This window comes from Actinoplanes flavus, from assembly GCF_017592555.1.
Lineage (GTDB): Bacteria > Actinomycetota > Actinomycetes > Mycobacteriales > Micromonosporaceae > Actinoplanes > Actinoplanes flavus.
Map to the genome: position 1 here is coordinate 75,274 of NZ_JAGFNS010000023.1, position 57,183 is coordinate 132,456.

Genomic DNA, 57,183 nt, shown 5'->3' on the forward strand with positions numbered 1-57,183 from the left:
CCTTGATCTCCGTTCCGAAAAGGGCATCCTGTCGGGTGCCGGTGCGGCTGGACGGTCGCCGGCGGATCGGGGAAGTCCCTGTCGCATCCGCCGGCGGCCTTGGAGAACACAGTGCCGTCTTCACAACGCCCGCATCCGCAGCCCGATTGTGGGCCCACAACCCGGCTGCGGGTCGCTGCTACGCCCGTGCCCGCAGTGGGATGCCGAACTGGGCCTCCATCTGCGCGATCGTGTCCGCCGGATCCGTTGCGAGGATCGTGACGATCCCGAGTCCTTCGGCGGGTACCAGGTTGCGGGCGGTGTCGTCGACGAACACGCACGCCTCCCCGGGCAGCCGCATGAGATCAAGGATGATGGTGTAGATCGCTGGATCGGGCTTGCGCATGTTGTAGTGCTCGGAGATCAGCACGGCATCGTAGAGCCGGTCCAGGTCGTAGCCGGCATAGACGTCGTACGGTGCGGTGCCGAGACTGTTGGAGAAGATCCCCACCCTGATCCCGGCAGCGCGGGCGGCCTGAGCGGCCGCGATGACCGTCGGCTCCGGGTGCAGGTCCTCCAGAACCCTACCGAGCAGGTTGGTGCCGTCGATACCGAGCAGGGCAGCCGTTCGTTCGTTCCACTCGACCTGGGTGATCGCCCCACGTTCCAGATCGGCGTACAGCGCGACACCCTCCGGGTCCTTGGCGATCACGGACAGGAACGTGCCGTCAGGCAGACCGGCCCGCCGGTCGAAACCGGCCGCGCACGCGGCCACACTCGTGGTCAGCACCCCACCGAAGTCGAGGATCAGGCCCGCACGGCGGCTCATACAACACTCCCCGTCGTCTTGAGCAGAGCTCGAGTATCGATCAGATGCTCGCCGAGGCTCCGCGTCCCCGCGGTCTGATGAATCCGCACGTCCCGGTGCAAGGCGGTAACGCGGCGAAGCGTCTCCCGGTGCTGAACCTGGGCGACCAGAGCCAAGGCGGCGTGACCGTCGTCGCACGCCGCCTCGATGTTGCCGGCCCCGGCATGCGCCTCCGCACGGGAGATGTGCGCGGTGCAACGGTGCCGCAGCATCTCCGGCGACAGGCTCTCGATCGCCTTGTCCAGAGCAGGCAGGGCTTCGGTATGTCGGCCGAGGCGGACCAGATTGCTGCCCTCGTAGGCATCAGCCTTGGACAGGTCGAACCAGGCGATGCCACCCCACCGCTCGTCGTCCATCGGCCCGGTCAACAGGATGCGGGCCTGCTCCAGGCAGGCGCGAACTCCCTGAACGTCCCCCATCCCGGAGTACATCTCGGAAGCGACCGCATTCGTCCACGCCCACATCCGCCGCGACGCCCCACGCTCGGCGGCATCCACGGCAGCGAGCGCATAGTCCAGCCCGCCATCAAGATCGCCGCTGAAGGATGCACGGAACGCCCGTCCCGCCATGATCAACGCGGCCAGCTCCGGGCTACCGATCTCCTTCGCGATCTGATAGCCGAGATCCATATAGGCGTCGGCCTGCCCCGGGTCACCCAGATCCAGCGACAGCAGCGCGCTGGCCAGCGCGGCCATCTCCGCCATGTGCGCCAGCAACGAATATCGCACCTCGGCCGGCTGATCCCTCGGCCGCAGCGAAAGCACCAACTGAACCTGGTCCCGCGCCACCGGGACGAGGCTGGACGCCGGGAACGACTTGTAGGAGCGGCGGTAGCTGGCACCGATGGCCCGCAACTCGCTCACCGTTACTCGGTCCACGATGCCACCGGAAGGCCGATTGACCTGCGCGCGGGCATCGGGCGACAGGCCCGCGATGGCGGCGGTCAACCCGGCCAGCGAGCCGAGAGTGAAGGAGCGACGAAGCACAGCATCCGAGCTTGCCTCATCACCGGGCCGATCGGGAGACAGCGGGTGTGCCGGCGACGAGCGCGGGCGAGCTGGCGGCACCGCTGGAGCCGCCGCGCGGTAACGCACGTCGAACGCCAGGATCTGACCGACAGGCAGTCCGAGCGTCGCGGCTATCCGCTCCGCCATCGACACGCTATCCAACGCGATGACGCCCCGCTCGACCTGGCTCACCCACGACTCGGACCGGCCGACTGCGGCACCGAGTTCATGCTGCAGCAGGCCCCTGCGCCTCCGGCCTTTCTCGATGCGCCTGCCAATGATCTTGTCGATCTCCCCCACCGGACACACCCCGAGGACTGACCGCACCAACATGGATACACATCACTACCGAACGCCACCGTACTCGCCGGAACCGTCCCCTCGACAGACCAACCCGACGAACCGTGAACCAAGGCATCATCCACAAAAGGGCCGCCAGGCGCCGACATCAGGGCGCCCGATCGTCGGCCACCGCACGGATACCGCCATCGGCACGTTGTCAAAGTTCATGGCGGGACACCCGGACTCTCGCTAGCCTCAGTTTCTGCCCGGTCGGGCACCTGTTTTGACTGGACGACACCGCTATGGCCCGCCGGCCGCTGTCACCTCTCCCTCCTGAGCCCCGTGGCGGTCGTAGATCCGGGTCGTGTCGCAGAGGCTCGGCGCTGGGGCGGACAGCTTTAGATTGGCCCGCTTCGCCGGATGAGCTTCGCATCGGCACCCACGACCGCTTCTCCGCCGGTCCAGTGCTGTGACCTGACGACCGGCACAGATACCGCCTCGCGAACGATGACCAAGGACTGCTGCCCCTCGGGTTGAGCCGGTACCTGGAACCAAATGGCAACAGATCCGCACCAGACCTCTGGCCGATCGGGTCTTCTTTGGAGAGGGTCGGCGAAGCCGACCTTATTGGTGTTGAGTGCGGCTCGCCGCACTCGTTATCAACCGTGCGCACCACCACTTGAATAGAACACACCCAGTTAGACGTTCTCATCCGAAGTGACCAACCGCAGATCAGCAGCACATTCTCCGGCCATGACCAGCGAGACCTGACACTGAGTGGGCGACTTCTCGAACGATCAGCGACCGGGAGCGGCGCTCCGCCCCTGCAAGCGGCTCAGGTTGGTAGGGACAGACGGATGCGTCGCCGAGGGACTTCCACTTCCGCGATCCGAACAGTCAGTTCCCGCCCCGGAAGAAGCCGCGCTTGCTCGCCGGCCACCGCCACCTCGTCGCGGGGCAGGAGCCCGGCGATCCCCTCGTCAAGCTCGACGAACACACCGAGCGCCACGACGTTTCTGTCGACGCGGCCGGTCACCAGGCTGCCGACTCGGGTTGCCCACACCGTCCAAGGGTTCGGCTGGAGAGCGCACAGCGACAGCACCGCCTGTCCCCTGAAGTCGGTGTCGACCGCCAGGATTCGGCCGGCGACCCGCTGGCCCTCGGCCACGACGTCACGGGCGGAGGAGATCCATTTCCAGGACACCTCGGGTGGTGGCACGTACCCGATCTCAGGTTCGGGACCATCGTCGAGGTTGACGAAGACGCCGAAGTTCTCGATTCGTGCCACCGTGCCGTGAACGACGTCGCCGGGGTCCAGCGTCGCCAGGAATCGCATCACGGCCGCAGAGACGTCGGGTCGGTCCACAGTCGGACCTTAGCCGGATCCGTCACCAGGGGATGGCGCCGGCGTCGTTGAAGAACGATCCGGTCGGGCCGCCGTCGGGCAGTGTGGCGAGGTGAATCGCGATGGCCGCGCCGTCTCGGGGTGGCCGCCCGTGCAGGCCGGTGAAGTCGGTGGCGACCAGGCCGGGGCAGGCGGCGTTGATGAGGATGTTCGTGCCGGTGAACTGTCGCGCGTACTGGACCGTGACGGCGTTGAGGTACGACTTCGTCGGCGCGTAGGCCGCCATGACCGGGCCGATCTCGATGGCCGGGTCCGCCTGCAAGGTCACCGATCCGACGCTGCTGGAGACGTTGACGATGCGTGGCGACGGTGCGCGGCGCAGCGATGGCAGCATCGCGTTGGTCACCCGGATCACGCCGTAGACGTTGGTCTCCACGATGGTGCGGACGTTGCCGAGGTCGAGTGTGGTGGGATCCTGCAGCCATCCGGGTCCCATCTCGCCGGGGACGCCGGCGTTGTTGACGAGCGCGTCCAGTCGTTCGACGTGGCGGCCGATCAGGTCCGCGGCTTCGGTGACGCTGCGGTCGCTGGTGACGTCCAGCGGGACGGCGAACGCGTCGATCCCGGCGGCGCGCAGGGTTGCGACGGCCGCCTCGCCCCGGGTGTTGTCGCGGGCGCCCACCGCCACGCGGTAGCCCTTCGCGCCGAGCCCGGCCGCGATCTCGTACCCGATTCCCTTGTTCGCGCCGGTCACCAGCACGGTCTTGGTGTCGCTCATGAGGTTGATCGTGGTCTGTCGGCGATCGGTGTCCCAACACTGATCGGGTGTGCTGTCATACCCGGCCGGTATCACCGCCCGTATCGTGGGCCGGTGCCCCTGTTGGAGACCCGCGAACTCAGGTATTTCGTCACCGTGGCCGAGGAGCTGCATTTCAGCCGGGCAGCCGAGCGTCTCGGTATCGCTCAGCCGCCCCTGTCCCGGGCGATCCAGCAGCTCGAGCGGCGACTCGGCGTCACCCTGTTCGATCGTGACCGTCGCGGCGTCACCCTCACCGGCGCGGGTCGGGTGCTGCTCGGCGAGGCTCGTAGCGTCCTCGACGGCGCGGCTGCCGCGGCCCGGCGCGCCCGGCGTGCCGCGTCCTCCCCGAGGAGCCTGACATTGGTGACCAAGGCGGGCACGAATCATGAACTGTTGCGCGAGCTTCTCGACGCCAACGCGGCCGGGCCGGATCCGGCCGAGATCGAGGTGCTGTTGTGCGGCATGGGCGAGCAGGCGCGGATGTTGCGCGACGGCCGTGCCGACGTGGCGCTCATGCATCGCCCGTTCGACGACCTCGCCGGGTTCGACACCGAGGATCTGCTGACCGAGCAGCTGATCGCCATCCTGCCCGCCGGGCATCCGCTCGCCGCACGCACGTCACTGACCACGGCCGAGATCAACGACATTCCGGATCTGCCGGTCGCGCGGTGGCCCCGCCACGACGCCACCTACGAACCGGGCCCGGGTCCGGAGATCCACGACCAGTTGCAGCTGGCCCAGTTGATCGCCCTGGGCCAGGCGGTCGGCGTGAACTGTGCCTCTGCCCGGTCGGCGTTGTGGAGTGCGCACGCCGCCATCCCGCTGACCGATTCGCCCACCGTCACCACCGTTCTGGCCTGGCCCCCGCACAGCCGATCCCTGGCGGTCGCCGCCCTCGTCCGTACCGCCGCCGAGCTGTAACGGCGACCGGCCGGGACAGGTCCGCGTGTCTCTCACTGCCTTTTTCCGGTACGCGTGAGCTCGCCCCGCCATGCTGCGGCCGTCCCGTCGGCGCCGCGCGTGCCGGCGGGGTGGTCCGGCCGGTGCCGCGCCCGCCGGGCTCAGATCGGTGCCCGGGCAGGCCGGCGACGGCGTCGCCTCACCCACCTGCCGCCGCTCAGCCCGTCGGGCCGTGCGATCGTGGACGTCCTGCCACCGAACCAGGCCGGGTTCGAGGTGCTGCCTCGTCTCTGGATCGTGGAACGGCCCCTCTTCTGCATGGCCTGACCGGATTTCCGTCGTAGGCGGCGCGGTCGCCGCCCGCTGCCGTTGATCAGATTCTGCTTCTGGCTTGCTCGAGGTGCCGCATGACGGCGTGAGCACCGTGGGCGCGGGCGATGGTGTGCGCCTCGTCGAGTATCGAGAGCGCGGCCGCTCGGCGGTCTTGCGCCGCCGCGATGTAGGCCAGCCCGACCATGTTGGAGGCCACACCCGCCAGTGACCCGGTTTCGCGGCGCAGCCGAGACGACTCTTCCAGCCGCTCGCGAGCCTCGTCCAGCCGCCCGGCGGCATGGGCCGCGATGCCCAGGTGCCGCAGAGCCTCGGATCGGGTGTGCTTGTCCCCGGTCTCCGCGGCGAGCCGGCAGGAGCGTTCCAAGTAGGGAATCGCGGTGTCGTTGTCACGCCGGATGAACTGGTGGACACAGCCGATCCAGAACAGCGCCTCGGCTTCGCCGCGTGCGTCGCTCAGAGCCTTGTACAACTCGAGCGCTCGCTCGAACAACGGCAGCTCGGCGGGATCCTCGGCCGGCGCATCGCCGTTGCCGGCGGTAGCGCTCTGAAATCGCGCATGCAGGATCTTCGCCCGCGCGAGAGCCGTATCCGCCTCGACCGCGTCCAACGCGCGTTCGCTCTCGGTCAGCGCGCCGGCGTCACCGCCGTACACGGCTTGCTCGTACGCTTTCCTGGCCTGTTCGAGCCGGTCTTCGGTCATCGTGGCCGCCCCCGCTGGCTTCGCCCTACGTGCTGGAGCCAAGAGTCTAGATCGGACGGCTGCAGGCGTTCGGGGAAGCGGCACCGTGGCTCGATCTGGATGGCCCACCGATCTACGCCCGGCGGGCGCGGCACAGGCGGGACCATCCCGTCGGCACGCGCGGCGCGGACGGGACGGCCGCAGCATGGCGGGGCGGGCTCACGCGTACCGGAAGAAGGGAGTGAGAGACACGCGGACGTGAGCGGGTTTCGGGACAGTTCGGTCGGTATCAAGCCCGCCGAAACGCCGCGGCCCGCACCTTCACCATGATCAACCTCGTCCGCCTGCTGCGCCTGACGCCGGTGCTCATGACCAGCACGAAACAGATGGGTGACGTCGCGCTGCACCTGGCCCGCCACGGCTACTCGCGCCACGTCCTGGAGAACCGCGACATCGTCACGGTGGCCACCACCGCATGAATCTTGCGTGCCACGCATCTTTGCGTGGCGCGCAAGTATTGATACGGTGGTGACATGACGGGACTACGCGAGCGCAAGAAAGCCGAGACGCGGGCCGCCCTCGGCTGGGCCGCGATCCACCTCACCGCCGAGCGCGGCTACGACAACGTCCGCGTGGAGGACATCGCCGAAGCGGCCGGGGTCTCCCCGCGCACCTTCAACAACTACTTCTCCAGCAAGGCCGAGGCGATCGCCTCCCGTCACCTCGACCGCAGCCTGCGCACCGCCGCCGCGCTGCGCGAGCGCCCCGCCGCCGAGCCGCTGTGGGAGGCGCTGACCGCCGCCGCGCTGGAGCAGTTCACCCGCGGCCCCGAGGTCGAGGCGATGCCGTCGCCCGCACACGCGCAATGGACGGCCGGCGTCCGCGCCATGCTCGCCGAGCCCGCGCTGCAGGGTGAGCGGCTGCGCGCCACCGCACGGGCCGAGGCCGAGCTGGCGGCCGCTGTCGCCGACCGTACCGGCACCGACCTCGCCACCGACATGTATCCGCGGCTCGTCGCGGCCGCCGCCAGCGCGGCCGTCGGCGTCGCCATGCAGCACTTCCTGGACAGCGCCGACCCGGCCCCGATCGACCGCCTCATCACCGACGCGTTCGCCCAGGTCGCCGCGGGTCTCCCGGCGCCGGCCCGCTAACCGCCACCGTCCCACTCCCGTGGCGGGCCGTGCCCGCCGCGGCGATGACGCACGCCCCGAAGGGATCACATCATGCTTGACGTCCTCATCGCCGGAGCCGGCCCCAACGGCCTCATGCTCGCCTGCGAACTGGCGCTCGCCGGCGTCCACCCGGTCGTCCTCGAACGCCACCCCGCGCCCACCGGCGAACCCCGCGCCAACGGCCTGGTCGGGCAGGTCGTGCGGCTGCTCGACCGCCGCGGCCTCTACACGCGGCTCAGCGGCGACACCGGTCCACCGCGGCCGCAGCCGGCGTTCACGTTCGGCGCGTTCCCGCTGGATCTCACGATGCTCGACGAGAATCCGCACTACGTGCTCGGTGTGCCGCAGGCCCAGCTGGAGGCCGGGCTCGCGGCCCGGGCCGCCGAACTCGGCGTCGACGTGCGCCGCGGCCACGAGGTCGCCGACCTTCGGCAGTGCCCGGACGCGGTCGAGGTCGTCCTCGCCGACGGTACGCGGCTCACCTCCCGTTTCGTCGTCGGCGCCGACGGTGGCCGCAGTGTGGTGCGCCGTCTCGCCGGCATCGACTTCCCGGGTGTCACCAACGACCGGTCGGTCTCCCGGACCGCCACCGTGACCGTGCCCGCGTCCGCCCTGGATCCGGCCACCGGCGGGTTGCTCGTTCCCGGGTACGGGGTGGTGCCGCCGTTCATGCACACCCGTACCCCGCGTGGCCTGATCGCCTGGGCGCCGTTCCCCGGCCGCCCGGCGATCCTGAGCACGACGGAGTGGCCGGACACGCTGCCGGGCGACGAGACGCCGATGAGCCTGGCGGAACTGCGCGACAGCGTCGCCCGGGTGCTCGGCGCGGGCATCGCGTTCGACGCGAGTGACGGCCCCGGACTGCTGCGGCGGCTGACCGGCGGGAACACGCGCATCGCCGCCCGCTACCGCGCCGGCCGGGTGCTGCTGGTCGGCGACGCCGCGCACGTGCACCCGGCGATCGGCGGCCCCGGCCTCAACCTGGGCTTGCAGGATGCCGCCAACCTGGGGTGGAAGCTCGCCGCCACGGTGCACGGCTGGGCGCCGCCGGGGCTGCTCGACACGTACGAGACGGAGCGCCGCCCGGTCGCCGAGCGGGTCGTCATGTCCACACAGGCCCAGTCGGCGCTGATCAGCCCCGGTGACGACATCACCGGGCTGCGGGGCCTGTTCGCCGAACTGCTGCGCAAGCCGGAGGTGACCGGGCACATCGCGGCGCTGATGTCCGGCGCGGACGTGGCGTATCCGGCCGATCCCGCCGATCCGCTGGCCGGCCGCTGCGCACCCGATGTGGTCGTGCACGGCGCGGACGGTCCGGTGCGCCTGGCCGAACTGACCCGTACCGCCCGTCCGCTGCTGCTCGACTCTACCGGCGCCTACGCCGAGGCCACCGCCGGATGGCGCGACCGCGTCGATGTGGTCACCGGCCCGCTGGAGGGCACGGCCGCGACCGCGTTGCTCGTACGGCCGGACTGCTTCGTCGCCTGGTCGGCCGGTGACGCGGACACGCTGCGCGCCGCGCTCACCGGCCACTTCGGCGATCCGCGGTGACCGGGGCCCTGGTCAGAGCCCTGGTCCGGAAGCTGGGCATACTGGTGCGCCGTGAACCTGGACGAGTATCAGCGCGGCGCACTGCGTACCGCCGCCCCGCGTGACAAGAAGAACGAGCTTCTGCATCTGGTGCTCGGGCTGGTCGGTGAGTCCGGCGAGGTCGCCGAGAAGTTCAAGAAATGGGTACGCGACCTCGACAGTGACGAGACACGTATCGACCGCGCCGATATCGCCAAGGAACTCGGTGACGTCCTCTGGTATGTGGCGGTGCTCGCCGACTACCTGGATCTCTCCCTGAACGACATCGGCGCCGCCAACCTGGCCAAACTCGCCAGCCGCCAGACCCGTGGCGTGCTCGGCGGCAGCGGCGACGACCGCTGACCGCCGAGCACGGGTTCAGGCCACGACGTCGAGCAGGTCCCCGCTGAGGGGAATCAGCTGTCGGTATGTGTCATGACGTCGGATCGCGTCTCCAAGCGCTCGTACCTTTGCTTGGCCGCCTGGGGTGTGTTGAGTCCCAAGCTGAAAGCTATGTCCTGCCAGGTCATCCCCTTGCTCCGGGCGATCTTGAGCAGATGCAGCTCGGTCGAATCGAGGTCGGCGCGAACGCTGGGTAGAAGGGTCAGCGCCGCGACAAGGTCGTTTTCGTCGATGTCTGGCTCGTTCGGCTCAAGGACGATCGAGCCGCCGGCCAGCCCGGCCACGAGCCGGACCACTTCATGCGGAGCCGCCATGGAGGGGTGAGTCTGTCGTGATCGGCGGGCGGAACTGTCGGCGTGCCGGTCGACGAGGTGCGTCAGAGCTTGATAGGCGCGCTCAGCGCGTTGCGTCGCGGAATCGGGCCGGGCGAAGAAGTGGGACATGCGGTGAAGCATGACAGCTCAACGAAAGCTTTTCAACAGTCTGTTGAAGATGTGGCGGGCGCCTACTTATTGATCTGTCGCTGACCGCGCGTCACGGAAGGTGACCCGCCGGCTCGGGGCGCTGACCATCCGGACGTGCCGGGAGCCGTGCATTACTGCCCAGGGACAACGGTGCCGGCGCTGTGGATGTCGTGTTCGGTGATGCGTACCGGAAACCAGGTGATCTCTTCGGGGGTGCCGCCGTCGTTGTTGGCCATGTCCGCGATGCGTTGTGCTTCGTCGGCAGTGGCCAGCAGGCCGGCGTTTCCCGGCCGGATGCCGAGTTCCCTGAGCGCCGGAGTGTCCAGCCGGTAGCAGAGCCAGCTGTGGAACTTGCCGGCCTCGAAGCCGAGGACCTCGAATCCCTGGATCGTGCCGGGTGCGGCGGCCGTGGGCTGTGCGAGGTTCACCAGGATGGGACGCGGAGGGTCACCGATCCAGTCCTGCACCATGGCCGTCAGTCTGGTGGCTGTCGCCGCTGTCAGGCTCACGCTCAGCACGTGAACGGTGGGCTGGCCCGCGGGTGCTCGCCGGGCGGCATCGGCCGCCTGTCGCAGGGACCGGTGCCACGGCTCGAACAGCTGCTGCTGCCACGGTTCTAAGTCTTGGCCGGACGGGAGGAAGTCGGTGAGGCATTCGCTGACGGTGGCGACGGTAGGCGGGAGGGCGGCGATCCCGTACGGTCCGGGCGGCGGCGCCCAGGGGAAGCCGGCCACGTATCCGGCCAGCAGGTAGCTCTCGGCGCGCGTCATCCGCTCATGATCGACGGCGACGGGTCCCGGCGCAGAGAATTTCTCACGGATGTCACAACGCAGCCGCGGTCCGGCGCAGAGAGTCGTTCACGAGTTCCCGTTCCCTTCCGGGTGGTGTCACAGCGAAGAGCTCACGGCGGGTTGCCGTCCTGGTAGCGGACGGCGAGCGCGGTGGCCCGTTCGTGCAGGGCGGCGCGCAGTGACGGCGGGGTGAGGGCTTCGGCGGCGGTGCCGAGTTGCCACAGTGCCCACACGGCGTGACGTAGGTCCTGGTAGGTGACTTCGAGGCGGAGCCGGCCGTCGGGGCCGGGGGTTTCGGCGCGGACGGCGACCGCGGTGGCCAGCAGGTCGTCGCGGCGATTCGGATCGACCAGGACCTGTACGGCGATGTGGTCGTCGGACAGGAACCGGGCGGACCGTTCCCGCCAGGCCCGGTCGAGGTCGACCCGGTCGTCGCGCTGTGCCGGTTCGGGTAGTTCCTCGGCGGCGAGAACACGTGACAGCCGGTAGGTGCGGTCGGCGCCGTTGCGGGTGGCCAGCAGGTAGCCACGGTCGCGGACGGTGACCAGGCCGATCGGGTCGACGGTGCGCCACGCCGGGGGCTGTCCGGTGGCGGCGTAGTGGATGCGCAGCCGGCGCCCGGCGAGCACGGCACGGCGTACCTCGGTCATGGTGGTGCCGGGGATCTGTTCGGTGACGGGCCGGCGCGACAGCAGGTCGGTTTCCGGTTCGACGAGCAACCGCTGCGTGGCGTCGGCGGCCAGCGCCTGGTGGTTGTCCGGGAGGGCGTCGACGACTTTGCGCATCGCGGAGGCGAGGGCCGGGCCGAGGCCGAGCCCGGTGCCGGCGGTGAGCAGGGCGAGGGCTTCGTCGTGGTTGAGGCCGGTGAGTGGGGTGCGGAAGCCGGGCAGCAGCGCGAATCCGCCGTGGCGGCCACGTTCGGTGTAGACCGGGACGCCGGCGGCGGACAGGGCTTCGATGTCGCGCAGCACGGTCCGGGTGGACACCTCCAGTTCGCGGGCCAGGGTGTCGGCGGTCAGGCGGCCGCGCTGGCGCAGCAGCAGGACGAGGGAGACCAGCCGGTCGGCGCGCATCCGCGAACCGTACCGGAATACCTGACAGGAGGTGTCGTGATTGGCGGGCAGGCTCGCCGTTGCCCGTACGAAATGGAATGGAGCTTGAGGTGGCAGTGCAGCGAGTGGCCGTCAATCCGTGGCCGTGGTCGGTGGCGTTGGGTTTCCATCAGGGTGAGCTGGTGTCCGGGCAGACCCGGACGTTGTATTGCTCGGGTCAGACGGCGATGGACGCCGACGGCAAGCCGCAGCATGACGGTGACATGGCCGCGCAGTTGGCGATGTGTCTGGACAACGTCGAGGCCGTGTTGACGGCGGCGTCCATGTCGTTGACGAATGTCGTACGGCTCAACGTGTACACCGTCAATGTTGACGAGTTGTTCCCGCATTACGGGGTGCTGGCGTCCCGGCTTGCGGCGGCCGGGGTGGCGCCGGCCACGACGATGGTGCAGGTGACGCGTCTGGCGCTGCCCGGCCAGCTGGTGGAGCTGGAGGCGACGGCGGTCGGGTAGCCGGGGTCGCCCGGAGCCGGCGCCGAGTCCGCCGGCCGCCCGGAGCCGGGCAGGTGCCGCCCGGAGCCGAACCGGCCCCGGGCGGCACGACCCGTCAGGGAGCGAAGGCTTTCACCTCCAGCAGGCCGACGGAGGCGGCGCCGCTGGTCAGGGCCACCCGCAGGCGGGTGGTGCTGACCGGACCGAAGGTGACGGTGTTGTACTGGTTCGCGGCGATCGGGTAGCCGCTGGCGGACGGCACGTCGACGTAGGCGCTGCCGTCGTAGTACTGCAGTTTCCACGAGGCGGGCAGGTCGATGCCCTGGTTGTCGTCGAAGAAGTACACCTGCGCCGATCGCAGGTTCTGTGCGGTCGGCCAGGTGAGTTCGGCCCACTGCTGGCCCTGGTTGGGCCAGGTTCCCCAGCGCGGGTTGACGGTGTCGTTCGACGACGGTGGTTCGGCGCCGTCGTTGATGGCGGCGACGCTCTCCCACGCCGAGGTGTAGGAGGCGCTGGGTGTGGCCGAGGCCGCCAGGTTGGGGTTCGGTGGCGGCACGGTGCCCTGCCCGTACACCTTCACTTCGGTGAGGCCGGTTTTCGGCGTACCGGTGGGTTGGGTGAATTGCAGGCGCAGCCTGGTGGTGTTGACCGGGGTGAAGGTGACCTTGTTCAGGTTGGCCTGCGGTGCGGCCGGGGTTTTGGCCTGGGAGCTGGTGTTCACCCAGGCGCTGCCGTTCCAGTACTGGACGTTGTAGGCGGTCGGTGGCCGGTAGCGGTTGCCGGCCCGGTCGTTGCGGAAGTGGATCCAGGCCTCGCTGACGGTGCGCTCACTGCTGAAGGTGAGGTCGTAGGTGTCGGTGGCGTTGGTGCTGCCGTAGCTGCCCCACAGCGGTGAGTTGGTGGGCAGGCCGTCGACGGCGGCGCCGGCCGACGTGCCGGAGGTGGTGTAGGAGGCGGCCACGGTCGCGCCGCTGGCCAGATTCGGGCGGGTGGAGGTCAGGTCGACACCGGCCTTGGCGAAGACGTCGACCATCCGGCTGCTGTTCTGCACCACGTTCTGCGGTGCTTGCAGGGCCGGGAACGCGGTGCTGAACGCGACCGTGCCGGTGGTGGTGACCGCGCCGGTGGCCGGGTTGTAGGTGAACGGCGCCAGCTGGTTCAGTGTGGCGACGCGGGTGCCGTCGAGGTAGATGGAGTAGCCCTGCGGAACCCCGTTGTAGCGGGTCACGCCGTCGGACGGGTCGTCCCAGACGATCGACAGGTTGGCGTTGCGGTAGCGCAGGTTGTTGACCGCGAAGTGGCTCCAGCCGATGTTGATCGGCGACAGTGCGATCTGGTTGTCGTTACGCGGCCGGAGCCCGGCGACGTCTTCGATGATCGTCCAGTTGCTGCTGCCGAGGATGTTGTGGTGGATCCACGACCGGTAGGTGATGGAGCTGCCGTTCCAGTCGGCCCAGAACTCGTTGGCGTCCGGCCAGTTGGTGTCGCCGCCGACGTACTGCGCCCAGGCGTTCCAGTAGAGCAGCTTCTTGTAGTCCTCGCTGGTCATCCACGTGTTCGGGTAGTTGCGCAGCACCTGCGAGTAGAGCCGGAACTGCACGGTGGAGTTGATGGTGGAGAAGTTGTTGCTGCCCGGGTTGCCGGCGGCCGCGGCGGCGGCCTTGTCGACCTGGTTGGCGGTGTAGAACGGGAAGATCGGGTACTGGGCGGCGTCGGCGAACAGGCGCAGCGCCTCCCGGTACTGGGCCGTGTTCGGCATCAACCCGACCGTGTACGGGTAGTAGTTGTTGATTTCCTTCCACGGCACATGTGTATTCGTCGACACGTGCTTGTGTTCCAGGAGTTGACGAGATGGATTCCACAACGTGTTGACGACACCGTTGCGGATCCGGTCGGCGAGCGTCTGCATCTCGGTGGCCTTGGCCGTGTTGCCGAGCAGGGTGTAGGCGTCGCGGGCGGCGTTGGCGGCGCTCCACACGTAGGCGGTCTCGGCCCGGTCCAGGTTGCCGGCGCGCCAGTGGAAACTGACGGCGTCGGCGTCGTTGCCGGTCATCGCGCCCCAGTCGTACTCGATGACGCCGTTGTTGTTGGTGTCGTAGGTGGCGAGCTGGCCTTTCGCGTCGCCTTCGGCGTAGCGGGCGAAGTTGGTCAGCATGGCCGGCTGGCCGCCGTGGATCTGGTAGGCGCGCCAGGCGGCCTCGGCGATGTACTGGGTGTACGAGTTGGACCAGTTCTCCGGGTCGCCGGGGTTGTCCACGAACCGGCCGTTGGCCGAGTACTGGCCGACCGCCAGGTAGGGGCCGTAGGAGTATTCCGGGCTCCGCAGGTATTTCAGGTCGTCGATGTGCATCGGCTGGGTGAGGGCGATCGCGTTGTTGTAGCCGGTGACGCCCTCGATCGACTGTGGGAACTGGAAGTCCTGGCCGGGGATGTCGGCGTCGAGGTGGTTGAACCGCATCAGCCACCACCGGTAGTAGATGTTCTTCTTGATCGCGGCGTCCGGGACGTCGATGTAGGGCACGTTGTCGGCCCACCACCGGTTGTAGTCGCGGACGTGGGTGGCGAACGCGTCGGCGGCGCTGCGGGCCCGGTAGGCGTCGTATTCGGTCCGGGACGCGGGGATCTCGGTGGCGACCAGGCCGAGTTGCACCTTGGCGGTGACGGTCTGCCCGGCGCCGACCGTGATCGACCGGGTGAGGTTGCCGCCGGAGGGGGTGAACCCGTCACCGGAGAACCGCGGGTACAGGGTGGTCAGGTTGTTCTTGACCGCGCGGGTGCCGGTGAGTTCGCTGCCGCTGACGGTGGTCGCGTACGGCGAGGTGGCGGTCAGCGTCAATGTCGACGACCCGCTGCCGGTGTTGACGACGGCGACGTTGGTGATCAGCACGTTGTTGTGCGTGATGAACTTGGTGACCTCCAGGCGCAGGCTGCCGTTGGTGTGCACGCTGCGCCAGTGGCTGGGTGTCTGCCGGCGTTGGGCGACCTGTTCGGTGAACGTGCCGGTCGACGCGGTGATGGCGTAGGCGTTCTGGCTGGAGATGTTGTCCCAGTAGGCGGCGTTGCCGCCGAAACCGATCACCGCCGGGTTGTGCGTGTACATGAACGCGGCGCGGCCGCGGCTCATCAGCCAGGTGCCGGCCGGGTCGTTGCCGGTGCGGGCCAGCAGCCGGTCCATCCAGAAGTCGGTGCCGGCGGCCTCGGCGTCGTAGATGGCGCGCATGGTGTCGCCGGTGGAGTAGCCGACCGGCGGCGCCGGGATCGAGCCGGCGTTGCCGAAGGTGGGCAATCCGATGGGTTGCGCCGCGTGCGCCGGCTGCGGGCTCACCGCCAGCGACGCCACGATCAGAACCAGAATCGAGGTGTACGCGCGGAGCTTGCGCACGACCGCACGCGCCCCGCTCCCGCCGGGCGTGGTGGTGTGGCGCCGCCCGAGGGGACGCGTCCCGGTGACGTCGCGTCGTCGCGTCGACCGTTGCCACAGCGACGGCCGCGCTCCGGCCGGGGCGGAGCCGGCCCGGTCAGGTCGTCTCATGAAGGGGCCGCTCATGACTGGAACGCCTTCCACTCGAGCACGCCGGTCGAGTAGCCGCTCCGTGACGTGATCTGCAGCCGCAACCGTGTCGTGTTGACCGGATTGAACGTGACGACGTTCTCCACATTGCCGGCGGCGCCACATGTCGACTGGCCGGTGACGGCTACATATTGACTGCCGTTCCAGTACTGCAGTTGACAGGATGCGGGCAGGTCGATGCCCTGGTTGTCGTCGAACCAGTACACCGAACTCTTGTTGATCGACTTGGCGGCCGGCCACTGGTATTCGATCCACTGGGTGCCCTGTTGCGGCCAGTTGCCGTAGGCCAGATTCGACCGGTCCTGCGAGTTGGCCGGCGTTCCGCCGTTGTTGATCGCCGACAGGTTCTCCCACGCCGACACGTACGACGTGGACGCGGTCGCCGACGGCCCGAGGTTGGTGCCGCTGCCTCCCCCGCCGCCGGGGTTGGGCGGCGGCCCGCTGGTCGTCTGCACGACCTGCTGGATCGTGCCGTCAGCGTTGAAGTACAGCCGGTCGACCGCCACCGACCTGCGGAAGTTGCCGCCGCCGGGCGCGTTGGCGTTGTGGTAGACGATGTACCACTGCCCGTTGAACTCGACGATCCCGGCGTGGTTGGTGGTCGACGACACCTGCCCGAGGACGATGCCGCGGTGTGTCCACGGGCCCATCGGGTTGGTCGCGGTCGCGTACCGCTGGCAGGCGTAGTTGGAGTTGGTGACGCAGCCGTTGGTGTCGTTGGCGGCGTACATCATGTAGTAGAGGCCGTTACGTTTGAACATCCACGGCGCTTCCCAGTAGTTGGTCAGCCCGGTCGGGGTGACCACCGACCCCACCGTGTCGATCATGTTGCTGGCCAGCCGGACGGCGCGCGGCGCCCAGTAGCCGCCCCAGTACATGTAGGCCTGCCCGTCGTCGTCGACGAACACGGTCGGGTCGATGTTGAGGCCGGAGGAGTTGGCGGTGCTGTCGCTGATCAGCGGCCCGCCTTTGGCGTCGGTGAACGGCCCGAGCGGGCTGTCGCCGACGGCCACGCCGATGTTCATCCAGCCGGCGCCGTTGCCGTTGACCGACGTGTACCAGTAGTACTTGCCGTTGCGGGGTTCCACTTCGCTGGCCCACGCGTCGGCGCCGGCCCAGCCGAAGGTGGCGATGGTGGCCTTCGCGCCGTGGTGGGTCCAGGTGGCCGCGTCGGTCGACGACAGCACGTGCCATTCGCGCATCTGGAAGTTGGTGGCGCCGGTGGGTGCCTCGTCGCGGCCGGCGTAGATGTACATGGTGTCGCCGACGACCAGGGGCGCCGGGTCGGCGGTGTAGATGCTGGTGATGATCGGGTTGGCGGCCTGTGCCGGGGTGGCTACGGCTATCGCCGCGACGGCGGTGACCAGCGCACATCCTGCCGCCGGCCATCTTCTTCTGGACATCGGACTCTGCCTTTCTGGACGAGCCTTGCAACGGGGAGCGGGGAGGTAGGGGGCCGGGCGGCGGTTCACTGGCCGGTGGCGTGCAGTTGGGCGATCTCGGCCGCGGTCAGCGCCCGGCTGTGGATCCGGAAGCTGTCGACGGCGGCGGTCAGGTACGGATCGCTCGCGTACTGGGAGCGGCCGATCCAGTTCTGGGTGGTGGACGGCAGCGCGGACGGCCGTACCGTCAGCGCGCTGTTGCGGGCCACTTCGGTGCCGTTGACGTAGAGGATGCCGAGGTTGCCGGTGTGGGTGACGGCGACGTGGGTCCACGTGCCGGTGGGCAGGGCGGCGGGCGCGTTGATGCGCTGTTCGCCGCCGGAGCCGCTGCTGGTGATGGCGTACCGGGCGGTTCCGGCGCTGCTGCGCGGGGTGAGGAACAGGTAGGCGCCGGTGCCGGTGCCGAAGTCGAAGATCCGGGTCCAGGTGGCGGCCGTGTCGATGCGGACCCAGGTGGCGATGGTGTAGGCGGTGACGCCGGCGACGATGCCGGCGGGCAGGCTGACGTGCCCGCCGGTGCCGCCGAGCAGTACGGCGTTGCCGCTGCGCCCGGTGGTGCGGGTGACGCCGCCGAGCAGGGTTCCGGTCCAGCCGTTGCCGGTGGCGTCGGCCACCGTCGTGCCGGAGGCCTCGTCGAACGGGTAGCGGGCTTCGCGCGGGGTGCTGCCGGTGACGTTCCAGTAGACGGAGTAGCGCTGGCCGTGGGTCTTGTAGAACGGTCGCAGCAGCACGGATCCGGCCGTGTACTCCAGGGGTGTTCCGGTCGGCTGCGGGGTGCCGGACAGGGTGGGCAGGGCGGTGAGGTTGCTGGTGCCGAACTGTCCGGCGAGCACGATCGGCCCGTGTCTGACCGCGCGGACCGACGGGTTGTCGGGGGTGGGTTCCAGGGTCAGGGTCATCGGGCACGTGACGTCGACGACATCGCCGCCGGCCCAGGTGCGGTTGATCGACAGGTAGGTGCCGGGGGTGGGGGTGCCGGTGAGCACGCCGTTGACCCGGACCTGGGCGCCGCTGGTCCAGGAGGGGATGCGGATGCGCAGGTCGATCGTGCCGGAGCCGGTGACGGTGAGCCGGGTGGTGGGGCTCTCCGGGTAGGTGGTGTCCTGCTGGACGGTGATGCCACGGCCGGGCCACGTCAACGTCGACGAGATGAACAGGTTGACGTACAGGATCGTGTTGTTGACGAAGTAGATGCTGTCGGTGAACTTGGTATTGGTCTCCATGCCGGTGCCGTGACAGCAGGTGAAGTTGTCGTAGTCGTTGCTGTACGTCTTGATCCCGCCGGCGCGCAGCGGCACGTAGTAGCAGTGGTGGCCGTGCGCCGAGTTCGGGTTCTGCGCGCCGAGCAGATGGTTGTAGAGCGCCTTCTCGTAGAAGTCCATGAGTTCGGCGGCCCGGCCGGGGTCGGTGAAGAACAGCTGCCGGGTCAGTTTCAGCATGTTGTAGGTGTTGCAGCATTCGCAGGTCAAGTCGGACAGTTCGGCGGCGATGCGGTTCGGGGCCTGGAAGTACTCGCCGTTGGAGTTGCCGCCGATGGCGTACGAGTGCTGGCGTACCACGAAGTTCCAGAAGTTGACGGCGATGTCGCGGTAGCGGCTGTCGCCGGTGGCGTGGTAGGCGCGGATAGCGGCGATCGCCTTGGGGATCTGGGTGTTGGCGTGGAATCCGGCGAGCGCGTCCACGCCGGCGGCGAGCGGGTCGAGGATCTGGGCGTGGTCGAAGTACTGGGCGGTCGTCAGGTGGGCCGCCTCGCCGCTGAGCTGGTACAGGTTGAACAGTGTCTCGCCGATGCCGCCGAATTCGACGCGCAGCATCTGCTGCCGTTGGGCGAGGGTGAGCCGGCTGTTGCGGGCCTGGATCCAGGCGGCTTTGCGCTGCAGGACGGTCAGGGCCTGGGCGCTGCCGGTGAGCTGGTGCCAGTCGAGCAGCCCTTGCACGATCTTGTGGAGGGTGTAGTAGGGCGCCCACACCTGCTGGCCGGTCTCGACCCGGTCGATGAACGATTCCGGGTACGCCGACAGGTAGCCGTTGGGCCGCTGGCAGAGCGCCAGCTGGGCGACGAGGTAGTCGCCTTTGGCCTGCAGGGTGGTGTCGCCGGTGCCGGCGTAGGCCTGGGCGAGGGCGGTGAGCACGTGGCCGGTGGAGTGGCCGCGCAGTTCGGTCGACGGTGACTCCCAGCCGCCGCACGGGGTGGCGCTCGAGCTGAGCCCGGCGGTGAGCCGGAACATGTGCAGGAGCCGGTCGGCGTTGAGGAACCGCAGGTAGGTGTGGGTGCGGGCGGTGTTGTCGGTGAACGGGCCGGCGCCGAGGCGGACGGCGGTGAGGGGGAAGCCGTAGGCCGAGACGCCGATGTCCGGCCGGGCGGCGCGGGCGGTGCCAGCGGGCAGGATCGCGCCGGCGGCGCCGGCCGCCGAGGCGATCAGTACGGTACGACGGTTGAAACGCATGAGAACACCTCTGCAATCGACAGACTTCGATGCATGAGCGGGGTTCCCGCCCACAGGTGTTCGCTGTTTCGTGAGCGTGCGGAGCCCATGGGCGATCCCGGCCCATCCGCCCCCGTGATGGGATGCGCCTGCGGCACACGCTGCCTTACGAAAAGGTTTTCGGCAAGATGTCGACCACGTGACGAAATAGAACGTGGTCGAAGCCGCCCCTACGGCAGGCGGCGCTCCAGCACGGCCACACCCGGACCGTCCAGGTCCGCAAGTGCCGAGCGCCGGCCGGCCAGCGCCAGCATCACCGCCTCACCGGGGCCGCGCACGACCGGCCCGTCACCCCACGCCCAGACCAGGTCGGTGCACTCGAACCGCAGCCCCGCCGGGCGCCGCCGGGGCGTGAACCCGACCGCCCGCCCACCGACCAGGAAATCGAGGGAGATCCGCAGCCGCTCCGGCCGTAATTCACCGGTCAGGCCCAGCGGCCGCCGGATGTCCTGCTGATGGATCTGCAGGTCGGTGAGCGCCCCCGGGTAGCCGACGATCGGCGGCCGGAACGGGTTCTCCGCGTGCGCGCGCAGGATCGCCGCCAATTCCCGGGCCGGGCGGGTGGCGGTCGCCGCGGCCAGCCGCGCGTTCGCCTTGTGTACGTTGAACCCGCTGCGCACCAGCATGGTCAGCGCGGCGCCGTTGCCGGTGGCGACCACGGCGACCAGATGCCCGACCACCTCCTTGACCGTCCACGCCGAACACAGGCTCGGCGTGCGCAGCTGCCCGGCGGTCAGCGTGTCGGTGAGGTCGGCCAGGCTGCGGCGTTCATCGGCGATCATCCCCGTGATGCTCATCCGGCGACACTACCGTCGCGGCGAACGCGCCGGCCCGCGCCGCGACGGCCGTGTCGGCGGCCGTCCGGTCGGCCAGGCCCGCGTCCGGGCCGGCTCGCAGCAGCACCAGCTCGTGATAGAGCGGGGCGGTCGCGGCGACCAGCAGCCGCCGGGCGTCGGTGCCGGCCGGGATCTCGGACCGGCCGGCCGCCCGCGCCACGATCACCGCACACCGGTCGTAGCGGTCCGCCCAGAACGCCCGCAGCGCCTCGGCGGCCCGCGTGGACCGGAACGACGCCGCGATCAGCGCCGTGGTGATCGGTGGATCGCCGGTGAGCGCGGCGAACACCTCCCGGTTCAGCGCGGCCAGATCGCCGTCGAGGGTGCCGGTGTCCGGCGGCCGCCAGTCGTCGGCGGCCGCCTCGGCCAGCACGTCGGCGAGCAGCCCGCCGACGTCACGCCAGCGTCGGTAGACGGTGGTGCGGTGCACGCCGCAGCCGGCGGCGACCGTGTCGATGCTCAACGCGTCGTAGCCGTGGTCGACGAGCTGGGCGACGACCGCGTCCAGGACCCGGCGGCGGACGTCGGCGCTGCGGCCGCCGGGGCGGCGGGTCGGTCGGTTCACCCTTCCCACTCTAACGCAACATGTGTAGCGTTAGAGGTATGGATATGGTCACCACCTCACCCGGTCCGTATGCGATCACCACCGGCCCCGACCGCGCCCTGTGGTTCACCCTCGTCCACAGCGATCAGGTGGCCCGGCTGAAACCCGGCGGACGACCACAGACCTACGACACCGCACCCGCCTCCGGCCCGATGATCATCGCGGCCGGCCCGGACGGCGCCCTCTGGTTCACCAGCCGCTCGCACCACATCGGCCGGCTCACCACCACCGGCGACCTCGCCCTGTTCAGCCCGCCCACCCCGGAGTCCGGCCCGTACGGCATCACCACCGGCCCGGACGGCGCCCTCTGGTTCACCCAGTCCACCGCCGGCCGGATCGCCCGCATCACCACCACGGGCGACATCACCGAATTCCCGGCGGCCGGCGGATTCCCGTCAGCGATCACCACCGGCCCCGACGGCGCCCTCTGGTACACCCGCAACCAGGCCAACACCGTCAGCCGCATCACCACCACCGGCCAGGTGACCGATTTCGATCTGCCCACCGCGCAGGCCGGCCCGGTCGGCATCACCCCCGGACCCGACGGCGCCCTCTGGTTCACCGAGATCCTCGCCGGCCAGATCGGCCGGATCACCACCGACGGCACGATCACCGAATTCCCGCTGCCCGACCGCGCCGGCCGCCCGCACGCCATCACCACCGGCCCCGACGGCCGCCTCTGGTGCACCGAATGGGCCGGCAACCGCCTCACCACGATCACCGTGGACGGCCGCGTCGAAGGCCACGACCTGCCCCTGCCCGACAGCGAACCCCACGGCCTCACGACCGGCCCCGACAACGCCGTCTGGACCGCCCTGGAGATCGGCGCTCTCGTCCGCTCCCCCACCACCTGACGACCTCTACTGCCGGGTGTCCGGCTGAGCAGGCCCCCGGCCACGGCCGGCCCGCAGCCGCCGCATCCCCAGCGACGCGCTGGCGCGCACACCCGGATCCGGATCCTCCATCAGCACCAGCAGCAGCGGTTCCGCCTCTGCACCGAGGCGTTCCAGACAGATGCCGAGCGACCGCCGCACGCCCGCGTTCTCGTCCCCGGCCAACGGTGTGAGCGCCTGTAGTGCCCCCGGCTGCCGGCACCACGACACCAGGCCCACCGCCCGCGCCCGGGTCCGCGGGTCGCCGTCGTGCAGGTAGGGCCGGACCACCGCATCCACCCGTACCCGGTCCGGCTGCTGGCCGAGCCCTTCGAACGCCGTCATCCGCAATGCCGGATCATCGAGCGCCGCGACGAACACCTCCAGATCCCGCGGGTCGCCGATCTTCCCGAGCCCCCACAACCGCCCGCTCTCGTCACCGGTGTAGGCGAGCGCCTGCACCCGGCTGGCCTCCGGCTCGAACTCGGCGAGATGGTCGAGGTCGTCCTCGATGGCGGTGATGTCGTGGCCGCGGCGCACCGCCTCCCGCAGCGCCCGCAGCAGCTCCCCGAAACTGCGCTCCACGCCGCCGCACGCTACACCGGTAGCCCCGGGCCGGTCGCGGTGGACCGGTCCGGGGCTACCGGTGTGGTGGGTCAGCGGCGGCCGTCAGACCGTGGCCGTGGCCTTCGCCTCGGTGGCCGTGTCGCCGGCGTCCTGCGGCTGGTCCTTGGCGGCGGTGAAGCCACGCAGCGGGACGTGCCGGATGGCCAGCGCGGCCAGGAGCCCGGCGGCGGCCACGATCGCGGCCCAGGTGAAGACGGCGCCGACGCCGTCGGTGACGCCCTGCTGAAACAGGTGCCGGGCGGCCTCGGGCAGGCTGCGCAGCAGCTCCGGCGTCATCCGCGCCGTCGAGCTCGCCGCGTCGCCGGCCGCGGCCGGGCCGGCGTTGGAGGTGATGGACGCGGTCAGGGTGTGCGCGTAGATGGAGCCGAGGATGGACACGCCCAGGGAGCCGCCCATGTTGCGCAGGAAGGTGGCCGCTCCGGTGGCCGCGCCGATGTCACGCAGCGGGGCGCTGTTCTGGGCGATGAGCATGGTGGTCTGCATGAGGCAGCCCATGCCGAGGCCGAGCACGACCATGTAGAGGGCGGTGGCCGTCTTGGAGGTGTCGGTGCCCATGGTGGCGAACAGGGCGAGCCCGGCGGCCATGAGGACGGTGCCGGCGATCGGCAGGGCCCGGTAGCGGCCGGTCTTGCTGATCAGCTGCCCGCCGGCCAGCGAGGTCACCATCGAGGCGATCATCATCGGCATCAGCAGCAGGCCGCTGTTGGTGGCCGAGGATCCCTGGACGAACTGCTGGTACTGCGGCAGGAAGGTGATGCCGCCGAACATCGCGAAACCGACGATGAAGCTGAGCGTGCCGGCGAGGGTGAAGTTGCGGTCGCGGAACACCGTCAGCGGCATGATCGGCTCGGCGGCGCGGCGCTCGACGACCACGAACGCGAGGAACGCCGCCACGGTCAGCGCGGCCAGGCCCAGGATCTGCGGGGAGATCCAGTCGTACTCGGTGCCGCCCCAGCTCGTGATCAGCACCAGCGCGGTGATCCACGTGGTGAGCAGCGCCGAGCCGGTCCAGTCGATGCGTGCCTTGCCGGTGCCGCGGGGCAGCTTGGCCAGGGTGAACCAGGAGACGGTCAGGGCGATCACGCCGAGCGGCAGGTTGACGTAGAAGGCCCAGCGCCAGTCGAGGTGGTCGGTGATGAAGCCGCCGACCAGCGGGCCACCGATCATGGCGGCCGGCATGACCGCCATCATCACGCCCTGGTACTTGCCGCGTTCGCGGGGCGGCACGATCTCGGCGAGCACGGCCATGACGCCGACCATGAGGCCGCCGGCGCCGAGGCCCTGCAGGGCGCGGAAGCCGACGAGTTCGGCCATGTTCTGCGACATGCCGCACAGCACGGAGCCGGCCAGGAAGATCGCGATGGACGAGATGAAGGTGATGCGGCGCCCGAGCAGGTCACCGAGTTTGCCCCAGATCGGGGTGGCCACGGTCGACGCGAGGATGTAGCCGGTGGTCACCCAGGCCAGGTGGTTGAGGCCGCCGAGGTCGCCGAGGATCGTGGGCAGGGCGGGCGCCACGATCATGTTGTCGAGCATGGCGAGCAGCATCGCGATGGCCAGCCCGGCCGTGGTCGCCAGGATCTCGCGGTGGCTGAACCTCGGTGGTGCCGTCGGTGCGGTGTCCGCTGGAATGGACGTCACGTGCTTGCCTTCTCCTTCGACGATCGCGGTGTGGTGCGGCGATCTGATGGGCGTACGGGCGATCACCCGCATTTACTTGCCGACCGGTAAGTTGTAGCTTACCGGTCGGCAAGTTAGCAACTATGCTGAGAACAACCCGGCAGGTACGGCCGGCGAACCCAAACGGGCACAGGGAGCAGGCGTGTCGAGACGGCAGAGTGACACCAAGGCCGACATCCGGCGGGTGGCGCTGGAACTGTTCACCCAGCGCGGCTACGAGGCCACCTCACTACGCGAGATCGCCGAACGCCTCGGCGTCACCAAAGCCGCCCTCTACTACCACTTCCACAGCAAGGAAGACATCGTCCGGTCCCTGTTCGGCGAACACCTCGCGGCCCTCGACGACCTGGTCGCCTGGGCCACGAAACAGCCCCCCGGCCCGGACCTGCGCACCGAGGTCATCGACCGCATGCTGCGCCTGAGCCTGGAACACGGCCGCCAGACCATGCAGTTCGCCCTGGCCAACCAGCACGTCGTCCGAGATCTGCATCCCGGCAAGGAGAACATGTTCGAACGGCTGCGCACCCTGTTCGACATCGTCACCGGCCCGGACGCCACCACCGAAGAGGCCCTGCGGATCCGGGTCGCGCTGCTCAGCATCAACACCACCGTGTTCGCCGCACAGGGGCTCGGCGCCACCGACGAACAGATCACCGCCGCCGTCCACGACATCGCCCACCGGCTCACCCGCTGACCACCACCGGCGATTGAGGCCGGGAAGTGACCTGACCGGTCCCTAGCGTGACCGGCATGACCGACAGCCGACCGGGCCTGCGCCCGTTCCGTATCGACATCCCCCCGTCGCAGCTCGACGACCTGAACAGCCGGCTGGCCGCCACCCGCTGGCCGCAGGATCTGCCCGGCGTCGGCTGGAGCCGCGGCGTTCCCGCCGGCTACCTGCGGCAGGTCGCCGACCACTGGCGCACCGGCTACGACTGGCGCACCCACGAGGCGGCCCTCAACCGCCACCCCCAGCACCTGACCACCATCGACGACCAGAACGTGCACCTGCTGCACGTGCCCTCCCCCGAGCCGCACGCCACACCCCTGCTGCTGCTGCACGGCTGGCCCGGCACGGTCGCCGACTTCCTCGACGTCATCGGGCCGCTGTCCGATCCCCGCGGCCACGGCGGCGACCCCGCCGACGCCTTCCACCTGGTCATCCCGTCACTACCGGGATTCGGGTTCTCCACCCCCCTGGCCGGGCCCGGCATGAACGCGGACCGCATCGCCGGCATCCTCGCGACCCTGATGGCCCGGCTCGGCTACGACCGCTACGGCGTACACGGCTACGACTGGGGCGCGTGGATCGCCCCGAAAGTCGGTGAGCAGGACCCGCACCACGTCAGCGGCGTCCACCTCACCGCGCTGGTCACCGTCCCGTCCGGAGCCGACGGGGAGATCGACGCCCTCACCGGCGCCGACCGGCAACGCTGGCAGCGCATGCTCGACTACAACGACGCCTATCTGCGGTGCAACAGCAAACGGCCGCAAACCGTCGGGTACGCCCTGACCGACTCCCCCGCCGGCCAGCTCGCCTGGCTCATGGAGATCTTCAAGGAGCACACCGATCCGGTCGACGGGCTGCCGGAGGACAGCATCGACCTCGACCGCATCCTCACCGGCGTGTCGATCTACTGGCTGACCGGCACCGCCGCCTCCGCCGCCCAGATCTACTTCGAGGAGTTCTCCGCCACCAGCGCGACCGCCCACCGGCCCGGGACCGTGCCCACCGGAGTCCTGGTGTCCGCACAGGACACCACGATCCGGCCGTGGGCCGAACGCGACCACCACATCGTGCACTGGACCGAACTCGGCACCGGCGGGCACTTCCTCGCCATGGAAACACCCGGCCCGCTGGTCGACGACATCCGCACGTTCTTCCGGAAACGACGGTAAGGCCGGCTGCCCGGCCCGGCGGTGTCAGCCGCCGGGCCGGGCGTCCGACGGCAGCGGCGGCGCCGACGTCACGAAACGCCCCGGCGCCGGCAGATCCGCGCACCGCGCCCGCGGAAACGACGCGTCGGCCTTGCGGATCGCGGCACAGCCCGCCGCCTCCGTACGCGCCACCAGCGACCAGCCCGACCCGGTCTGCCGCAGGAAGTAGCGGCGGACCGCGGTGTTCACCTCGCAGCCCGGCCGTACCTCGGCGCCGCACGCGGCCGGATCGTCCGGAACGGTCATGACCAGCCAACGGCTGTCACACGACTCGACGGTGCCCGCGGAATGACGCGACACGTCCAGGCCGCGCACCGCCGCCCGCGTCCACGTCGCGTCGCAGTGATCGGCCGGCGGGTTGCAGCCGAGCTCGGCATCGCAACGCGTGTACACGCCGCCGCGCAGGCTCCACGGCTGCTGGTTGACCGTCACGATCCGGCCGGCGAACGGGGCCGCCGACGTCACCGTCACCGTCACCGGGGTGCTGCCGGGACACGCGCCGTGCACCGACGACAGCCTCGACTCCTCGGTCACGGACACGAAGACCGTTCCGTTCTCCTCCTGCGTGTCGGCCACCCGCACGTTTCGGGAACACCCGTCCGGCCCGGCCAGCGCCGCCACCCGCACCGTCACCGTCCGGTCACCGGGGCCCGCGCTCACCCCGGTCACCGTCGCCGCATGAGTGCTCCACTGCGCGGGCGTGGCCGACGGCTCCTGCCCGGGACCGGCCCCCGGCCGGGCGCAACCGGCGACCACGGCAAGCAGACAGAGACCGACGACGATACGACGCATGACCGGCATTCTGCCCGACCCGCGCACACCCGGCGCGCGTACCCGTACCCGAAGGAAAACGGACGGCCGTGACCCGGACCGCTCAGGGTGGGAACCGGCTAACCGGCCCGCCACGACGGGTCACGGCCGGTCAACGCCAGCAACTGCCCGAACCGGTCCGCCTCCGCACCGACGCTCACCGCCGGCCCGAACGCACCCATCTGCCGGCCCATCTCCCCCATCGAATCCAGGAACTCCGCCGTCGGCGGCAACAACGCCGGATCCACCTCGTAGGGCTGCCCCGTGGCATGCGCCAGATCCCAGCCGTGCACCACCAGGTCCACCACCATCATCAAACCGAGCGTCCGCTGCGGCAGACCCATGCCCGGCGACACCCCGTCCAGCACCCGCGGATCCGACCACGCCGCCACCATCGCGCCGGCCTCGACCGCGAAATCGTCACGCCACCGGCCGGTCACACTGTCCGGAGTGACACTCCAGTCGACCTCCGCCCGCGCCGCCACCAGCTGAAAGTTACGGACCACCTGAAACAGATGATTCAGCAGGTCACGAACCTTGAACTCGGCACACGGCGTGGCATGCCCGAGCTGCTCGTCACGCACCCCCGCCACCAGGGCCGAAACCACCGGCACGGCACGCCCCAGCAGATCACTGATCTCGGTAGACATCCACCCAGCCTAGAAACCCCGGCCGCCCGCAGCCAGCACCCGGCGCCACCCGGACGGGTGAACGCCTCACGCCCGGCCCGGGTCGGTGACCATCAACGGATCCTCGGCGACCTCCACCCGCCCGTCAGCCTCGTCCGCCGTCACCCCCACCAACTGCAGGAACCGGCCACCCAACTGCGGATCCTCGGCCAGAATCAGCACCGTCAACCCGGTGTCCGGGCCGTCGGTGTGCGGAAAACCCGTCACCGGACCACCCCAGTTGATCCACTGACCGTCCTCCACCGGACCGTCCAGCGACGCCACATACGCCGCCACCCGATCCAGCAACACGAACGGCCACTGTGGCGGCTGCACCTCCTGCGCACCGCGGGCCACCCGCAACGTCAACTCGAAACCCCAGCGCTCACCCAGCCCGTAGGAGACCAGATGCCAATGCCCGGCCGCCGGATACGCCGACGCCGCCCGCAACCGGCAACCCTCCACCGGATACGTCACATGCCACGGCTGCACCTCCGGATACAGCCCGCCCAACGCCTCGGTGACCGCGTCCCACATCATCCCGGCATTCGATCATGACCGGCCCGCCAACCGCGACGCCGACCCCGGCCCACCACCACCGCGACCACACCCGCCAGCACCGCCAACCCGGCGCCACCAGCCGCGAACCAGCCCGCCCGCACCCACTCCGACGCATCCGACACCCGCCGCGGCGCCGCATGCGACACCGGCGCCGCGGCCACCACCGGACCCGCCTCCTCCGTCAACGCCCGATACGGATTCAGCAGCCCGTACCCGTACTCGTCACTGCGCGCACCACCCGGCGCCGGATCCACCGACCGCAACAACCGCCGGGTTATCTGCTCCGCACTCTCCCGCGGAAAACGCTGCTTCAGCAGCGCCACCGTCGCCGTCACGAACGGCGCCGCGAAACTCGTCCCCTGCACCACCTGATGACCGGCCACCGGCGACGCCACCGTCACCCGATCCCCGAACGCCACCACATCCACATGCGCACCGACCTGCGAATACGACGCCCGCAACCCGTCCGCGCCGACCGCGCCGACCCCGATCACCCCCGGAAACGCCGCCGGATACACCACCCCCGCCTCCGGGCCGTCGTTACCGGCCGCCGCCACCACGATCACCCCGGCCGCCACCGCATCCGCGATCGCCAACCGCACCGCCGTGCTCTCCTGCGGCATCACCAGCGAAATGTTGATCACCTGGGCGCGGCCCGGACCCGCCGCCCACCGGATTCCCTCCGCGAACGTCTGCGCACTCCCACCCGAACTCGTCGCGGCCGTCTCGTCGATGTCCTGCTGCTCACTGACCCGCACCGGCACGATCGTCGCCCCCGGCGCCAAACCCTGCACCCCACTACCCGCATCCGCGCCCGCCGCGATGATCCCCGCCACCCCGGTGCCGTGCCCCACACAGTCGCGCCGGCCCGCGAACTCGTTACGCAGAAAATCCCGGCCCGCCGCCACATGACCCCTGAGCTGCGGATGCCGTACGTCGACCCCGGAATCCACCACCGCCACCCGCACCCCGGCCCCGGTCGCCAACCCCGCCAACCGCGCCGGCGCGTACGCCTTCAACTCCGCCGGCACCGCCGACACCACCGGCTTCGCACCCAGGCACGGCGCCGCCCACGCCCGCTGCGGAACCGGCACCGCCACCACCGCCACCAGCCCGGCCACCACCGCCACCAGCCACCGCACCACCACACACACCCCCGACCCCGTAGACCGGCGTGGATGCTACCGGCCGCCGGTTGTGCCGAGCCCACCCCGGCCGATAGGTTGAAAACCCAATCTGCGGTGCGCTGAGGGAAATCCGGTGAAAATCCGGTGCGGTCGCGCCACTGTGAACCAGCCCCCCGGGGCCGGTGAGTCAGGACGCTCACGCGCCGCAGGCCCCATCGATCGGGACGCGTCATCCCGTAGGAGGTTGATCCCGCCATGCCCAAGGCACAAGCGCTCACCACCCCCACCATCTCCACCCGCCTGCTGGCCACCGCCGCCGGCGTCACCGGCATCATGCTGCTGCTGGCCTACCTCGTCGCCTTCGACCAGGGCGCCCTCTCCCAATCCGGCACGTACCTGCACGAACTCATGCACGACGGCCGCCACCTGCTCGGTGTTCCGTGCCACTGACCCCCAGCTACCCGCAACTGCTGCTCAGGGGCCTACTCGCCGGACTCGTCGCCGGACTGCTCGCCGGAACGTTCGCCCACCTCGCCGGCGAACCGCACATCAACGCGGCCATCGCCATCGAAGAAGCCGGCGCACCCGCCGGCGACGCGATCGTCTCCCGCGACGTCCAGTCCGGGCCCGGCCTGTTCCTGGCCACCGGCCTCTACGGCGTGGCACTCGGCGGCATCCTCGCCACCGCCTACACCGTCCTGCGCCGCCGCCTGCACACCGGCAGCGACACCACCGCCGCCCTCAGCCTCGCCGCAGCGGCCCTCACCGGCATCGTCCTGGTGCCCTACCTCAAATACCCACCCAACCCACCGGCCGTCGGCGACCCCGCCACCATCGACCAGCGCACCGCCGCCTACCTCGCCGCGGTCGCCCTCGGCCTGGTCGCCGTCTGGGCCGCCGCCCTCGCCGCCCGCACCCAAACCCACCCCTGGGCCCGCGCCACCGCCGCCGCGGCCGCCTTCCTGGTAGTCGTCACCATCGCCTACACCCTCCTGCCCACCTTCCACGAGGTGCCCGACGACTTCCCCGCCACCCTGCTGTGGGACTTCCGCATCTCCTCACTCGGCACCCAGACCATCCTCTGGACCGCCCTCGGACTCGGATTCGCAGGCCTGCTCGCCCGCCTCACCCACCGCACCGAAACCCCCGCCACTGTTCCGTGACCGGGCTACGGCTCATCGCCGCCGGACACACCCGCGCCCTGCGCCGGGCCGTGTTCGGCGGCGACGACCACCTCGACGAAGCCGGCCGCAACACCGCCCGCACCCTGCGCATCCCCACCCGCGGCCCCTGGCTCACCGCCCCCTCCCACGCCGCCCGCGAAACCGCGACACTCCTCGGCGCCACCCCCACCATCGACCCGGCACTCGCCGACCCCGACCACGGCACCTGGACCGGCCACACCCTCGACCAGATCAACCCCACCGACCTGCACACCTGGCTCACCGACCCCGACGCGGCACCCCACGGCGGCGAATCCCACACCCAACTCCTCGCCCGCGCCACCACCTGGCTCCACCACCAGCGACAACCCTCCCTCACCGCCGTCGCCCATCACCTCGTCGTCCGCGCCCTCCTGACCGCCGCCCTCGACCTGCCCGCCACCGCCATCCGCCGCCTCGACGTCGCCCCACTCGCCGTCACCCGCCTCACCCGCCACCCCGACGGCTGGCACCTGCACCTGCCACAATCCGCACCATGACCCTGCGCATCACCATCGACGACCTCACCGGCCCCGACATCGCCGCCCTCCTGCAACAACACGTCGACGACATGCGCGCCATCAGCCCACCCGACAGCAAACACGCCCTCGACCTCAACGGCCTGCGCCAACCCGACATCACCCTCTGGACCGCCCACGACGACCACCAACTCGTCGGCTGCGCCGCCCTCAAACACCTCGACCCCACCACCGCCGAAATCAAATCCATGCGCACCGCCACCACCGCCCAACGCCGCGGCGTCGCCACCACCCTCCTGCACCACCTCATCACCCAAGCCCGCCACCGCCACTACACCGACCTCTACCTGGAAACCGGCACCGCCGACTACTTCGCCCCCGCCCGCGCCCTCTACCAGCGCTTCGGCTTCCACACCTGCCCACCCTTCGCCGACTACCAGCCCGACCCCCACAGCACCCACATGCACCTCACCCTCTGAACCCTTTCCGGTACGCACCACCCCGCCCCCGCCGAACCACACCTCCCGCAGCACCACGCGACCACGCTGCCCACGCACGCCCGCGACGCACCATCCGGGCTTTGCGCCCCCGGTCACCCTCACCCCCCACCCCGGGCGAGAACACCGCAACAACGGTGTGAACCATCGACGAACACGACCGCCTGAGCTGAATGCCTGTCCCTCTACCTCCACCAGGGCGGGTTTCATCGAATGCAGAACCCGCATCGGCGGGCGACCCAATTCGGCGACGAAGGCGGCGGAGCTGATTACGTCCGCCAGAACGGGGTTCTGTCTCGCGAAGTGTGATCGAAGCTTGCTGATGAATCGTTGGGTCACTGTGCGATGCATCGATCCAGCAGGTCCTGCCCCATCTTGACGGCCTCCGCATCGAGAAGGTGGAACGGTCGAACGCCGGCTTGCAGCTGTGGGCCAGCGTCCGCGACCGCACGGCGGTTTGTCCGACCTGCGGCACTGCGACAGGGCGGGTGCACGGCCGCTACCTGCGCCAGTTGACGGACACCCCAGTCGCCGGGCAGCCGGCCCGGATTCTGCTGCGGGTCCGCCGCTTCATCTGCGCAAACACCTCCTGCGTGGTCCGGACGTTCGTCGAGCAGGTCGACGGGTTGACCCGGCGGCGGTTGCGCAGCACCGACGGGCTGCGGCAGATGCTGACCGCGATCGGCCTGGCCCTTGCCGGCCGGGCCGGAACACGTCTTGCCGCCGTGCTGGGCGTGCTTACCAGCCGCAGCAGCCTGCTCCGGCTGGTACGAGCCCTGCCGGACCCGCCGCAGCGTCCCGTGGCGGTGCTGGGGGTCGACGACTTCGCGATCAGACGAGGCCACCACTACGGCACCGTGCTGATCGACTGCGAGACCGGGCAGGTCATCGACTTGCTCGTCGGCCGCGATGCCGCACCGCTGGCCGGCTGGCTCGCCGCGCACGCGACACCGCAGGTGATCTGCCGAGACCGGGCCAGCGCCTACGCCGAAGCCGCCCGCGCCAGTGCACCCGACGCTGTGCAGGTCGCTGACCGGTTCCATCTGTGGGCGAACCTGGCCACTGCGGTGGAACGCTGCGTCGCCCGGCACAAGGCCTGCCTGCAGGAACCCGCCGCCGTGCAGGCCGTGCACCAGCCGGAGGCGGTCACTGAGACGCCGGAGCCGGCTGGGGCGATGGCGCAACGCCGCCGCGAGCACCACAAGCTGGTCCACGATCAGTGGGCGCTGCGACGGGCCCGACGCGGCTGACGCGCGCCCCACCGGTCCGCAGGCCGAACGGGCAGGTCGCGGCCCTGCAGGGCGTCCGTGCGACTCACTGCCCGGCCGTCGATAGATCGGTATGCGTGTGAATATGCGTGGCGGAACCGTCGTGTCCGGGATTGCCTCTGTACCGCAGGCGCGGCCGGTCCGTTCCTTGTTTCAGGTTTTTGCCAGGTGATCGTCGCGGGTCGCTAGCGTGTCTTGTTGAGTGCACGGCGATAGATGCCAGGCACCACAGATTCTTTTCGGCGTGCAGCTCTCCTGGGCCGAGACCTCGGAGGCGGCGCCATATTTCATGTGGTTGCGCGGCCCGCTGGACGTGGTCCGAGTTGGGCTGTGGCCTGACTCGCGAAAAATGGGTGCTTCACGATGTTGCAGAGTTGTCGATGGCGGCTGGTCATGGCCGCTGTGTGGGCGGTCCTGCTGGCCGCCGGGTTCACCACGGTCACGGCGCCGCCGGCGTACGCGCAGGAGACGTCACCGGTCGCGGCCACCGTCCGTCAGGTGGTCATCGATGAGACCGATCACACGTCGCGGACGGAGACCGTTGTCGAGCTCGGCCTTCTCACGGTTCGGGTGAACAACCTCACCTTGGCGGAGCTTCCGTCCGGAACCCGCATCAAGATCACGGTTCCGGGTGCCTCGACTCCCGAGGAGGCCGCCAAGATCCTCCAGAAGGATCCGGGCGCGATCACCGCGGTCGAAATCGTGGCCATGCCTGGCCCGTCGGTCGGCACGCACGGCCCGGTGGTCCACGACATCACCGTGATCCCGTTCACGTGGGAGGGCGCCACCGCGTTCACCCGCACCCCGGAAAGTATCAAGGCGGACGTCCAAGCGGGCCTCAACCAGTGGGCCGCCATCAGCCGGGGGATGATCACCCCTGGCACCGTGACGATGCTGGACACCGTCGTCACCGCCAAGCCGCAGCCTTGCAACCTGGGCAGCTACGCGAGCGTCGTGAAGACGACGCTCGGCCATGGCCCGTCCGGCAACACCGACCACTGGATGTACGTGCCGAGCCAGAACCTCGGATGCGGCTGGGCCGGGGTCGCGTGGGCGCCAGGTAATGAGATCGCCACCGCGGACGAGGGCTACGCCGGCGTGCACGTGACCAAGCACGAGTTCGGACACAACCTCGGACTTTCCCATGCGGCCGCGGAGTGGTGCGGTCCTGCCTGTGACAGCTCGAAGTGGGGGGCTCAGAACTATCTGCAGCCCACCGGAACCTGGAGCATCGCCGAGCCGTTGACCTCCGACTACTCCACGAAGCTGGGCTGGTTCACCGACACCGACACACCACTGATCACCGGCCCCGGCACCTACCAGCTAACCTCGATCGACCAGGATTCCGGCGTACGCGCCCTGCGATTCCGCCCGGCAACCGGCACCGACATCTACGTCGAATACCGGCCCACCACGATATCGGCGCCCACCGCCCGTCCCGGCTGGGTCGGCGGACTGCAGGCCGACCGCATGTGGGGCAGCCAGTCCCTGCTGCTGGACGTGACTCCCGGCTGGGCCAAGAACGACGACGCGATGCAGCCGACCCTGACGGCCGGCAACACCTGGCGGGTACCCGGCACCGGCTACACGGTGCGACTCGCCTCCGCCGACGCCACCACCGCCGGCGTCGTGGTCACCGACGCCACGGCCGACACGCAGGCACCGGCCGCACCCGGCGACGTGACCATTCCCGGGTCGAGCAACGGCAGAACGGACACGCCGACCTTCACCGTGGGCTGGACCCCCGCCGCGTCCGCGGAAGCCGACACGGTGGTCGGATACCGGGTGACCGTGCGCAGCGCCACCGGGTCGCAGTGGGTGGTCAGTGCCCCCGCCGACAAGACCTCCGCCGAGGTCACCCTGCCGACCGCGCAGAACTGGTGGCCGACCGGGGCGATGACGATCACCGTGCAGGCTCTCGACGCCGCCGGTAACGCCAGCACCGGGGCCCGGCTCGACAGCGGCTACAAAGCCGATCCCAACCCGCCGGACATGCAGGCACCGGCCGCACCGACCGACGTGACCCTGCCCGACTCGGGCGGTGACTGGGTGGGCAGCTCGTTCACCGTCGGATGGACCCCGGCGGCGACCGCAGTCGACGACAAGGTGCTCGAATACCGGGTGGCAGCCACGACCGACTCCGGTGTCCAAGCGGTGAGCGGCGCCGCCGCCGACAACACCTCAGCGCCGGTGTACCTGCCGATCGGCTCGGGCGTCGAAGGACCGGTGACGATCACCGTGCAGGCGATCGACGCGGCCGGTAACGCCAGCACCGAGGCCACCGCAACGGCCGCCTACGACACCAAAGCGCCCGCCGCTGTGAACGTCACCCAGCCGGTCATGGAAGCCACCGTGCAAACCACCGCCTTGCAGATCACCTGGGACACCCCGGCCGAGACCGGCTCCGGGCTGGACCACTACCAGGTCGGGCTCAACTACCAGGTCGTGGCCGACAACGTTGCTGGCGGCACGAACTCCGTGACCCTGCCGCTCCCACCGGAAGGCGGAGGCAACTACGTCAACATGAGGGCCGTCGACAAGGCCGGCAACTACGGTGCCTGGGGTCCCAAGATCTGGTTCAACGTCGCCCGCGACATCACCGCGCCGACCAACGTGCGCATCACCCAACCGGCCGATGGCAGCACCGTGACCGGCACGACCTTCCAGGCCGCCTGGGACACCCCGACCGAAACCGGCTCCGGCCTGGACCACTACCGGATACTGATCGACGGAACCGTCTGGATCACCGACGTGCCCGCGGGCACGAACACCACCACGGTGACGACCCCGGCGGGGACCGGTAACCACACCCTCGCCGTCCAGGCCTTCGACAAGTCCGGCAACGCCAGTTCGGCGGCGGCAGCACAGATCACCTTCACCGTCGCCAGCGCGCCCGACACCACGGCGCCGACCACCGTGCACATCACCAGCCCGGCCAGCGGGAGCACCGTCACCACGGCCACCTATGAACTGGCCTGGGACATACCCACCGAGACCGGCTCCGGCCTCGACCACTACCAGGTCCTCATCGACAGCGTCGAGGTGAACAACAACGTGCCCGCCGGCACGAACACCCTGACACTGAACACCCCGACAACCGACGGTCAGCATTACGCCGAGATCCGCGCCTACGACAAGGCCGGCAACCGCAGCTCCGCCGCATCGTCGCGGACCTACTTCAACACCGCCACCGGTGCCGACACCACCGCGCCCAGCACCGTGCAGATCACCAGCCCGGCCAACGGCAGCACCGTGACCGGAGCCAGTATCCAGGTGACGTGGAACGCCGCCACCGACACCGGCTCCGGCCTCGACCACTACGAACTCGTCCTCGACGGTACGGCAGTGAAGACCGAACCCGCCCCATTGACGTCCACGAGCCTGGCCATGCCCTCCGTCGGTGAGCACACCCTGGGCATCCGGGCCTACGACAAGGCCGGCAACCGCAGCTCCGCCACGGCATCCCAGGTCACCTTCACCGTCGGCGCTGCGCCTGGCACCCCTGCGCCCTGGACGGTCGGAACCCGGTACGAGGTCGGAGACCTCGTCACCTACAACGGCACCACCTACCGCTGCCTGCAAGCACACACCGCACAGATCGACTGGGCACCAGCGACCACCGCAGCACTGTGGCAACCCGTCACCTGACCCCAGCGGCCAGGCAAGACGAAACGCGCTACCTCCCAGGCCCCGTCCACACAGCGACAGCCTGATCCCAGAAATCGAAAGCGTGGCCTGCGGCCGTCCGGCCGCAGGCCACGCTGCCCCACCCGCCGGCGGCCGGCGTCGCATCGGACAGAAGGCCCCGAGTCCACACCACCGTGGTCAGCCCCGCAGAAACCCGAGCATCCATCCTTGCCAAGCTGCTCGGTATCTCCCGCAGCACCCTCTACACCGCGATGTCCGAGCTGCAGGCCGCCAAGCGCGACCGCGGCGGGCTCGACAACGTCCTCGCTCAGCTGCCGCCGAACCCCGGCCCGGCCCCTGGCGGTCGACCAGTACAACCAGCTGCTCACCGGCCCTCACCAGGCGACTAACGGATCACCAAATCCCTAACGGTGGTTTTCGCTGGAAACTACGAGCACCCCTGGGAGGTGACGAGATGGCGGACAAACTTCGACGGCAGAAGCCCTCACCGGGACAAAGCTCGCTGGCACGAGGGACATACCTCGATGGCAAAGGACACGAAACTTGGGGATCGGCACGCACACTGACGCGCTGCCAGGGCGTGACGGCCGCAGCTCGTCGACGAGTGGCTCGGCGACCTGCGTTCGGTGCGCCAGCTGCGTCGCTCCACGATCCGCAGCTACGCCTCGGCGATGGCGGCGTTCTGCTCGTTCGTCACCGACCCCCGCTTACGGCTGGGCAACGCGCCAGCGCCGGTGACTGGACCAACTACGCATCCGGCATCAGCCGCCGAACCCTTCGACCCACGGAAACGGACAACGCATGACACCGACTATCGGTGAAGGCCCTCGGCTTCGGCGCACAGGATTCGCTGCGCGCCGTCGCTGAGCCAGAACGTTGTTCCAGCGTGGTCGACGATCCGCATCTTGGCGGCACCGCGAGGCAGGACGGGTTCGAGGACTTCGCCTGTCCCGAGATCGAACAGGCGCTGTCCGCCTTTCCCTTCACCGGTCGCGAACACCGGTGTGAGCAGCACGAAGCGCCCCGAGGAGGTGACCTTGCCGTTGATGGCGTGCTTACCCGGCAGGCGCTTCCATCCCGATTGTTGATAGAGCGGCTCGGTCACCGTCCCGTCCGGCGTGACACGGGCGACGGTGAAGAAGTCGGCCCCGTACTTGCGCACACTCGAGGCGTCCGAGCCTTCAACGCAGACCAGCACGCTGCCACTGTGGCCGACCGCATCACCGATAATGCAGCCGTCGACCGACACGTCGGAGCTCCTGTTCAGTTCGTCGTCGCCGAATCGGTCGACCGGAAACCCGTCCGGGCCGAGAGTCCCGACCCGCGTCCATGACGCGCTCGTCTCGCCGATGCGCAGGAACGCCAGGTATCGCGGGTTGCCGACCGCGATCGGCTCATCGAGCACGACCACATGCTCGCCCGCGAGTGCTCCTCGGCTCGCGTGGCCGAGCACCCGCGGCCGCTGCCCGTGTTCAGCGAAGCGACGCAGTACATCGTCGCCGGCGATCGGCAACTCACGCCACGACCGCAGATCGGTTCCGTACACCCGCAGCGTGCCGGCATCGGCGATCACGCCGAATGCGCCGTCGTCGAGCAACACCGGCGCCGGGGCGTCATAGGCGTCGAACGGGTCACCCAACTCGTCGAGCAGCACCGTCTGAACCACCTGATCGGCGATCGACACCAACGCGTACCGGGCACCGCCGCCCCACCACACGACGGCGTAGAACGCTCCGACACCGGATACCAGACACGACCCTGCCCGTATCGGACCGCCCACCTTGTCCGGCAGCCTGAACTCGGCCGTCTTCGCCAGTCTCACAAAGCACCCTCTCGATACGGCGGCCGAATACCGAGCTAGACCGATGTGAAGTTCCACCGGGCCGGCAACTCGCTGTCGCACAGAGCGCAGGTGAAGTCGCCGTCACGCACGACATTGCGCTCCCTGCAGGATGGGCAGCGACGGAAGACGACCTTGTCGGTGAAATCACCGGGATGCGCTATGCCGAGCCGGTCGAGCGATTCCCGCACGGCGGGCCAACAATCGGGATCCGGGCAATAACCGGTGGATTGGTTGGTCACCTGGAGTACACGCCACCCAGACGCATCCCGGACGAACATCATCTCACCCGCGGCGAGTACGTCGCGGCCGGCGGCGAGCGCAACATGTTCGCTGCGGCGCGGAGCCAGGTGGAGATCACCATCAAGCGTCACCACGAACGTGAGCGGCTCACCAAGGTCAGACCTTTCGAGCCCAGCGAGCCAGTCAGCCAGCAGGGTCGCAGAACGAACCGCGAACGCCGCCACCGTGACAGCCTCATCGCGGATCTCGGCCGGACCGACATACCTGAACCGCCTGATGTGCAACACCGCGTGACGGTATCCCCCGAACCTGTAGACGTCGACGTGAATACGACAGCATCCGCGCACCGGGACGGTCCAGAAGGCGTACCCGCCGCTCTGAAACCAGGCAGTGGCTGTCATCACGCCGCCCAGACCTGGACCCGCGTGACCCACGCCATCCTATGATCCGGGGCCGCTCTGCAACGTTCCGCCGGGCACGCACGTGTAGTCGCCATGATCAACACCGTCGAGCCCCGATCGGAAACGCCAGACCCCGTGCACCACGACCCACCATCATTCGACGAGGTCTACGCCGCCCACTTCGCCGACCTCACCGTGCAACTGTTCGCCTACTTCGGCGACCGACAGGAAGCACAAGACGTCGTCCAGGAAGCCTTCTGCCGGGCATACACCCGATGGAAAAACATCTCCGAGTACGACGACCCGGTCGCCTGGATCCGACGAGTCGCCTGGAACCTCGCGGTCAGCAGATGGCGACGAGCCCGAACCGCACTGCGCTTCCTCCGCCGGCAACCGACCGCCGAACCCGTCACCGACGGACCCACCCCGGAACGAGTCGCCCTGATCGCCGCCCTCGCCACCCTCCCACCGGCCCAACGCCGCGCCGTCGTCCTGCACTACCTCGCCGACCTGCCCACCACCGAAATCGCCATCCGCGAACGCGTCACCGAATCGACCGTCCGCTCCCACCTGCACCGCGGCCGCGCCGCACTGTCCGCCCAGCTCACCACCTCGAACTCGCACGGAGGTGCGTCATGACCACCGACCATCTCGAGGCACAATTCGCGGAACTACGAGCCGACACCCTGCCCACCGTCCGCCCACCCGGAACAGCAGCGGTACGCCAGACCATACGACGCCGCCGCACCGGCCGCGCCGTACTCTCCGCAGCAGCCGCCGTCCTCGTCATCGCCGCCGGAATCACCGCGACGACCGGCAACCGGTCCCCCGCTCCGCCCGCCACCACCACGACACCCTCCCCCGAACCGACTCCGACCCCCGCCTTCCAGCAGGCAGACATCGCCCGGCAGGCACTCAACGAATCACACCACGCAACCCCCGCCATCGACGTCGCCGAACAGGTCGTCAACAACTACCACCTCGACCACGGCAACTACCCCGGCGACCTGGTGCTCCGCGCCGCCTGCGCCGGAACCGGGGAATTCACGCTGACCGTCCACTCCCAGAAGAACCGCAAGGTGAACTGGAAACGAATCACCGAACTGCAAGTACCGTGCTCCGCCCAGCCCGAACCGGTGAGCATCCCCTTCACCATGGTCGAAGGAGCCGCCCTCCACCGCTTCCGGATAGACGGAGCCCCAAAATTCACCGACCGGCAGGCCGGATTCGCCTACCAGGTCACCAGCAAGAACGGCGAGCCGCTCAACGGCGACCGCAAACCCGCCGACACCTTCGACCTCAACCGCCGGCTGAACCTGGCCGGCCGCCACGTCGTCTTCGAAGCAATCACACGATCACTCGTGGACACCAGTGGGGAGCACACCCCACCATCCGTCCCAGCCGGCGAATACCTGCTCCTGACCAAATGCACCGGCAAACCCGACCTCGGACGACTCACGGTGGCCCAGGACCGGAAAGAAATCGTCACCGTGGACTCGCCCTGCACCGAACCGTCCGGAGAACAGATCGAAACCCCGGTGAGCTGGACCGGCGAACCAGCGAATCTCTTCCCCGGATTGGTCACCGAGGAAGGCCTGCTCCACTACGCCCTCGTCCGCAGATAGGCGCTGAACGCCACCGGCGGTCACGCCGGTGGCGTTCACACGCGTCAAACCCCGTCGAGCACCGGAATCAGCACCTGCTCCTCATGATCCAGATGCTTCTCCAGATCCAACGTCAGCGCATCCACCACCACGACCAGCGCCTCCCGCGACAACCCCGGATCCGCCAGCGCCGACCGCAACCGCTCCAACAGCCCGGCCACCACCTCATGCTCGTCCCGCAACCGCGCGATCGCCGGCCCCAACTCCGGCGACGCCTGCTCCAGCCCCGGAAACAACCCCTCGTCCTCACGCACGTGATGACCGTGCAGATTCGCACACAGCGTCAGACAGTTCACCCGCAACTGAGCACCCAGCACCGCACCCGAACCCGCCACCTCCGCCCGGATCACCGCCAGCTCCCGGCGAAACGCGTCATGCACCACCCGCAACGCCTCACCCGGCGACGACGCGTTGAACCCCGGCGGCCCCGGAATCGCCGCCAGCGCCACCACCGGCAGCTTGCGCCCCGACTGCCGCTCATAGTCGGCCCAGCCCCGCTCCTGCTCGACCGCACGAGCGAACACCTCGTCCCGCTCCGCACCGGACAGCACCGTCGCGGTCGCCCGGTAGGAGAACGCCCCGTCCTCGACGGTGACGACCGGATCGGCCAGCAGATTGTGCACCCACGCCGGGTGACGGGGCGATCCGCCCGCCGACCCGATGACCAGGATCCGCTCACCGTCGGGCAGATACCCCAGCGGTACGGTGTGCCGGCGCCCGCTGCGAGCCCCGGTCGTGGTCAGCAGAATCAGGCGGGCGCCCTCGAACATGCCGCCGACGCGGCCGTTGTTGCTCCGAAACTCATCGATGATCGCAGTGTTGAAATCGTTCGGCATTATCCGCTTTCAAGAGTCGTGACCTGCAGGAACCGTAGGTACACGACACAGCGGCGGAGCACGGGCGGCAACAGGCGACCGTGGCGGCCGCCCGGCGCTCACGCGTCAGCCGGGTGCCCCACTCGGTAATGGCCCAAGGCCGACCCGGCAGTCACGACGCCCACCCTAACCGATCCCTCGGGTTGTCGGCGAAGCCGTCCTTTGTGTTTTGGATCAGGTGCGGCTTGCCGCACTATTCCTAAGGCATCCTAGGATGCAACTGGTCTTGTCCCCATCCACGCCAGAGCCCGAAACTCGCGAGCGCAGCCAGTCGGTTGACGGCGTACCACGGCCTGGCCGTCTGTCCGTGTCAGTGACGTTCGCCCGTTGTCACTCGATCAGGTCCCAGGCGAGCTTCTTGCCACCGAACCACGCCCGTGTTTGCCTGCGCCAAGCGTGTGTACTGACCGAGCCGCAATCGGTCACCGTTCGAACAGGTCGTCCGGTTCGCTTACCCAGGCGGAGAAGACCGGCACCCCGTGCCACGGTCCGGGCTTGGCCGCACCGTTGATTTCGGACGTTTGTGAGGCTACGGCCGCCACGGCGTACGGATGGGCGAAGCGCAGCTCGGCCTCACGCGCGAGCAACGGGCCAAGTCCGCCGGCCTTGTAGGACGCCATGGTGGTCAGCGCGGCGGCCTCGAAACCGTACTGCCCGTACCGGGCCACCGCCGTCTGCCGCGCCTGATGTGCGAGGTCGTCGACACCGAGCAGGCCCGCGAGGACCTCCGCCGCGGCGGAGAAACCCGGTCCCGTCACGGACAGGTCGTGCGTGGAGTTCGCCGACCAGCAAGGCAGCACCGCGGAGTAGCGCTCGGTGGCGCCGTTTACCTCGGTCTCCCGGATGGTCCACAACGGCGTCTCACCGAGCGGCAATTTGTATAACGAGACCTGGCTTTTCGGCCGCCGGTCCGAGACACAGGCAGGAGCGATCTCGTACGCCGCGGCCAGCACCCGGGCGGGATCAACGCCGGGCGCCGCGGCCAGCACCCGGGCGGGATCAACGCCGGGCGCCGCGGCCACCGACACCACCTGAAGCTCGTCCCCGCCAGCCGCCTGGTCGTGGTACCGGTCGGGGTCCTCGGCGGGGACACCGGACGCCACGTGCACGATGATCTCACCGGCGTGTTCCGACCGGGCGATGAACATCCGATGGCCCTTCTGCGGTGTCCGCAGCACCTGGCTCAGCCGGGACGCCCACGGCGTGTCCCGGCCGAGATCCACCGCCGGGGGGAGGCCACATGGTGCTCCGCCCCGGTGGCCCGGTGAAGCCGCCCCGCGTACCGCCCCAGCGCCGAGGTCCACTCCATCGCCACATCCCTCCGTCGAATGTGGCTCCACCCTCGCAGGCGGGTTGAAGAGCCGCCCCGGCATGGTTCTTGGCACCTTCGCGGCCTTGCCCAGCCGCAAGACCAGACGTCAGAAGGCTTGACGCCGACCCGCAGAGCCGCAACGACTCACTCGATGGTGAGGTCGACGCTCGGGCTATCGCTCACCGAAACGCCGAACGGCGGCCCGCTGAACCAGTCGGGTCGCCGTTCGGGTGAATGCGATCAGAGCGGGCGGATGTTCTCCGCCTGCGGGCCCTTCTGGCCCTGGGTGATGTCGAACTCCACCCGCTGGTTCTCCTCGAGGCTACGGAAGCCGCTCGATGCGATGGCGGAGAAGTGGGCGAAGACGTCGGGGCCGCCGCCGTCCTGGGCGATGAAGCCGAAGCCCTTGTCGCTGTTGAACCACTTCACGGTGCCTGTAGTCATGTCTACTCCTTCGCAGGCTGGTGGAGACCACGGAATGCGGACTCCTACGCCGCCGCGTTGATCGCCCGCGTCGAACCGACACGACAAACGAAAAGCGCCTGGAGAGGGGTTTCAGATAACCCATCAGGCGCTGAAAACGTCTACGGAAATCAAAACTGCAACACCGGGGAGCCTAGCACAGAACGGACAACATGCTCGGCCTCCCTGTGCGGGCCCTTGCCCGCGCGGCATCCGCACGTTGTTCCGGGCGCGGCAGACGGTCCTTCTCGTGGTGGAGAAGGACCGTGCGGCGTTGGGGTCAGGCGGCGCCGCTCTGCTGGCGGCACTGGTGCTCGCGGTTATGCTGAAGGGCTTCTTCCAGCTGGTCTTCGAGGATGATGATCCGGCAGGCGGCTTCCAGGGCGGTGCCGTGGTCGACCATCTCCCGGGCTCGGGCTGCCAAGCGCAACTGGTAGCGGGAGTAGCGGCGGTGCCCGCCGGCGGACCGGAACGGGATGATCAGTTTCGCCTCGTCGAGGCGGCGCAGGAAGTCCTGCGAGGCGCCCACGATCTCGGCGGCGCGGCCCATGGTGTAGGCGGGGTAGTCGTCGTCGTTGAGCATGTCATCGGATTGGGCCATACATTCCTTCTTCATGAACGAGGGCCCCGGCGCGTGCTGCGCCGGGGCCCAGGGTTACGGGTTGAATACACCATCTACCGACAGGTTCGTCGGGTTTTCGTTTCCGCACCCTGCCGCTATCAGCAGGCGGTGCGAGGATCGCATAAGCGTGACCGGAGACCACCTCACATTCAAAGTGACAACGGTGTCCACCTCAGAACGGCAACTACGTCCTGACGGCGGGCGATCCAACGGCGTCAAACCCTCCCTTTCCTCTACTTTCCATACCTACGTGCTATCCGTCGATGTCGGAGCCCCACGCGACTTCATGGCCCCGCACATGTGCGGCGGATCCCTTGCTGCATCAAGCGGAGCCCTAGCCTGCACCGGCCCCCGCCTGCGGTTGCCCTGACCTGGAATTACGTCAAGGTCTTGTCGTGCACGTGCCGTGTTGCATGCGGTGATGTGGTCCCACCGCGGTAACCGAGCGAGCCACGAGACCTTCCGGGCCCTGCTTCGACGCTCGGCCTGTTACGTCAGCGTCTTTATCCGATCTCCGTCGTCAACGACGCTTACATTAGTCAGCCCCACCGAGAATGTCTAGTCTCCAGAGACCAGATTTTCTAGGCGGCTAATCGCGGCTTCCCACGCGAGACGCTGGGTCGTCATCTTCTCGTCGGCGCAGCCGGCTGACGATGGTGCGGCTTGCCGCACTCCCTCTAGCGCGTCCTAGGAAGATAGGCTGACGCCTGTCTCCTGGGCTTGTCGGCGCGATGAGCCGACGGCTAGGGCTTCCCCGGCATCAGCGGTGTCGACGCCATTCTCGACGCGGTCGGTAAACCGGTCCTGCCGTCCAGCCTCGACCGGCTCGCGCCGCACCCACGGGGACCTGGGCGCCGGTTCACCGGCACTGGCCCTTGAGGAGCATCGGAACGGAAAGTAGCGCTGGGGTGATCTTGGATGTGGCCCGGACGGGTGTACTGACGCCGGCGACGAGTAGTCGGCCAGCGCAACGCGGGGCCGGTGCGGGGCCGGAGGGATCTGCCCTTGCCCGCCACGCCACATCCGGAGGTTCCTCGGTCGATTCTGACGAGGGTCCGGGTGTGTGGCGCATTTTGTAGGTTCTGCTAGCTGATCTTGGGGTGCCGGTTAGCGTTTGCCGGTGGGTGCACGGTGATCTTCTCGGCGCCACACATTGTTGCGGCGCGGCCCTCTGCGGTGCAGAGAGTCCTGCGGGGCCGCGCCCGCCTCTTCTTCCCTGTGCGCGGCTGCCTCGCCTGGTGCTGGGCTGCGCCTGTCACCGAAAGTGGGCTTTCGTATGGTCAGCAGCGTGCGATGGCGGCTGTTGTCAGCCGCCGTGCTGGCGGTCGTCCTGGCCGTCGGGTACACCGGGGTCGCGGTGTCGCCGGCACACGCGGCGCAAACACCGATGATCCCGGCGACGGTCGTTCGGATCATCATCGATGACACCACCGGTACGCCGAAGTCCCAGACGCAGACGGCTCTGCAGCTCGGCTTTCTCACCGTCGTAGTGGACGACGACGAGATCGCTGCCCTGCCACCCGAGACGAAGATCAAGGTCACGGTGCCGGGTGCCTCAACGCCCGAGCAGGCTGTCAGGGTTTTGGAAGATGATCCTGGCGCGATCACCGAGTTCGTGGTGGTGGCGAAGCCGGGGCCGTCGATCGGGACGCACGGCGCCGTGGTGCACAACGTCACTCTGATCCCGTTCACTTGGGAAGGCGCGGGCCCGGTCGAGAACGAAGCGGTGTTCAAGGCCAACACTACCGAGGCGCTGAACAGATGGGCCGGCCTGAGCCGCGGGATGATCACGCCCGGGACCGTCACGCTGCTGGACACGGTCGTCACCGCGAAGCCGACGCCCTGCCACGCGGGCAACTACGCCAATGTCGTGAAGACCGCGCTCGGCCGGGGTCCGACCGATCCGACCGACCACTGGATCTATGCCCCGAGCGAGGACATGGGCTGCTGGTGGAACGGGATGGCGCTGAGCAAGAACGAGATCGCTATGGGAACCATGACGTTGCCTCCGCAGCCGATCGCGCATGAGCTTGGGCACAACTTCGGACTCGGCCACGCGGACACCGAACCGTGCACGCCCGGGTGCTCGCAGAGCACGTATGGCAACTCGACCCAGGTCATGGCTTCCGGGTTCGAGCCGCTGAACGCCGCACACGCCACGATCCTCGGCGCGTTCACCGACGCCGACACACCCCTGGTCACCGGCCCGGGCACGTACGCGGTCAAGGCGATCCACGAGGACTCCGGTGTGCGCGGTCTCCGGTTGCGTGCGGCGACCGGCAAGGACTACTTCGTCGAGTACACCCCCGCACCGGTGGAATCGCACTCGGACCCGTACTGGTGGGGCGGACTCCGGATCAACCGGAAGGACGCCACGACGGCCGTGCAACTGGACATGACCCCCGGCTGGGCGAAGAACCAGTGGGCGGTACAGCCGGCACTGCTGACCGGCAACACGTACACCGTGCCCGACACGGGTCTGACCGTGCATCTCGCTTCCGCCGACGGCACCACCGCCAACGTGATCGTCGCGGACGCCACGGCCGACACCCAGGCTCCGGCCGCGCCGGCCGACGTGGCCATTCCCGGGTCGAGCACCGGCAGAACGGACACCCCGACGTTCACGGTGGCGTGGACCCCGGCCGAGTCGGCGCAGGACGACGAGGTGGTCGGCTACCGGGTGACCGTGCGCAGCGAGACCGGCCCGCAGTGGGTGGCCAGCGCCCCCGCCGACGAGAGCTCGGCCTCGGTCACACTGCCGACCGCGCAGGGGTGGTGGCCGACCGGCCCGATGACGATCAGGGTGCAGGCCTTGGACGCGGCCGGGAACGCCAGTGACGAGGCCCGGCTCGACAGCGGCTACCAGGCCGACCCCAGCCCGGACGCGCAGGCACCGGCCCCGCCGACCGACGTGACCGTGCCGGGTTCGACCGGGACCTGGATCACCAAGTCGTTCCAGGTGACCTGGACCCCGGCGCCGAGCGCGCAGGACGACGACGTGATCGAATACCGGGCGACGGCCCGCACCGGCGACGGCGCCCAGGTCGGGGTCATCACCACCGGTGACCAGACCTCGACCGGCACGATGACCCTGCCGGTCAGCAGCGGCACCGAAGGACCGGTGACGATCGCCGTGCAGGCGGTCGACCCGGCCGGTAACGCCAGCACCGAGGCGACCCTCGAGCGCACCTACGACATGTCACCGCCCGGCGACGTGCAGATCACCTACCCGGTGTACGGCAACAAACCGCTGTTCACCGGCCCCGAGTACGAGGTGAAATGGCAGACCCCGCCCGAGGCCGGCTCCGGCCTGGACCACTACGAGGTCTACATCGACGGCAAAACGGCCAAAAACGACATTCCTGCCGACGCGAACTCGGTGATGATGCCGAACGACCTGCCCAGCGGGGAGCACTACGCCTCCGTCGTGGCCCACGACAAGGCCGGCAACAAGAGCTCCGCCACCAAGATCAAGGTGTGGTTCGACACCGTGCAGGACCCGAAGGCCGGCACCAACCGCGCCCTGAACCAGCCGGTCACCGTCTCCTCCATCCATTCGGACAGCTACGCCGGCGCGAAGGCGGTCGACGGCAACGCCGCCACCCGATGGGCCTCACTGAAGACCGACCCCACCTGGATCCAGATCGACCTCGGCAAGACCGTCTCCATCGGCCGGGTCATCCTGAACTGGGAGACCGCCTACGCCAAGGCCTACCAGCTGCAGACCTCCGACGACGGCAGCACCTGGACCGACATCCACAGCACCACCACCGGTGACGGCAAAATCGACGACATCGCCGACCTCAACGGCCGCGGCCGCTACGTACGCATGTACGGCACCGCCCGCGGCACCGGCTACGGGTACTCCCTGTGGGAGATGCAGGTCTACGCCAACCCGCAGGCCCCCGCCATGATCACTCCCGGCAGCGGGCAGACCGTGGACAGCAACGACGTGCGCCTGGGCTGGCTGCAGCCCGACGCGGACGCCGTCGCCTCCTACCGCCTCACGGTCGACGGCGACGAGGTCACACCCGGCCCGGCACCGGCCGACCGGGAATGGACGCTGAACCTGCCCGACGGCGAGCACACCATCCAACTGAGCGCCGTCAACCCGCTCGGATCCGCATCCACACCCGAGATCCCGATCACCGTGGCCGCGGTGCCGCTGCCGCCAGCCTGGGCAGCCGGGACCGAGTACGAGGTCGGCGACAAAGTCAGCTACGACGGCATCACCTACGAATGCCAGCAAGCACACACCGCGCAGCAAGGATGGGAACCACCGAACTCCCTCACACTCTGGAACCGCCTCTGAACAATCCGGCCCAGACAGCCCAGACCCGGGGCGGGACCACGGCCACGGCCGCGGACCCGCCCCGGCACACCGCAACTACGAAATCACCACGCATCCAAGCACCGGCCGACCGCGCCGCAGGCCAGCCCTGGCGGCCCGGCACCCCGCCGCCGACGCCACTGCCCGCCGACACCCCGGCGGCGGACATCCGGATCGGATACGCCCGGTGCAGCACCCTGACCCAGGAACTCCCGTCACAGCTGACGCGTTCGCCGCACACGGCATCCCCCGCGACAAGATCTTCGCCGAGAAGATCTCCACCCGGATGCGGGTCCGGCCGCAGTTCGAAGCGGCGCTCACCCTGGCCCGACAGATCAAGGCCCACGCCGCGCACTGCCGGGTCATCCTCACCGTCAAAGAGATGAAACGCCTCGGCCGCGACGCCGCCGCCCGCCACGGCAAACACGGCGGCCGGCCCCCGGTCATCACCGACGACATGCTGCACACCGTCCTACGCCGCCGCGCCGCCGGCGAGACCGTCGAACAGATCCAACCCGACCTGATCATCCCGACCGGCAAACGCAAAGGTCGCACCCCGAGCGTCGCCAGCATCTACCGAGCCTTGGCCGCGCACGAGAAAACCCAGGCGTACCCCGACGCCGTCGAACAGGCCCACGCCGAGCATGCACAGCACGCCGGCGACGACCTTCCACCGATCGTGCGCCCGCGGCCCGCCCGCGTGCTCGACCCGGTCGGCCCCGAGTTGGCCGCCAGAATCCAGGGCCGCCCCCTCGACCGGCTCACGCAACCGCTCGTCGTCCTCGCGCCGGGCCCGCATCGCCACCCAAGATCACCTTAAGCGCTACTTTCCGTTCCGATGCTCTTCAAGGGCCGCACTATGCTGCGACCATCAGTGGCCGCACCGCAGGGCACGTGGAGGCAAGCCATGGCTCCTGGCGAGACCGACATGCGACAGCGCGTGGACTGGATCTCCGCACCACCGGGCGACATCGCCGTGCTGCGCCCGGGCGGTGACGGGCAAGAGTCCACATGGCTCCTCGCCGACACCGCCGAGGGGATGCGATTCTTCGTCCCACGGGTGTGGACCCGGATCGACGCCGTCGTCCGGACGGAAGACGGACTCGGGCGCCGCCGGACCGGCCCCTGGCTGGTCTACCGAACTCCGGAGCGGGAGACCTGGGGCATCAGCCTCGCCCCGGGCCGGGCCGGGACGAGCAGCGTTCCACAGGGACACGTGCGCCCACCGCGGCGCCTCCGGCACGACCTCGACCGTGCCCGGTCGCTGCCGCCGGAGGAGCAGCTGACGGCCTGCGACCTGCACCGCCTATCCATCGCCGGAGACGTCACCTGGCACGTGCTCACCGGTGACCCGTTGCTCCTGCTGGTCCACCCGGCCGGCACCTCCACGGTGGCCGTCTGCTCCGGCAGGGCCCTCGTCCACTGGGATCCCACGCTCGTTCCCACCGACGCTCCCACCTCGTGGCCGCCGCCGGACGACCCGCCCCAACGGCACGCCATGAATGAGCTGCCCCAGACGTCCTGGCAGCAGGTCGAGGCGCCACGCGGCCTGGGCTGGATCCGCGGCCGTCCCACCGGACCGGGCACCGGTTTCCGCGGCGCCGTCCGGGACCTGGAGACCATCCACGACCACTGCACGGCCGATGAGCGGGGGCCCTCCTGGGCGTACCCGATGCCGCACTTCCACACCCGCGACGGCAGCGTCGTCGGCACACCGTCGGACGCCCGCCACGCCGATGAGCAGAACCTGCCGTGGCGCCGGTGGGAACGGGCCGCGCAGGAGTACGGGGCGAGGGCCGTCGAATACTGGACCAGCCACCCGTCGAGCAGCCACCTCTGACCGGGTCAGACCGCGTCCGCCCAGTCGACGACGACCTCGAACATCGGGGCGCGGCCGGCGAACATCGACTCCCAGTCGCGGGTGTCGTAGCCCCGGCCGCGCGGCTGCGACCACGCCGACGTCAGCATGCGGGGCGCCAGCCAGAAATACTTGGCCGCCCCGGTGACCATCACCGCCCGCCGCGCCTGCTGCGGCGACAGCACGCCGGACACTCCCCGCGCGTAGCCGTCCAGCACCGCCTCGAGAACCGCCGGCAGCCGCGACACGTCCACGAAACCGTCCCAGAACGTGTCCAGCGCCAGGTTCGCCGCATCCTCCCCCACGGCGCCGCATCCCGCGTACGCCCAATCGAAAAGCACCATCCGCGGACCGGAACCGATCAGATTCATCGGCCACACATCGTGATGGCAGAGGGTGCGCGGCAGCGCGTCCGCGGCCTCGAGCAGCTCGTGCCGCCGCTGCCACGACCGCCGCAGCCCGGCGCGCAGCGCGGGCGGCCAGGCGGCCAGCGCCGCCGGATGATCCCAGTCCAGGTCGTCGGCGACCGGCTGGGCGAGGGTGTAATCACGCAGCCAGTCGCGCGCCAGCCAGTCGATCGCCGGCGGCCTTGCCGCCCATCCGGCCTGCGCGACCCCGAGACGGTACGCGAACTCGCCCAGCTCACCCGCACTCCACCGGATCCCGGCCGAACCCGGAACGTCCTCCATGATCATGTCGATGCTGCCGTCGGCGTTCTCCACGATGTCGTACAGTTCGGGCGCGGCGATCCCGGCGGACGCGAACGCCGTGCCGGCCAGCCCCGTCCCGTACGCCAGCGGCTCACGACGCCAGTAGTTGAAGTGCCCCGGCTCGTCACTGGCCGCCAGATGCGCGGCCGCCCCGTCCCGCCGTGGCGTCACCACCTTGCGGATCCGCCCGTCCGCCAGCCGCCAGACGCCGCCGGTGACCTCGTTCGCCGTGCTGTGCCGCAGCAGTTCCATGCCCGGCATTCTGCCGAACGGCGAGCACGTTCACCGCCACCACGACGGCGATGCCGATCCACTCGTGCACGGCCAGCACCTGTCCGAGAAGGACCAGCCCGGCCAGCGCCGCGAACACCGGGTGCACGCTCATCACCACGCCGAAGTACCGCGCCGGGACGCGGCGCAACGCGATCAGGTCGGCGGCATACGGCACCACCGAACTCAGCACCCCGGCGCCGACCGCGAACAGCGACGCCGTACCGGTCAACCGTCCCTGCCCGACCAGCACGACCACGACCGGCAGATACATCAGCGCCGACACGCTGGTGGCCGCGGCCGGCGCCTGCAACCCCGGCAGCCGGGTCCCGAGCAGCCGGTTGAGCAGGATGTACGACGCCCAGCAGCACGCCGCCAGCACCCCGCAGCCGATGCCCGGCCAGTCGCTGCTCCCGGACGGCAGCACCAGCACGTACACCCCGATGCCGGCGCCGGCCGCGCACAGCAGGTCGAACCGGCTGCGGGAGCCGGCCAGCGCCACCGCCAGCGGCCCGAGGAACTCCAGCGTCACGGCCAGGCCCAGGCCGATCCGGTCGACGGCCGTGTACAGCGCCAGGTTCATGGTCGCGAACACCAGCCCGAGCAGCAGCGTCGGCCACCACTGCGCCCACGTGAACCGGCGCGGATCCGGGCGCGCCACCGGCAGCAGGACGGCCGCCGCCACGAACTGCCGTACCGCCACCACCCCGGCCGGGCCGATCGCGGCGAACGCGTGCGCGCCCACCGCCGCGCCGATCTGGTTGCTGGCCGCGCTGCCCGTCATGATCGCCAGCCCGCCCGCCGTCGTCGTCATACCCCGCAGTCTCGGTAACACCGGGCCGCGCCGGGAAATACGCTTCCCGGCAGATCTATACGCTGGGCGCATGGATCTGCACCTGCGTCACCTGCGGGCGCTCGTCGCGGTCGCCGACACCGGCACCTTCACCGACGCCGGCACCGAACTCGGCGTGTCCCAGGCCGCGGTGTCACGGGCCATCGCCTCCCTGGAGGAGGCGCTCGGCGTACCCGTGCTGGAAAGAACCACCCGCCGGGTCGCGCTGACCGCGACCGGAACCCAGGTCCTGGCCGGCGCCCGCCGCATCCTCGACGAGATCACCCACCTGCGGCGTCTCGCCGAGAGCCGGCGCACCGAACTGCGTATCGGATACGCATGGGCTGCTCTGGGCAAACACACCCGCCGCCTGCAACGCGCGTGGGCCACCGGCCATCCCGGCACTCCCCTGGTCTTCGTGCACACCAACACGCCCAGCGCGGGCCTGAGCGACGGCACCGCCGACATCGCGGTGATCCGCCGCCCCCTCGACGACCCGCGTTTCGCGACCGCCCTGATCGGCGCCGAGACCCGCTGCGCCGCGGTCGCCACCGACAACCCGCTCGCCCGGCGCCGCACCCTGCACCTGCGCGACCTGGCCCGCTATCCGGTCGCCATCGACGCCCGCACCGGAACCACCACCCTCGGCCTGTGGCATCCCGGCCCGCCACCGGCGACGATCCGCACCACACACGGCGTCGACGAGTGGCTCACGCTGATCGCCGCCGGCCAGGCCGTCGGCGTCACCTCCGAGGCCACCGCCAACCAGAACCCGCGCCCCGGCGTCGCCTACCGCACCCTGCGCCAGGCGCCCCGCATCGACGTCTGGCTCGCCTGGTGGCGCGACGACCCACCGGCCGGCCTCGACGACCTGGTCCGGCTCAGTCGCGCCGCTTACGCTTCCGGTCTTCCTTGAGGGGTACGCGCGGAGCGCGCCGTCCGCCGCAGCCGGTCCGCGGCGTCGCGCAGCGCGACGGCGATCGTTGCCGCGAACGCCTCCTCGGGTGGTGCCGCGGCGAACTGCTCCTGCAACGCGCCGGCCTCGGCTCTGGCCCGCGCCCGCACCTCGGGGTCGGGTGACGCCGAGCGGGCGGCGAGCGCGAGGGCCTCGCGCAGGGCGTCCGCCACCGCGGCCGGTGAACCGGCCAGCTGCTCCGGGTTCCTGCCGGTGCGAGCCGCGAGCCAGCTCACGCCGGGGCCGTGCCCGGCCATCACGCGCTCCCCAGACCGAGCAGGTCGCGCGGCGCGAGCGTGCCCGCCGCCACCGCCCGCAACTCTTCGGCCGTGGTCGGAGTGTGCCCCGCCTCCGGGTGTTCGGTCAGGGCCAGGCCGGTCGCGCAGGCCCACAGCTCTCCGCCGGTGCGGTAGGCGACCACGCCGGTGCCGGCCAGCGCGCGGTTGAGGGCGGCGGTCTCCTCGTCGTCCAGGGTGACCAGCCGGCCGGGCCGGAGCGCCGCCGCGGCGGCCAAGGCCTCGGCGTCGAGCGGGTTGCCGGTCAGGTCCAGGCTCTGCAGCTCCGGCAGGCCGAGTATGGGGCGCGGATCGCGCAAGCGGTCGCGGCGGAGCACCACCACCCGCAACCCCATGCCGTACGCCCAGGTCACGTCCGCGAGATCGGAGTTCTCCACGGTCAGCACCCGCAACGCGGTCAGGCCGGACAGCGGACGGTAGTCACCGGCCGCGCAACCGATCAGCGACAAGGTCTTCAGGCCCGTGTACGCCGCGAGGCCGTCGAGAGACCGGGCGTGCGACACGACCAGATCGCGTACCTCGCCCGGGGGTGTGCCCGCGTCCAGCATCCCGATCGCGACCAGCTCGGCGACCGCCCGCTCGATGTCCGTCATCCGGCACCGTCACTCTCAGTCGCGGCGTACGCCTCCGCGAAGTTCTCCTGGATGCGCAGCCAGTTCATCCGTTGTTGAAGCGCGAGCCGGCCGACGGTCAGCTCCCGGTCCTCGCCGCTCTCCAGCCGGAACAGCATCCCGACCGGCAGATCGAGCGCGGACGCCGGGATCGCCTCGATGCGGCCGTCCCAGACCCGGCCGGGAAGCTGGGACTGCAGGTGCCGGATGTAGCCCAACGGGCCGAGGCCGTTGTGCGCGGTGAACTCCGCGCGCAGCCAGTCGTGGAACGCCTCGGTGCCGATCGTACCGGTCATCTCGCTCGGGTCATCCAGTCGGCGGAACGCGCCGATGTGGCCTGACATCCGCACCGAGGTGACCGTACTGTCCTCGCTCCGGGTACCGCGCGCGGCCCGGCTCCGGCTGATGATCGGGGGGTGCAGCACGTACCGGGTGGGTGAGCGCAGGGTGTTCTGCGCGGTGATCCAGCGCAGCCCGTTGCGGATGTCGCCGGTGGACGCGGCGTTGATCGCCGTCTCGATCACGCGCGGGATGAAACCGGTCGTGATCCACTCGTGATGGGCCGGTTCGACGTTGCGGAACAGGCCCTTCACGTAGTTCTTGGTGGCCGCGCTCGCGTTCCAGACGGCCAGGAACTGCGACCAGGTGACGCCACCGGAGGTGCCGGGCGAGACCATCTGGCGCAGGAACGTCCCGATGCCCCCGGCGACCGTGATCGCGCTCTTGATCAGGGGGTTCACGGCGTCGCCGGGGATGCCCGAGAACGCACCCCACCGGCCGCCGGCGGTGATGAAGCTCATCGTCTGGATCTGCTCGCGCAGAGCCGCGTTCTCGTCCGGCTTCACCACGTCGAGGCCGTGCCGTTTCATGCGGGTGACCGCGTCGTCGCCGAGCGCCCGGATGAACTCGCTGCGTACGGTGTGCGCCGGGTCCGGCGAGTCGGTCTCGAACGCGTGGTTCCTGAACGTGCCCGACGCGGCGCTGCGCGGGTTCGACTGACTGCCGACCAGGAACCAGGGCAGCAGTTGCTGGTGGGTGCTGGACCGGCCGAGGTAGGAGGCGCCGCTCGCCTCGTCGAGCAGGGCCCGCGACCACAGCGACGTGGTGCCGTCCGGCACCAGCATCGGCCGGGTCACCGTGGACTCCCACTGGTCCTTGACGGTGGTCGCGTACGACGCGCCGTGCCCCTGGATGTTGGCCGCGATGTCGCGCAGGTACACGGCCGGGTCGCGCTCCTCGAACAGCTCGAAGACCGCGCGCAGCAGGCCGGCCAGCGACCGCTGCCGCCCTTCCAGGGAGTTGTCGTCCGGCGGCTCGGTGGCGTCGGTGGGGTTGCGGCCGGCCTGCTCGAACGCGGCGGCGAGCGCGTCGGCGTCGGCGTCCAGCGAGGTGAGCATCGCGTCCAGCTCGTCGAGTTCGGCCTCGGCGGCGGTACGGTCCTCGGCGCTCTCCATGCCGGACAGCTTGCCCCGCCATTCGCCGATCTTGTCGCGGATCGCGGTCGGCGCCGAGGCGACCATCAGGGTGGCGTCGTTGCCGGCCCGGTCGATCCAGGTGCGGTGGCTCTCGTGCGCGGCGCTGAACCGTACGGTGGTGCCGAGTTCGTCGTCGTCGTTGTGGCCGTCGCCCTCCTCCCCGCCGATGCCGAGGCGGCGTAGCAGGGCCCGGCCGCGTTCGGCGAGGAAGCCGATGACGCGGTCCAGCACCCGGTAGACCACGGTTTGCAGGCGGGTGATCACGTCGGCCACCTCGCCGGGCAGCCCGCCCAGGTGCAGCAGGCCGGCGAGGAAGTCGATGACCGGTGGGATCAGCGAGGCGAGGGCGCGTTCGACCGCCCGGGCGAGCCCGCCGATGTTGCCGGCGACGACGTCGGCCATCCCGGTCACGACCGCCTCGACGAACCGGAAGACGCGCGCGGCGTTGCGGAATATCCAGGCGCACACCTGGTAGATCAGGTCGATCGCCTGGGCGACGGCGCCGACCGGGTTGAGCATGCCGACGACCCGGACGACGACCTGCTGGATGAGGGTCTCGACGAGGTACTCGACGGCCGCCTCGAGGATCGTGTCGACGATGTTCTCCGGGGTGAGCTGCTCCTTGATCAGCTCGACCAGACCCTGTGGGCCCTTCTCGATCAGCACCGAGATGAGCTGCCAGGCCGCCTCGATGACCTCGACGGCGGTCGGGCCGATGTGCCGGATCAGGATCTCGCGTACCCGGGCCCAGGTGATGCCCATCAGCTGGAGAGCGAAGGTGAACAGCGAGCCGGCGGAGAAGTCGCGGGGCATCGGGATCCGCGTCTGGAGGCCCGAGAACAGCCAGTCCCAGAAGCCGTGCAGCACGTGCGTGCCGAAGTTGTCGAAGAACTGCTGGAAGCCCTGCCTGACGCCGGCCACCAGGTTGTTGATGAAGTTCTCCGGGTCGTCCGCGATGTCGGAGACGACCTGCTCGATCCGGGCGATCAGCGCCCAGAAGGCGGCCGGTGGGATGCCGACCAGCCGCAGCAGGCCGTTGATGATCGCGCGGACCGGGTCGTCGATGAACTCCTCGATCGCCGCGATCACCTGGCCGATCAGCCCGCCGGCCTCGTCCCGCCGCGCCTGTGCCTCGGCGTGCACCTCGTTGACCGCGGTGATCGCCCGCTGGGACACGTCCTTGACGAAGCTCGTCTGCGCGTCGGTGACCCGCCGGCTCAGGCCGTCGAGCATCCCGCCGAACCGGGCGCGCTCCTGCGCCGCCCACTCCGGGAACTCGGCCTCCATCTGCTGGAACGCCGTGTCGATCTCGGTACGGGCATGCCGGATCAGTGCCTGGGCCGCGGCGAGGACGCCGTTGACGTCGCTGGAGATGTCGAGGAGCAACTCGCCGACACCGTCGCCGAAGGCCCGCTCGGCCCGGTTGTACTCGTCGGTCACCCACTCGGGCAGGCCGGCCACGTAGTCACCGACCGCGACGATCGTGCCGATCACGCCCTCGTGACGCTCGCTGATCCAGCGTCCGACCCGGTCGAGCGAGTCGTGGAAGTCTTGCGAGAGCCGGGCCAGCCCGGCCTCCCAGCGCGCGATGGCCGTCCGGCTGAGCGGCTCGAGCAGCTGGTCGACCTGCCGCTGGGCGTCGTCGAAGATCTGCTGGGCGTGCCGCGACACCGACTCGCGGGTCTGTTCCTCGGTGCCGACCATCCCGGTCTGCCCGGCGTGGACCGCGGTGACGGTGCCGGACCGGGCGGCCCGCATCGCGGCGACGGCCTGGAGCTGGAGCTGCGCCATGTCGGCCTGCGCCGAGTCGATGGCCTGCTGCTGCTCGGCCTGAATCTGCTGCGGTGTGCGCTGCGCCACCTCGCCGAGCCCGGTCCGCGCGTCTCTGGCCTGCGCGAACGGCCCGTCCGGGATCTCCCGGGTCACCGGGGTGTCGATGCCGGAGTCGGTGATCCGCTGGTCGGCGGCGGCGACATCG

Annotated in this window: 52 protein-coding genes and 1 riboswitch (2 of these 53 cut by a window edge); of the genes, 21 read left to right on the forward strand and 31 right to left on the reverse strand. The window is 69.7% G+C overall.

Annotated features, from left to right (window positions below):
- The 5 genes from J5X75_RS30030 to J5X75_RS30050 all read right to left on the reverse strand — a co-directional run.
- Nucleotide 1 carries a 1-nt sliver of a hypothetical protein gene (locus J5X75_RS30030; protein WP_208470898.1) on the reverse strand. The gene continues 749 nt to the left of window position 1, outside the view, so only 1 of the gene's 750 nt is visible here; the start codon is cut by the window's left edge — 1 of its three bases falls inside, at nucleotide 1; its stop codon lies beyond the left edge, outside the window.
- 177 nt (nucleotides 2-178) lie between these two features.
- Nucleotides 179-808, reverse strand: coding sequence for an HAD-IA family hydrolase (locus tag J5X75_RS30035; protein WP_208470899.1), 630 nt, complete (start codon nucleotides 806-808; stop codon nucleotides 179-181).
- Nucleotides 805-2,154, reverse strand: coding sequence for a helix-turn-helix domain-containing protein (locus tag J5X75_RS30040; protein ID WP_208470900.1), 1,350 nt, complete (start codon nucleotides 2,152-2,154; stop codon nucleotides 805-807). Before J5X75_RS30040 ends, J5X75_RS30035 begins: the two co-directional genes overlap by 4 nt.
- 817 nt (nucleotides 2,155-2,971) lie before the next feature.
- The gene (locus J5X75_RS30045; RefSeq protein ID WP_208470901.1) at nucleotides 2,972-3,502 is read right to left on the reverse strand and encodes a S1 RNA-binding domain-containing protein; all 531 of its coding nucleotides are present in this window, start codon (nucleotides 3,500-3,502) and stop codon (nucleotides 2,972-2,974) included.
- Nucleotides 3,503-3,524: 22 nt separating this feature from the next.
- Nucleotides 3,525-4,259, reverse strand: coding sequence for an SDR family NAD(P)-dependent oxidoreductase (locus J5X75_RS30050; RefSeq protein WP_208470902.1), 735 nt, complete (start codon nucleotides 4,257-4,259; stop codon nucleotides 3,525-3,527).
- Between the two features lie 102 nt (nucleotides 4,260-4,361).
- Between J5X75_RS30050 and J5X75_RS30055 the strand changes: the two genes are divergently transcribed.
- Nucleotides 4,362-5,201 (forward strand): LysR family transcriptional regulator, encoded by an 840-nt coding sequence (locus J5X75_RS30055; protein ID WP_208470979.1) that lies wholly within the window; start codon nucleotides 4,362-4,364, stop codon nucleotides 5,199-5,201.
- A gap of 352 nt (nucleotides 5,202-5,553) precedes the next feature.
- On the opposite strand, the gene J5X75_RS30060 is transcribed toward J5X75_RS30055, so the two are convergent.
- Nucleotides 5,554-6,213 carry a tetratricopeptide repeat protein gene (locus tag J5X75_RS30060; protein ID WP_208470903.1) on the reverse strand — a complete coding sequence of 220 codons (660 nt, stop codon included), beginning with the start codon at nucleotides 6,211-6,213 and terminating at the stop codon, nucleotides 5,554-5,556.
- Nucleotides 6,214-6,518: 305 nt separating this feature from the next.
- On the opposite strand from J5X75_RS30060, the gene J5X75_RS30065 reads away from it, so the two are divergent.
- The 4 genes from J5X75_RS30065 to J5X75_RS30080 all read left to right on the forward strand — a co-directional run bounded on the left by J5X75_RS30065 (nucleotide 6,519) and on the right by J5X75_RS30080 (nucleotide 9,296).
- Nucleotides 6,519-6,671 carry a hypothetical protein gene (locus tag J5X75_RS30065; protein ID WP_208470904.1) on the forward strand — a complete coding sequence of 51 codons (153 nt, stop codon included), beginning with the start codon at nucleotides 6,519-6,521 and terminating at the stop codon, nucleotides 6,669-6,671.
- A gap of 54 nt (nucleotides 6,672-6,725) precedes the next feature.
- Nucleotides 6,726-7,343: a TetR/AcrR family transcriptional regulator gene (locus J5X75_RS30070; RefSeq protein WP_208470905.1), complete on the forward strand. Its 618-nt coding sequence runs from the start codon at nucleotides 6,726-6,728 to the stop codon at nucleotides 7,341-7,343.
- Between the two features lie 72 nt (nucleotides 7,344-7,415).
- Nucleotides 7,416-8,915 (forward strand): FAD-dependent monooxygenase, encoded by a 1,500-nt coding sequence (locus J5X75_RS30075; protein WP_208470906.1) that lies wholly within the window; start codon nucleotides 7,416-7,418, stop codon nucleotides 8,913-8,915.
- A gap of 51 nt (nucleotides 8,916-8,966) precedes the next feature.
- A complete protein-coding gene (locus J5X75_RS30080) occupies nucleotides 8,967-9,296 on the forward strand; it encodes a nucleoside triphosphate pyrophosphohydrolase family protein (RefSeq protein ID WP_208470907.1) in 330 nt (109 codons plus the stop codon).
- A gap of 53 nt (nucleotides 9,297-9,349) precedes the next feature.
- Here J5X75_RS30080 and J5X75_RS30085 read toward each other — a convergent pair whose 3' ends face one another.
- The 3 genes from J5X75_RS30085 to J5X75_RS30095 form a co-directional block, all read right to left on the reverse strand.
- Nucleotides 9,350-9,778, reverse strand: coding sequence for a DNA-binding protein (locus tag J5X75_RS30085; RefSeq protein WP_208470908.1), 429 nt, complete (start codon nucleotides 9,776-9,778; stop codon nucleotides 9,350-9,352).
- 152 nt (nucleotides 9,779-9,930) lie between these two features.
- On the reverse strand, nucleotides 9,931-10,569 hold the full coding sequence (locus J5X75_RS30090) for a hypothetical protein (protein WP_208470909.1): 639 nt from the start codon (nucleotides 10,567-10,569) through the stop codon (nucleotides 9,931-9,933).
- Nucleotides 10,570-10,700: 131 nt separating this feature from the next.
- Nucleotides 10,701-11,663, reverse strand: a complete 963-nt coding sequence (locus J5X75_RS30095) for a helix-turn-helix transcriptional regulator (RefSeq protein ID WP_208470910.1) — start codon at nucleotides 11,661-11,663, stop codon at nucleotides 10,701-10,703.
- Nucleotides 11,664-11,752: 89 nt separating this feature from the next.
- On the opposite strand from J5X75_RS30095, the gene J5X75_RS30100 reads away from it, so the two are divergent.
- Nucleotides 11,753-12,154 (forward strand): RidA family protein, encoded by a 402-nt coding sequence (locus J5X75_RS30100; protein WP_307798347.1) that lies wholly within the window; start codon nucleotides 11,753-11,755, stop codon nucleotides 12,152-12,154.
- Between the two features lie 94 nt (nucleotides 12,155-12,248).
- On the opposite strand, the gene J5X75_RS30105 is transcribed toward J5X75_RS30100, so the two are convergent.
- The 5 genes from J5X75_RS30105 to J5X75_RS30125 all read right to left on the reverse strand — a co-directional run bounded on the left by J5X75_RS30105 (nucleotide 12,249) and on the right by J5X75_RS30125 (nucleotide 21,033).
- The gene (locus J5X75_RS30105; RefSeq protein ID WP_238489871.1) at nucleotides 12,249-15,665 is read right to left on the reverse strand and encodes a discoidin domain-containing protein; all 3,417 of its coding nucleotides are present in this window, start codon (nucleotides 15,663-15,665) and stop codon (nucleotides 12,249-12,251) included.
- A gap of 11 nt (nucleotides 15,666-15,676) precedes the next feature.
- Entirely contained in the window at nucleotides 15,677-17,107 is a 1,431-nt protein-coding gene (locus tag J5X75_RS30110) for a glycoside hydrolase family 43 protein (protein WP_208470911.1), read from the reverse strand.
- Between the two features lie 65 nt (nucleotides 17,108-17,172).
- On the reverse strand, nucleotides 17,173-19,593 hold the full coding sequence (locus J5X75_RS30115) for a beta-L-arabinofuranosidase domain-containing protein (protein ID WP_208470912.1): 2,421 nt from the start codon (nucleotides 19,591-19,593) through the stop codon (nucleotides 17,173-17,175).
- 209 nt (nucleotides 19,594-19,802) lie between these two features.
- On the reverse strand, nucleotides 19,803-20,429 hold the full coding sequence (locus J5X75_RS30120) for a maleylpyruvate isomerase family mycothiol-dependent enzyme (protein WP_208470913.1): 627 nt from the start codon (nucleotides 20,427-20,429) through the stop codon (nucleotides 19,803-19,805).
- Nucleotides 20,401-21,033: a TetR/AcrR family transcriptional regulator gene (locus J5X75_RS30125; protein ID WP_208470914.1), complete on the reverse strand. Its 633-nt coding sequence runs from the start codon at nucleotides 21,031-21,033 to the stop codon at nucleotides 20,401-20,403. The genes J5X75_RS30120 and J5X75_RS30125 overlap by 29 nt, the downstream gene beginning before the upstream one ends.
- A gap of 38 nt (nucleotides 21,034-21,071) precedes the next feature.
- Between J5X75_RS30125 and J5X75_RS30130 the strand changes: the two genes are divergently transcribed.
- Nucleotides 21,072-21,926: a Vgb family protein gene (locus J5X75_RS30130; RefSeq protein WP_238489873.1), complete on the forward strand. Its 855-nt coding sequence runs from the start codon at nucleotides 21,072-21,074 to the stop codon at nucleotides 21,924-21,926.
- A gap of 6 nt (nucleotides 21,927-21,932) precedes the next feature.
- On the opposite strand, the gene J5X75_RS44755 is transcribed toward J5X75_RS30130, so the two are convergent.
- Both J5X75_RS44755 and J5X75_RS30140 read right to left on the reverse strand, forming a co-directional pair.
- Nucleotides 21,933-22,529, reverse strand: coding sequence for a HEAT repeat domain-containing protein (locus tag J5X75_RS44755; protein ID WP_208470916.1), 597 nt, complete (start codon nucleotides 22,527-22,529; stop codon nucleotides 21,933-21,935).
- A gap of 84 nt (nucleotides 22,530-22,613) precedes the next feature.
- Entirely contained in the window at nucleotides 22,614-24,119 is a 1,506-nt protein-coding gene (locus J5X75_RS30140) for an MDR family MFS transporter (RefSeq protein ID WP_238490045.1), read from the reverse strand.
- A 274-nt stretch (nucleotides 24,120-24,393) separates the two neighbouring features.
- Here J5X75_RS30140 and J5X75_RS30145 point away from each other — a divergent pair, with 274 nt between their 5' ends.
- Entirely contained in the window at nucleotides 24,394-24,945 is a 552-nt protein-coding gene (locus tag J5X75_RS30145) for a TetR/AcrR family transcriptional regulator (protein WP_208470918.1), read from the forward strand.
- 56 nt (nucleotides 24,946-25,001) lie between these two features.
- Nucleotides 25,002-26,150 (forward strand): epoxide hydrolase family protein, encoded by a 1,149-nt coding sequence (locus J5X75_RS30150; RefSeq protein WP_238489881.1) that lies wholly within the window; start codon nucleotides 25,002-25,004, stop codon nucleotides 26,148-26,150.
- A gap of 24 nt (nucleotides 26,151-26,174) precedes the next feature.
- Here J5X75_RS30150 and J5X75_RS30155 read toward each other — a convergent pair whose 3' ends face one another.
- From J5X75_RS30155 to J5X75_RS30170, 4 genes are all read right to left on the reverse strand, one after another.
- Nucleotides 26,175-26,981, reverse strand: coding sequence for a hypothetical protein (locus J5X75_RS30155; protein ID WP_208470919.1), 807 nt, complete (start codon nucleotides 26,979-26,981; stop codon nucleotides 26,175-26,177).
- A gap of 98 nt (nucleotides 26,982-27,079) precedes the next feature.
- Complete coding sequence (locus J5X75_RS30160; RefSeq protein WP_208470920.1) at nucleotides 27,080-27,649, reverse strand: TIGR03086 family metal-binding protein; 570 nt, start codon at nucleotides 27,647-27,649, stop codon at nucleotides 27,080-27,082.
- Nucleotides 27,650-27,715: 66 nt separating this feature from the next.
- Nucleotides 27,716-28,207, reverse strand: a complete 492-nt coding sequence (locus J5X75_RS30165; protein WP_208470921.1) for a suppressor of fused domain protein — start codon at nucleotides 28,205-28,207, stop codon at nucleotides 27,716-27,718.
- Nucleotides 28,204-29,373, reverse strand: coding sequence for a S8 family serine peptidase (locus tag J5X75_RS30170; protein ID WP_307798351.1), 1,170 nt, complete (start codon nucleotides 29,371-29,373; stop codon nucleotides 28,204-28,206). The genes J5X75_RS30165 and J5X75_RS30170 overlap by 4 nt, the downstream gene beginning before the upstream one ends.
- Before the next feature lie 78 nt (nucleotides 29,374-29,451).
- Nucleotides 29,452-29,602: riboswitch (adenosylcobalamin (AdoCbl) riboswitch) on the forward strand.
- Between the two features lie 8 nt (nucleotides 29,603-29,610).
- Here J5X75_RS30170 and J5X75_RS30175 point away from each other — a divergent pair.
- The 6 genes from J5X75_RS30175 (at nucleotide 29,611) to J5X75_RS30200 (ending at nucleotide 36,449) form a co-directional block, all read left to right on the forward strand.
- Entirely contained in the window at nucleotides 29,611-29,805 is a 195-nt protein-coding gene (locus J5X75_RS30175; protein WP_208470922.1) for a CbtB domain-containing protein, read from the forward strand.
- Nucleotides 29,796-30,518 carry a CbtA family protein gene (locus J5X75_RS30180; protein ID WP_208470923.1) on the forward strand — a complete coding sequence of 241 codons (723 nt, stop codon included), beginning with the start codon at nucleotides 29,796-29,798 and terminating at the stop codon, nucleotides 30,516-30,518. The genes J5X75_RS30175 and J5X75_RS30180 overlap by 10 nt, the downstream gene beginning before the upstream one ends.
- The gene (locus tag J5X75_RS30185) at nucleotides 30,515-31,057 is read left to right on the forward strand and encodes a histidine phosphatase family protein (RefSeq protein WP_208470924.1); all 543 of its coding nucleotides are present in this window, start codon (nucleotides 30,515-30,517) and stop codon (nucleotides 31,055-31,057) included. The genes J5X75_RS30180 and J5X75_RS30185 overlap by 4 nt, the downstream gene beginning before the upstream one ends.
- Nucleotides 31,054-31,515 (forward strand): GNAT family N-acetyltransferase, encoded by a 462-nt coding sequence (locus tag J5X75_RS30190; RefSeq protein WP_208470925.1) that lies wholly within the window; start codon nucleotides 31,054-31,056, stop codon nucleotides 31,513-31,515. Before J5X75_RS30185 ends, J5X75_RS30190 begins: the two co-directional genes overlap by 4 nt.
- Nucleotides 31,516-31,931: 416 nt before the next feature.
- Nucleotides 31,932-32,783, forward strand: coding sequence for an ISL3 family transposase (locus J5X75_RS30195; protein WP_208470926.1), 852 nt, complete (start codon nucleotides 31,932-31,934; stop codon nucleotides 32,781-32,783).
- A gap of 411 nt (nucleotides 32,784-33,194) precedes the next feature.
- Nucleotides 33,195-36,449 (forward strand): carbohydrate-binding protein, encoded by a 3,255-nt coding sequence (locus tag J5X75_RS30200; protein ID WP_208470927.1) that lies wholly within the window; start codon nucleotides 33,195-33,197, stop codon nucleotides 36,447-36,449.
- Nucleotides 36,450-37,260: 811 nt separating this feature from the next.
- Here J5X75_RS30200 and J5X75_RS30205 read toward each other — a convergent pair.
- Entirely contained in the window at nucleotides 37,261-38,271 is a 1,011-nt protein-coding gene (locus tag J5X75_RS30205; protein WP_208470928.1) for a hypothetical protein, read from the reverse strand.
- Between the two features lie 35 nt (nucleotides 38,272-38,306).
- Entirely contained in the window at nucleotides 38,307-38,819 is a 513-nt protein-coding gene (locus J5X75_RS30210; RefSeq protein WP_208470929.1) for an Rcat domain-containing protein, read from the reverse strand.
- A gap of 207 nt (nucleotides 38,820-39,026) precedes the next feature.
- On the opposite strand from J5X75_RS30210, the gene J5X75_RS30215 reads away from it, so the two are divergent.
- Nucleotides 39,027-39,572 carry an RNA polymerase sigma factor gene (locus tag J5X75_RS30215; protein ID WP_208470930.1) on the forward strand — a complete coding sequence of 182 codons (546 nt, stop codon included), beginning with the start codon at nucleotides 39,027-39,029 and terminating at the stop codon, nucleotides 39,570-39,572.
- Nucleotides 39,569-40,558 carry a hypothetical protein gene (locus J5X75_RS30220; RefSeq protein WP_208470931.1) on the forward strand — a complete coding sequence of 330 codons (990 nt, stop codon included), beginning with the start codon at nucleotides 39,569-39,571 and terminating at the stop codon, nucleotides 40,556-40,558. The genes J5X75_RS30215 and J5X75_RS30220 overlap by 4 nt, the downstream gene beginning before the upstream one ends.
- Nucleotides 40,559-40,602: 44 nt before the next feature.
- Here J5X75_RS30220 and J5X75_RS30225 read toward each other — a convergent pair whose 3' ends face one another.
- The 4 genes from J5X75_RS30225 to J5X75_RS30240 all read right to left on the reverse strand — a co-directional run bounded on the left by J5X75_RS30225 (nucleotide 40,603) and on the right by J5X75_RS30240 (nucleotide 43,847).
- Nucleotides 40,603-41,433 (reverse strand): nitroreductase/quinone reductase family protein, encoded by an 831-nt coding sequence (locus tag J5X75_RS30225; RefSeq protein WP_208470932.1) that lies wholly within the window; start codon nucleotides 41,431-41,433, stop codon nucleotides 40,603-40,605.
- 461 nt (nucleotides 41,434-41,894) lie between these two features.
- Nucleotides 41,895-42,776, reverse strand: a complete 882-nt coding sequence (locus tag J5X75_RS30230) for a hypothetical protein (RefSeq protein ID WP_208470933.1) — start codon at nucleotides 42,774-42,776, stop codon at nucleotides 41,895-41,897.
- 248 nt (nucleotides 42,777-43,024) lie between these two features.
- A complete protein-coding gene (locus tag J5X75_RS30235; RefSeq protein ID WP_208470934.1) occupies nucleotides 43,025-43,228 on the reverse strand; it encodes a cold-shock protein in 204 nt (67 codons plus the stop codon).
- A gap of 298 nt (nucleotides 43,229-43,526) precedes the next feature.
- Nucleotides 43,527-43,847: a MerR family transcriptional regulator gene (locus J5X75_RS30240; RefSeq protein WP_208470935.1), complete on the reverse strand. Its 321-nt coding sequence runs from the start codon at nucleotides 43,845-43,847 to the stop codon at nucleotides 43,527-43,529.
- Between the two features lie 1,309 nt (nucleotides 43,848-45,156).
- Here J5X75_RS30240 and J5X75_RS46130 point away from each other — a divergent pair.
- The 3 genes from J5X75_RS46130 to J5X75_RS30255 all read left to right on the forward strand — a co-directional run bounded on the left by J5X75_RS46130 (nucleotide 45,157) and on the right by J5X75_RS30255 (nucleotide 50,038).
- Nucleotides 45,157-48,180 carry a discoidin domain-containing protein gene (locus J5X75_RS46130; RefSeq protein WP_307798352.1) on the forward strand — a complete coding sequence of 1,008 codons (3,024 nt, stop codon included), beginning with the start codon at nucleotides 45,157-45,159 and terminating at the stop codon, nucleotides 48,178-48,180.
- A gap of 205 nt (nucleotides 48,181-48,385) precedes the next feature.
- Nucleotides 48,386-49,018, forward strand: a complete 633-nt coding sequence (locus J5X75_RS30250; protein WP_238489883.1) for a recombinase family protein — start codon at nucleotides 48,386-48,388, stop codon at nucleotides 49,016-49,018.
- Nucleotides 49,019-49,126: 108 nt separating this feature from the next.
- Nucleotides 49,127-50,038, forward strand: coding sequence for a hypothetical protein (locus J5X75_RS30255; protein ID WP_208470936.1), 912 nt, complete (start codon nucleotides 49,127-49,129; stop codon nucleotides 50,036-50,038).
- 5 nt (nucleotides 50,039-50,043) lie between these two features.
- Here the strand turns inward: J5X75_RS30255 and J5X75_RS30260 are convergent, their stop codons facing one another.
- Nucleotides 50,044-51,009, reverse strand: a complete 966-nt coding sequence (locus J5X75_RS30260; protein ID WP_238490076.1) for an aminoglycoside phosphotransferase family protein — start codon at nucleotides 51,007-51,009, stop codon at nucleotides 50,044-50,046.
- Nucleotides 50,891-51,850, reverse strand: a complete 960-nt coding sequence (locus J5X75_RS30265; protein WP_238489888.1) for an EamA family transporter — start codon at nucleotides 51,848-51,850, stop codon at nucleotides 50,891-50,893. The genes J5X75_RS30260 and J5X75_RS30265 overlap by 119 nt, the downstream gene beginning before the upstream one ends.
- Nucleotides 51,851-51,920: 70 nt before the next feature.
- Between J5X75_RS30265 and J5X75_RS30270 the strand changes: the two genes are divergently transcribed.
- Nucleotides 51,921-52,784, forward strand: coding sequence for a LysR family transcriptional regulator (locus tag J5X75_RS30270; protein WP_208470938.1), 864 nt, complete (start codon nucleotides 51,921-51,923; stop codon nucleotides 52,782-52,784).
- Here the strand turns inward: J5X75_RS30270 and J5X75_RS30275 are convergent.
- The 3 genes in view from J5X75_RS30275 to J5X75_RS30285 are tightly spaced (each overlapping or abutting the next) and all read right to left on the reverse strand, a layout consistent with a single transcriptional unit that may run on beyond the window.
- The gene (locus J5X75_RS30275) at nucleotides 52,763-53,080 is read right to left on the reverse strand and encodes a hypothetical protein (RefSeq protein WP_208470939.1); all 318 of its coding nucleotides are present in this window, start codon (nucleotides 53,078-53,080) and stop codon (nucleotides 52,763-52,765) included. The two genes, J5X75_RS30270 and J5X75_RS30275, sit on opposite strands and share 22 nt — an antisense overlap.
- Complete coding sequence (locus J5X75_RS30280; protein ID WP_208470940.1) at nucleotides 53,080-53,712, reverse strand: leucine-rich repeat domain-containing protein; 633 nt, start codon at nucleotides 53,710-53,712, stop codon at nucleotides 53,080-53,082. The genes J5X75_RS30275 and J5X75_RS30280 overlap by 1 nt, the downstream gene beginning before the upstream one ends.
- Nucleotides 53,709-57,183, reverse strand: the 3' portion of a protein-coding gene (locus tag J5X75_RS30285) for a phage tail protein (RefSeq protein ID WP_208470941.1). The gene runs 1,517 nt beyond the window's last position; the window shows 3,475 of its 4,992 coding nt (coding positions 1,518-4,992); its start codon lies off the right edge, out of view; it ends in the stop codon at nucleotides 53,709-53,711. Before J5X75_RS30285 ends, J5X75_RS30280 begins: the two co-directional genes overlap by 4 nt.

What these genes read in the sequence shown, in the direction of transcription:
- J5X75_RS30105 (WP_238489871.1), bottom strand. Translation starts at nt 15,665, where the DNA reads ATGAGACGACCTGACCGGGCCGGCTCCGCCCCGGCCGGAGCGCGGCCG.
- J5X75_RS30240 (WP_208470935.1), bottom strand. Translation starts at nt 43,847, where the DNA reads ATGGCCCAATCCGATGACATGCTCAACGACGACGACTACCCCGCCTAC.
- J5X75_RS30190 (WP_208470925.1), top strand. Translation starts at nt 31,054, where the DNA reads ATGACCCTGCGCATCACCATCGACGACCTCACCGGCCCCGACATCGCC.
- J5X75_RS30150 (WP_238489881.1), top strand. Translation starts at nt 25,002, where the DNA reads ATGACCGACAGCCGACCGGGCCTGCGCCCGTTCCGTATCGACATCCCC.
- J5X75_RS30110 (WP_208470911.1), bottom strand. Translation starts at nt 17,107, where the DNA reads ATGTCCAGAAGAAGATGGCCGGCGGCAGGATGTGCGCTGGTCACCGCC.
- J5X75_RS30265 (WP_238489888.1), bottom strand. Translation starts at nt 51,850, where the DNA reads ATGACGACGACGGCGGGCGGGCTGGCGATCATGACGGGCAGCGCGGCC.
- J5X75_RS30255 (WP_208470936.1), top strand. Translation starts at nt 49,127, where the DNA reads ATGCGACAGCGCGTGGACTGGATCTCCGCACCACCGGGCGACATCGCC.
- J5X75_RS30280 (WP_208470940.1), bottom strand. Translation starts at nt 53,712, where the DNA reads ATGACGGACATCGAGCGGGCGGTCGCCGAGCTGGTCGCGATCGGGATG.
- J5X75_RS30275 (WP_208470939.1), bottom strand. Translation starts at nt 53,080, where the DNA reads ATGGCCGGGCACGGCCCCGGCGTGAGCTGGCTCGCGGCTCGCACCGGC.
- J5X75_RS30225 (WP_208470932.1), bottom strand. Translation starts at nt 41,433, where the DNA reads ATGCCGAACGATTTCAACACTGCGATCATCGATGAGTTTCGGAGCAAC.
- J5X75_RS30075 (WP_208470906.1), top strand. Translation starts at nt 7,416, where the DNA reads ATGCTTGACGTCCTCATCGCCGGAGCCGGCCCCAACGGCCTCATGCTC.
- J5X75_RS30200 (WP_208470927.1), top strand. Translation starts at nt 33,195, where the DNA reads ATGGCCGCTGTGTGGGCGGTCCTGCTGGCCGCCGGGTTCACCACGGTC.
- J5X75_RS30130 (WP_238489873.1), top strand. Translation starts at nt 21,072, where the DNA reads ATGGATATGGTCACCACCTCACCCGGTCCGTATGCGATCACCACCGGC.
- J5X75_RS30090 (WP_208470909.1), bottom strand. Translation starts at nt 10,569, where the DNA reads ATGACGCGCGCCGAGAGCTACCTGCTGGCCGGATACGTGGCCGGCTTC.
- J5X75_RS30050 (WP_208470902.1), bottom strand. Translation starts at nt 4,259, where the DNA reads ATGAGCGACACCAAGACCGTGCTGGTGACCGGCGCGAACAAGGGAATC.
- J5X75_RS30060 (WP_208470903.1), bottom strand. Translation starts at nt 6,213, where the DNA reads ATGACCGAAGACCGGCTCGAACAGGCCAGGAAAGCGTACGAGCAAGCC.
- J5X75_RS30235 (WP_208470934.1), bottom strand. Translation starts at nt 43,228, where the DNA reads ATGACTACAGGCACCGTGAAGTGGTTCAACAGCGACAAGGGCTTCGGC.
- J5X75_RS30270 (WP_208470938.1), top strand. Translation starts at nt 51,921, where the DNA reads ATGGATCTGCACCTGCGTCACCTGCGGGCGCTCGTCGCGGTCGCCGAC.
- J5X75_RS30215 (WP_208470930.1), top strand. Translation starts at nt 39,027, where the DNA reads ATGATCAACACCGTCGAGCCCCGATCGGAAACGCCAGACCCCGTGCAC.
- J5X75_RS30165 (WP_208470921.1), bottom strand. Translation starts at nt 28,207, where the DNA reads ATGATGTGGGACGCGGTCACCGAGGCGTTGGGCGGGCTGTATCCGGAG.
- J5X75_RS30095 (WP_208470910.1), bottom strand. Translation starts at nt 11,663, where the DNA reads ATGCGCGCCGACCGGCTGGTCTCCCTCGTCCTGCTGCTGCGCCAGCGC.
- J5X75_RS30085 (WP_208470908.1), bottom strand. Translation starts at nt 9,778, where the DNA reads ATGTCCCACTTCTTCGCCCGGCCCGATTCCGCGACGCAACGCGCTGAG.
- J5X75_RS30220 (WP_208470931.1), top strand. Translation starts at nt 39,569, where the DNA reads ATGACCACCGACCATCTCGAGGCACAATTCGCGGAACTACGAGCCGAC.
- J5X75_RS30140 (WP_238490045.1), bottom strand. Translation starts at nt 24,119, where the DNA reads ATGCTGCTCGCCATGCTCGACAACATGATCGTGGCGCCCGCCCTGCCC.
- J5X75_RS30155 (WP_208470919.1), bottom strand. Translation starts at nt 26,981, where the DNA reads ATGCGTCGTATCGTCGTCGGTCTCTGTCTGCTTGCCGTGGTCGCCGGT.
- J5X75_RS30160 (WP_208470920.1), bottom strand. Translation starts at nt 27,649, where the DNA reads ATGTCTACCGAGATCAGTGATCTGCTGGGGCGTGCCGTGCCGGTGGTT.
- J5X75_RS30120 (WP_208470913.1), bottom strand. Translation starts at nt 20,429, where the DNA reads ATGAGCATCACGGGGATGATCGCCGATGAACGCCGCAGCCTGGCCGAC.
- J5X75_RS30065 (WP_208470904.1), top strand. Translation starts at nt 6,519, where the DNA reads ATGATCAACCTCGTCCGCCTGCTGCGCCTGACGCCGGTGCTCATGACC.
- J5X75_RS30070 (WP_208470905.1), top strand. Translation starts at nt 6,726, where the DNA reads ATGACGGGACTACGCGAGCGCAAGAAAGCCGAGACGCGGGCCGCCCTC.
- J5X75_RS30115 (WP_208470912.1), bottom strand. Translation starts at nt 19,593, where the DNA reads ATGCGTTTCAACCGTCGTACCGTACTGATCGCCTCGGCGGCCGGCGCC.
- J5X75_RS30175 (WP_208470922.1), top strand. Translation starts at nt 29,611, where the DNA reads ATGCCCAAGGCACAAGCGCTCACCACCCCCACCATCTCCACCCGCCTG.
- J5X75_RS30035 (WP_208470899.1), bottom strand. Translation starts at nt 808, where the DNA reads ATGAGCCGCCGTGCGGGCCTGATCCTCGACTTCGGTGGGGTGCTGACC.